This is a genomic window from Chitinophaga sp., assembly GCF_035538455.1.
GTDB lineage: Bacteria > Bacteroidota > Bacteroidia > Chitinophagales > Chitinophagaceae > Chitinophaga.
Map to the genome: position 1 here is coordinate 1 of NZ_DATLKJ010000197.1, position 46,876 is coordinate 46,876.

Annotated in this window: 45 protein-coding genes and 2 tRNA genes; 22 read left to right on the forward strand and 25 right to left on the reverse strand. The window is 46.3% G+C overall.

From position 1 onward, the window contains the following. The first annotated feature begins 61 nt into the window (after positions 1–61). Positions 62–145, forward strand: a tRNA-Leu gene (locus VM802_RS23590). Positions 146–242: 97 nt separating this feature from the next. Here the strand turns inward: VM802_RS23590 and VM802_RS23595 are convergent. Then, on the reverse strand, positions 243–557 hold the full coding sequence (locus VM802_RS23595; protein WP_325535247.1) for a hypothetical protein: 315 nt from the start codon (positions 555–557) through the stop codon (positions 243–245). Positions 558–569: 12 nt separating this feature from the next. Next, positions 570–1,298 (reverse strand): hypothetical protein, encoded by a 729-nt coding sequence (locus VM802_RS23600; RefSeq protein WP_325535249.1) that lies wholly within the window; start codon positions 1,296–1,298, stop codon positions 570–572. Between the two features lie 560 nt (positions 1,299–1,858). On the opposite strand from VM802_RS23600, the gene VM802_RS23605 reads away from it, so the two are divergent. From VM802_RS23605 to VM802_RS23615, 3 genes are all read left to right on the forward strand, one after another. Next, positions 1,859–3,313 carry an aminoacyl-histidine dipeptidase gene (locus tag VM802_RS23605; protein ID WP_325535251.1) on the forward strand — a complete coding sequence of 485 codons (1,455 nt, stop codon included), beginning with the start codon at positions 1,859–1,861 and terminating at the stop codon, positions 3,311–3,313. 710 nt (positions 3,314–4,023) lie between these two features. Then, positions 4,024–4,374: a DUF2200 domain-containing protein gene (locus VM802_RS23610; protein WP_325535253.1), complete on the forward strand. Its 351-nt coding sequence runs from the start codon at positions 4,024–4,026 to the stop codon at positions 4,372–4,374. Positions 4,375–4,431: 57 nt separating this feature from the next. After that, a complete protein-coding gene (locus VM802_RS23615; protein WP_325535255.1) occupies positions 4,432–5,298 on the forward strand; it encodes a uracil-DNA glycosylase family protein in 867 nt (288 codons plus the stop codon). 74 nt (positions 5,299–5,372) lie between these two features. Here the strand turns inward: VM802_RS23615 and pafA are convergent, their stop codons facing one another. From pafA to VM802_RS23645, 6 genes are all read right to left on the reverse strand, one after another. Beyond that, positions 5,373–6,998, reverse strand: a complete 1,626-nt coding sequence (pafA, locus tag VM802_RS23620; protein WP_325535257.1) for an alkaline phosphatase PafA — start codon at positions 6,996–6,998, stop codon at positions 5,373–5,375. Continuing rightward, entirely contained in the window at positions 6,995–8,302 is a 1,308-nt protein-coding gene (locus tag VM802_RS23625; RefSeq protein ID WP_325535259.1) for a purple acid phosphatase family protein, read from the reverse strand. Before VM802_RS23625 ends, pafA begins: the two co-directional genes overlap by 4 nt. Before the next feature lie 12 nt (positions 8,303–8,314). Then, positions 8,315–9,784 carry a SusD/RagB family nutrient-binding outer membrane lipoprotein gene (locus VM802_RS23630; RefSeq protein WP_325535261.1) on the reverse strand — a complete coding sequence of 490 codons (1,470 nt, stop codon included), beginning with the start codon at positions 9,782–9,784 and terminating at the stop codon, positions 8,315–8,317. A gap of 12 nt (positions 9,785–9,796) precedes the next feature. Next, positions 9,797–13,048 (reverse strand): SusC/RagA family TonB-linked outer membrane protein, encoded by a 3,252-nt coding sequence (locus VM802_RS23635; protein WP_325535263.1) that lies wholly within the window; start codon positions 13,046–13,048, stop codon positions 9,797–9,799. Between the two features lie 112 nt (positions 13,049–13,160). Then, entirely contained in the window at positions 13,161–14,126 is a 966-nt protein-coding gene (locus VM802_RS23640) for a FecR family protein (RefSeq protein WP_325535265.1), read from the reverse strand. Positions 14,127–14,189: 63 nt separating this feature from the next. After that, entirely contained in the window at positions 14,190–14,783 is a 594-nt protein-coding gene (locus tag VM802_RS23645) for an RNA polymerase sigma-70 factor (RefSeq protein WP_325535267.1), read from the reverse strand. A gap of 206 nt (positions 14,784–14,989) precedes the next feature. Here VM802_RS23645 and VM802_RS23650 point away from each other — a divergent pair, with 206 nt between their 5' ends. Continuing rightward, on the forward strand, positions 14,990–15,883 hold the full coding sequence (locus VM802_RS23650) for an NmrA family NAD(P)-binding protein (RefSeq protein WP_325535269.1): 894 nt from the start codon (positions 14,990–14,992) through the stop codon (positions 15,881–15,883). A 12-nt stretch (positions 15,884–15,895) separates the two neighbouring features. After that, positions 15,896–16,810: a helix-turn-helix domain-containing protein gene (locus VM802_RS23655; protein ID WP_325535271.1), complete on the forward strand. Its 915-nt coding sequence runs from the start codon at positions 15,896–15,898 to the stop codon at positions 16,808–16,810. Positions 16,811–16,930: 120 nt separating this feature from the next. Here the strand turns inward: VM802_RS23655 and VM802_RS23660 are convergent, their stop codons facing one another. Next, positions 16,931–17,425 (reverse strand): YdeI/OmpD-associated family protein, encoded by a 495-nt coding sequence (locus VM802_RS23660; protein ID WP_325535273.1) that lies wholly within the window; start codon positions 17,423–17,425, stop codon positions 16,931–16,933. Positions 17,426–17,449: 24 nt separating this feature from the next. After that, positions 17,450–18,403, reverse strand: coding sequence for a hypothetical protein (locus tag VM802_RS23665; RefSeq protein WP_325535275.1), 954 nt, complete (start codon positions 18,401–18,403; stop codon positions 17,450–17,452). A gap of 292 nt (positions 18,404–18,695) precedes the next feature. On the opposite strand from VM802_RS23665, the gene VM802_RS23670 reads away from it, so the two are divergent. The 4 genes from VM802_RS23670 to VM802_RS23685 are packed head-to-tail and all read left to right on the forward strand — an operon-like array spanning position 18,696 to position 20,715. Beyond that, positions 18,696–19,445: a hypothetical protein gene (locus tag VM802_RS23670; RefSeq protein ID WP_325535277.1), complete on the forward strand. Its 750-nt coding sequence runs from the start codon at positions 18,696–18,698 to the stop codon at positions 19,443–19,445. A gap of 30 nt (positions 19,446–19,475) precedes the next feature. Further along, entirely contained in the window at positions 19,476–19,817 is a 342-nt protein-coding gene (locus VM802_RS23675) for a hypothetical protein (RefSeq protein ID WP_325535279.1), read from the forward strand. Positions 19,818–19,832: 15 nt separating this feature from the next. Further along, complete coding sequence (locus VM802_RS23680) at positions 19,833–20,174, forward strand: hypothetical protein (RefSeq protein ID WP_325535281.1); 342 nt, start codon at positions 19,833–19,835, stop codon at positions 20,172–20,174. Between the two features lie 25 nt (positions 20,175–20,199). Continuing rightward, positions 20,200–20,715, forward strand: a complete 516-nt coding sequence (locus VM802_RS23685) for a hypothetical protein (RefSeq protein WP_325535283.1) — start codon at positions 20,200–20,202, stop codon at positions 20,713–20,715. 95 nt (positions 20,716–20,810) lie between these two features. On the opposite strand, the gene VM802_RS23690 is transcribed toward VM802_RS23685, so the two are convergent. Further along, positions 20,811–21,056, reverse strand: a complete 246-nt coding sequence (locus tag VM802_RS23690; RefSeq protein WP_325535285.1) for a GlsB/YeaQ/YmgE family stress response membrane protein — start codon at positions 21,054–21,056, stop codon at positions 20,811–20,813. A gap of 108 nt (positions 21,057–21,164) precedes the next feature. Continuing rightward, complete coding sequence (locus VM802_RS23695) at positions 21,165–22,349, reverse strand: acetyltransferase domain-containing protein (RefSeq protein WP_325535287.1); 1,185 nt, start codon at positions 22,347–22,349, stop codon at positions 21,165–21,167. Positions 22,350–22,530: 181 nt separating this feature from the next. Here VM802_RS23695 and VM802_RS23700 point away from each other — a divergent pair, with 181 nt between their 5' ends. The 3 genes from VM802_RS23700 (at position 22,531) to VM802_RS23710 (ending at position 23,998) form a co-directional block, all read left to right on the forward strand. Then, positions 22,531–22,905, forward strand: a complete 375-nt coding sequence (locus VM802_RS23700; protein ID WP_325535289.1) for a DoxX family protein — start codon at positions 22,531–22,533, stop codon at positions 22,903–22,905. Positions 22,906–22,966: 61 nt separating this feature from the next. Then, on the forward strand, positions 22,967–23,563 hold the full coding sequence (locus VM802_RS23705; protein WP_325535291.1) for a Crp/Fnr family transcriptional regulator: 597 nt from the start codon (positions 22,967–22,969) through the stop codon (positions 23,561–23,563). 60 nt (positions 23,564–23,623) lie between these two features. Further along, on the forward strand, positions 23,624–23,998 hold the full coding sequence (locus VM802_RS23710; protein WP_325535293.1) for a DoxX family protein: 375 nt from the start codon (positions 23,624–23,626) through the stop codon (positions 23,996–23,998). Positions 23,999–24,019: 21 nt separating this feature from the next. Here VM802_RS23710 and VM802_RS23715 read toward each other — a convergent pair whose 3' ends face one another. From VM802_RS23715 to VM802_RS23725, 3 genes are all read right to left on the reverse strand, one after another. Further along, positions 24,020–25,621, reverse strand: a complete 1,602-nt coding sequence (locus VM802_RS23715; RefSeq protein WP_325535295.1) for a beta-N-acetylhexosaminidase — start codon at positions 25,619–25,621, stop codon at positions 24,020–24,022. 68 nt (positions 25,622–25,689) lie between these two features. Further along, positions 25,690–26,934, reverse strand: coding sequence for a beta-ketoacyl-ACP synthase II (fabF, locus tag VM802_RS23720; protein WP_325535297.1), 1,245 nt, complete (start codon positions 26,932–26,934; stop codon positions 25,690–25,692). 106 nt (positions 26,935–27,040) lie between these two features. After that, the gene (locus VM802_RS23725; protein WP_325535299.1) at positions 27,041–27,595 is read right to left on the reverse strand and encodes a TetR/AcrR family transcriptional regulator; all 555 of its coding nucleotides are present in this window, start codon (positions 27,593–27,595) and stop codon (positions 27,041–27,043) included. 135 nt (positions 27,596–27,730) lie between these two features. Between VM802_RS23725 and VM802_RS23730 the strand changes: the two genes are divergently transcribed. Together VM802_RS23730 and VM802_RS23735 are read left to right on the forward strand one after the other, a co-directional pair. After that, positions 27,731–27,814: transfer RNA gene (locus tag VM802_RS23730), tRNA-Leu, on the forward strand. A gap of 505 nt (positions 27,815–28,319) precedes the next feature. After that, the gene (locus VM802_RS23735) at positions 28,320–28,943 is read left to right on the forward strand and encodes a hypothetical protein (protein ID WP_325535301.1); all 624 of its coding nucleotides are present in this window, start codon (positions 28,320–28,322) and stop codon (positions 28,941–28,943) included. Here the strand turns inward: VM802_RS23735 and VM802_RS23740 are convergent. The 5 genes from VM802_RS23740 to VM802_RS23760 all read right to left on the reverse strand — a co-directional run bounded on the left by VM802_RS23740 (position 28,940) and on the right by VM802_RS23760 (position 35,746). Then, complete coding sequence (locus tag VM802_RS23740) at positions 28,940–29,470, reverse strand: hypothetical protein (RefSeq protein ID WP_325535303.1); 531 nt, start codon at positions 29,468–29,470, stop codon at positions 28,940–28,942. The genes VM802_RS23735 and VM802_RS23740 overlap by 4 nt on opposite strands. 343 nt (positions 29,471–29,813) lie before the next feature. Then, entirely contained in the window at positions 29,814–29,999 is a 186-nt protein-coding gene (locus VM802_RS23745; RefSeq protein WP_325535305.1) for a hypothetical protein, read from the reverse strand. Between the two features lie 356 nt (positions 30,000–30,355). Then, positions 30,356–31,555: a Ca2+-dependent phosphoinositide-specific phospholipase C gene (locus VM802_RS23750; protein WP_325535307.1), complete on the reverse strand. Its 1,200-nt coding sequence runs from the start codon at positions 31,553–31,555 to the stop codon at positions 30,356–30,358. Between the two features lie 20 nt (positions 31,556–31,575). Then, the gene (locus VM802_RS23755) at positions 31,576–34,377 is read right to left on the reverse strand and encodes a TonB-dependent receptor (RefSeq protein WP_325535309.1); all 2,802 of its coding nucleotides are present in this window, start codon (positions 34,375–34,377) and stop codon (positions 31,576–31,578) included. 142 nt (positions 34,378–34,519) lie between these two features. Then, positions 34,520–35,746 (reverse strand): helix-turn-helix domain-containing protein, encoded by a 1,227-nt coding sequence (locus VM802_RS23760; RefSeq protein WP_325535311.1) that lies wholly within the window; start codon positions 35,744–35,746, stop codon positions 34,520–34,522. Between the two features lie 215 nt (positions 35,747–35,961). On the opposite strand from VM802_RS23760, the gene VM802_RS23765 reads away from it, so the two are divergent. Both VM802_RS23765 and VM802_RS23770 read left to right on the forward strand, forming a co-directional pair. Continuing rightward, on the forward strand, positions 35,962–36,480 hold the full coding sequence (locus VM802_RS23765) for a DinB family protein (protein WP_325535313.1): 519 nt from the start codon (positions 35,962–35,964) through the stop codon (positions 36,478–36,480). Between the two features lie 48 nt (positions 36,481–36,528). Further along, a complete protein-coding gene (locus VM802_RS23770) occupies positions 36,529–37,002 on the forward strand; it encodes a lipocalin-like domain-containing protein (protein ID WP_325535315.1) in 474 nt (157 codons plus the stop codon). A 2-nt stretch (positions 37,003–37,004) separates the two neighbouring features. Here VM802_RS23770 and VM802_RS23775 read toward each other — a convergent pair whose 3' ends face one another. Further along, on the reverse strand, positions 37,005–38,648 hold the full coding sequence (locus VM802_RS23775) for an acyl-CoA dehydrogenase family protein (RefSeq protein ID WP_325535317.1): 1,644 nt from the start codon (positions 38,646–38,648) through the stop codon (positions 37,005–37,007). 186 nt (positions 38,649–38,834) lie between these two features. Between VM802_RS23775 and VM802_RS23780 the strand changes: the two genes are divergently transcribed. The 3 genes from VM802_RS23780 to VM802_RS23790 all read left to right on the forward strand — a co-directional run bounded on the left by VM802_RS23780 (position 38,835) and on the right by VM802_RS23790 (position 42,370). Further along, on the forward strand, positions 38,835–39,569 hold the full coding sequence (locus VM802_RS23780; protein WP_325535319.1) for a GNAT family N-acetyltransferase: 735 nt from the start codon (positions 38,835–38,837) through the stop codon (positions 39,567–39,569). A gap of 181 nt (positions 39,570–39,750) precedes the next feature. Beyond that, positions 39,751–40,686 carry a hypothetical protein gene (locus VM802_RS23785; RefSeq protein ID WP_325535321.1) on the forward strand — a complete coding sequence of 312 codons (936 nt, stop codon included), beginning with the start codon at positions 39,751–39,753 and terminating at the stop codon, positions 40,684–40,686. A 235-nt stretch (positions 40,687–40,921) separates the two neighbouring features. Beyond that, complete coding sequence (locus VM802_RS23790; RefSeq protein ID WP_325535323.1) at positions 40,922–42,370, forward strand: hypothetical protein; 1,449 nt, start codon at positions 40,922–40,924, stop codon at positions 42,368–42,370. 424 nt (positions 42,371–42,794) lie between these two features. On the opposite strand, the gene VM802_RS23795 is transcribed toward VM802_RS23790, so the two are convergent. Next, positions 42,795–43,490 (reverse strand): alpha/beta hydrolase, encoded by a 696-nt coding sequence (locus VM802_RS23795; RefSeq protein WP_325535325.1) that lies wholly within the window; start codon positions 43,488–43,490, stop codon positions 42,795–42,797. Between the two features lie 225 nt (positions 43,491–43,715). On the opposite strand from VM802_RS23795, the gene VM802_RS23800 reads away from it, so the two are divergent. Beyond that, a complete protein-coding gene (locus VM802_RS23800) occupies positions 43,716–44,339 on the forward strand; it encodes a hypothetical protein (RefSeq protein WP_325535327.1) in 624 nt (207 codons plus the stop codon). 150 nt (positions 44,340–44,489) lie between these two features. On the opposite strand, the gene VM802_RS23805 is transcribed toward VM802_RS23800, so the two are convergent. From VM802_RS23805 to VM802_RS23815, 3 genes are all read right to left on the reverse strand, one after another. Continuing rightward, the gene (locus VM802_RS23805) at positions 44,490–45,098 is read right to left on the reverse strand and encodes a superoxide dismutase (RefSeq protein WP_325535329.1); all 609 of its coding nucleotides are present in this window, start codon (positions 45,096–45,098) and stop codon (positions 44,490–44,492) included. Between the two features lie 171 nt (positions 45,099–45,269). Continuing rightward, on the reverse strand, positions 45,270–45,560 hold the full coding sequence (locus VM802_RS23810) for a hypothetical protein (RefSeq protein WP_325535331.1): 291 nt from the start codon (positions 45,558–45,560) through the stop codon (positions 45,270–45,272). 45 nt (positions 45,561–45,605) lie between these two features. Then, entirely contained in the window at positions 45,606–46,064 is a 459-nt protein-coding gene (locus tag VM802_RS23815) for a MauE/DoxX family redox-associated membrane protein (RefSeq protein WP_325535333.1), read from the reverse strand. A 227-nt stretch (positions 46,065–46,291) separates the two neighbouring features. Between VM802_RS23815 and VM802_RS23820 the strand changes: the two genes are divergently transcribed. After that, a complete protein-coding gene (locus VM802_RS23820) occupies positions 46,292–46,762 on the forward strand; it encodes an SMI1/KNR4 family protein (RefSeq protein ID WP_325535335.1) in 471 nt (156 codons plus the stop codon). The last annotated feature ends 114 nt before the right edge of the window (positions 46,763–46,876 follow it).

Sequence of the window (46,876 nt, forward strand, 5' to 3'; positions counted from 1 at the left end):
TTCAAATTAAATTTGGTTAATTTGAAAAAACGCTTACTTTTGCAATCCGTTTTACGGAGTTGCCCAGATGGCGAAATTGGTAGACGCACTGTGTTCAGGTCGCAGCGCCTGCAAGGGTGTGCTGGTTCGAATCCAGTTCTGGGCACATTTCTTCGGAAATGAATAAAAAGGCTACAATCGTAGCCTTTTTTATTTTACCTGATATACAAGCCATCGCCTCAGCCCCAATGAAATGAAATTTCCTACATACGCTCCTGTCTTTTTATTCTCCTCCATCGGGCGTATGCCTTGTAAAAAAATACAGCACCCGTAAGTAATAAAAAAGCGAGTATCCCCCATTTACCAACATGTCTGTAAAGTAACTGCTGGAAGTTATTCATTTCGATAATGCCGCCAGCTGCCTCCCATTTTTGTATTCTAATGAATTGATAAAAGCCGGCGCCAGCAAAAAACAACCCGATAAGCCCATTGATGCCCACCCTGAAGTAAGGTTCTTTTCTATTACCTTCGTATATGTGATCCCCCACAAAATGCTCGTCGTCTTTGCCTGTTTTCATCTCTTCTAAAGTTTATTTTCTGTAAATCATTTGTACATTCCCCAAATGCTTGTTATTAGGCGCAGTAAATCTTAGATTTTTGTAGTCCATCATAGAAAATGACGTTTCATTACCCGGTTTAAAATCTACATCAGCCATAGGTACTTCACTGGCATTGGCAGGAACATCGATACTCTTATCCGAGGCTATAGCTTTTACCACGTTAGTAGCAGCATCTATAACCGTTATTTTGAATAACGCCTGTTTGTGATCATCGAAAAGATATACCAGCACTAAGTCCCCCGTTTGGGGGCTGCCCGCAAATTGCTCAGACTGCCGTACCTGTTCCTCCCTGCTGATGCCGTTCTTAGCAGTTTGCTCAGGCCCTATCCGGTGGTAAATAAATAGGCCTGCCAGGAACAAGAAAATGGCCCCAAAGAATATGATATTCAGCCAGATCAGGATTTTCCCTATTTTTCCCGCTTTAAAAGAAGTCTTTACAGTTATCTGTTTCTTTTCAGCATTGTAAAAGGCGGTCAGTTCTTTATCCCAACGTACAACCGGTACATCCTGATGACAATTTTTACAACAGACGGAAGCCGTTATCTTTTTTGTATCACGTACCCAGCCTGCCTCCAGCTGCAGTTGATAAAAGCTCATCTCCATTTGGCCCTTGGCCTTACAAAGAGGACATTGTACATCGGGTGCAGGAATCGTTTTAAGGAAGAGATGATTTTTGTTTACTCTTACGATTACTATCATGGTATAATAAATTTTGGGCTATTCCTGTACGGTGATAAGGTGCGGTTGTTCATAAAGTGTAGTAATATGCCAGGTGATATTACCCGGCACAAATATGCACCCGCCTCCCTTGATTTTCCAAACAATACCGGCTACAATGTGTCTATTCCTTTTGACACAGACGTCTACAATACGACTACATCAAAAAATAGCCGGTGCAATTTGGCGCCATATTATTCCATCACCAACTGATCCGGTACTGTTCCCGTCCCCCTACAGTCCTTATCTGTGCTGTAATCCAGGCGACAAGGTGGACTTAATACAGGAGTGTTCACCAGATATATGGCCCTGAAGCAGTGCCAGTCCGCCTTTACTCCTGGATTACCCCATATCAGGTCCGCATCAAGCCCACGTCAAGTCCGTATTTACTTCGATATTACTTCCTTATACATTCACGATTACTATACTATACAGGCGGGGCAACACTTTGATAACAACTGCAAAACATCTTCTCATTTCAATGGCCGTTTCTCCGGATTTGCCTACATTGCCTGCCTAATAACCGCTATTTAAGATACCACATGGAACTAACAACATTAGCACCACAGTCTCTATGGCATTATTTCAGCCAGCTGAATGCCATCCCACGGGCTTCCAGAAAAGAAGAAAAGGTAATCGCCTTTATTGAGGCTTTTGGCCAACAGCTGGGCCTGGAAACGAAAAAGGACGCCGTCGGTAATGTGCTCATCAAAAAGCCGGCAACACCCGGTATGGAAAACCGTCAGACAGTAATCCTCCAGTCTCACGTGGATATGGTCCATCAGAAAAATGGAGATACCCCATTCGACTTTGATACCCAGGGTATCGATATGTATGTGGATGGCGACTGGGTACGGGCCCACGGCACTACGCTGGGCGCAGATAACGGTATCGGAGTAGCCGCTATCATGGCTATCCTGGCAGCTACCGATGTACAGCATCCTGCTATTGAAGCCATGTTCACGATCGACGAAGAAACCGGTATGACAGGCGCCATGCAACTGGACCCTGCACCCTATACCGGAAAAATATTGCTCAATCTCGATACGGAAGAAGAAGACGAGATCACCATTGGTTGCGCCGGCGGCCTCGACACCAATACCGAAGGCACTTACCAGCAAGTACCAGCTCTGGCCGGAGGCGCAGCATTTGACATCACCATCAAAGGTCTGTTAGGAGGCCACTCCGGTATGGATATCATCCGTGGCAGAGGCAATGCCAACAAACTAATGAACCGCCTGCTGTACAGGGCACACCAGTCCTTCGATCTGCAGCTGGCTACCCTCGATGGCGGCAGCCTGCGGAATGCTATCCCGCGCGAATCCCGCGCCACTGTGGTAGTGCCGGGCGCAGATAAAGCAGCTTTCGGGGAATTGGTGCTTGCATTCGCCGCTACGCTGAAAGAAGAATATAAAACGATAGAGGCTGATCTGACAATAGACATTGTTCCAGGTAACACACCTGCTTCAGTGATGGAGCCCGCATATTTCACGCAGGTGCTCCGTGCCATCTATGCCGTACCCAATGGCGTATTCCGCATGAGTCCCGATTTTGCCAGGTTGGTGGAAGCCTCCACCAACCTGGCGAAAGTGAGTATTAAAGATGGCCTGTTCATCACGCAATCACTCCAACGCAGCAACGTAGACAGCACCAAGGAAGACGTAGCCCTGGCCGTGAAGTCTACTTTTGAAAACATAGGCTGCGAAGTCACTCAGACTGGCGGCTATCCTGGCTGGAAACCCAACCCGGATTCTGCTATCCTGAAACAGATATTATCCCTGTATAACGATCACTTCGATCACCAGCCTAAAGTAGGCGCAATACATGCCGGACTGGAATGCGGTATCCTGGGAGCTTTACTTAATGGACCGGATATGATCTCTTTTGGTCCTACCATCCGCGGCGCCCATTCTCCAAAGGAATGTGTACAGATCTCTTCCGTAGAGCGGTTTTATGGTTTTTTGCTGCACATTTTGCGCGAGATACCTGGAAAGTAATCGCTACTGCATAACGCTGAAGAAAAGGTTTGTAAGTTATACTTACAGACCTTTTTTGCTTCTAGTTTCCAAGCTCAAATAACTTAGTTTATAATACAATAGTGCCGCATAGCCGCACCCAATTGGGGTATTTTGTTACTAGCTCCAAATCTTCGTCACATAACGAATTTTAAATGCTGAACAAATACCCTATGGCATTGCCCCAGCTAAAGACAAGGGTGAACACTTAAAAAAACTACCACGTATGAAAAAGTTAAAACCAGCGAAAAAATTGAACTTAGAACGTATTAGGATTGCCAATCTTTCTAATGTGAAAGGCGGATACAAGGAAACAGAAGCATCCAATGCGTCAACCTGTGTAGCGTCCTGTGGAGAATGCAGTGCAATCACTTGTAGGGGCCAGATGTCATGTGCATCGGACCCACATCACTGTGAAGCGGATGCCTGATCCCGGCCATGAAAAAAGCTATTAAGGGTCACTGCCTGACCCGAAAAACGAAAGTGGGTAATCTCAAAAGAGATACCCTCTTTCGTTTATAGAAGCTATAGTTCTATGCACAAGCCCGTTGAGTCAGTTGAAAAACAGCAAATAAAATTCTAACTATATAAAAACACGTATTTTTATTACGCCCTTTCCAGGTAAACAAGGAGAATCTTTTACAGACAGTCAATTTCATCAGTATCTACAAACGTAAAACTCAACAACTGAAATGGATAACACCAGAGTTTACAGAATGTCTTTTGCAAGTGTTTATCCGCACTACATTCAGAAAGCGGAAAAAAAAGGACGAACCATTGATGAAGTAAATGAAATCATATTTTGGTTGACCGGATATGATAAACAAACATTGCAACAACACATCGACAATAAAACTGATTTTGAAAACTTCTTTGCCCAGGCTCCACAACTAAACCCCAATGTTTCAAAAATTACCGGTGTAATTTGTGGCTACCGGGTAGAAGAAATCGAAGATAAACTAATGCAAAAAGTACGATACTTAGATAAACTGATTGACGAACTGGCAAAAGGGAAAGCAATGGATAAGATTCTAAGGAAGTAAGGAGCGCATCCAGCCCCGGCCTCTATATACTACCCAATCCCTCAACTCACTATAACTATGAACATCGACTTAAAGAAGTTAAATTTCAATGATCTGCTCCAACTCGACAATTCGATAAATATCGACGAGTACACCTTCAATTCTTACCTGCTGAATCAGCGCCATAAGATTACCGGCTATTGTGTAAGATGTGAGACAAACGGCTGTAACACCTGCCCGTCTGATAGCAGCTATACTTTACAAAATATCTCGCATGGTGCAACAACAGAAGATCTCCTGCATGCTACTGATCAACTCAATATCGATTTTACGGAGTGGCACACTGAAGGCGTATTGTTTCTGATGGAAAGCCCAAGCAAGGACTATGATATTTATGAGGATGTTGTTTTCAATGGCTATACCAAACGCCCTACCAAATTATGGTATTGGATTCATGAACCACAACAGAAATATAATTATCCGGAACAATTCATAGGAGGAACCTACGGCAAACTCTTCAACAGTATTGTCTTTACATTCCAACTAAAGAATGCATATCTGACTAATTTAGTTAAATGTGGCTTAAACGATGTAAATGATAACTATAAAGGGCTTAAAGATTATAATCCGGCATGTGTAAAGAACTGCTACGAGAGTTTTCTTAAGAAAGAAATCGAAATAATCAATCCAAAAGTCATCTTTTGCTTTGGCAGCAGGGTTTATAATTTTTTATGGGACCAGTATGAGAAAGACGACTTCCCCTGGATAGTAATACCTTTACCACATCCTGCGAGAGGGCGAAATGGATTTACTCCCGACTTGTTCAGGCACTCCTACTTTTCAATGATTGTTGAAGGACTTTACGAAGCAAAAATTCTCTCACTCGCTGATGCTGAAAAAAAATATGGAGAGTTCTTAACTTTATCCAGAAGGAAGAATGGTTAATCATATTTATACACGAAAGGCTTGTAAGTTTTACTTACAAGCCTTTCGTAATTTAAGTCATGTACAATTCTCTATCACCATCCTTCCTTGCGTGGTATCACCTCTTCTATCACCTGCCCTGTAGCGCCACTGGGCATCTGTATATGCAATAATGCGCAGAGCGTTGGGGCAATATCTGTAATACTGATATTACGATGACTGTTGCCGTTTGTTATATGCCAGCCAAACCATATCAAGGGAATATGGGTATCATAAGGATACATGGTGCCATGTGTAGTGCCCATGATACTGCCATTCTTTACACCCGGTGCAGGCACTACCATCATATCTCCGCTGCGTTTGGTGTGCAGGCCGTTTAAGTACATGGCATTGAACGGTGCAGGAAGATAACCATTATGGATTTCATCCGTTGTAACAACATCCCCGACACCCGGAAGTGTTTTCAACTGCGCCTTAATGAACTGCCGTATATTGGCCAGTGAAACACCTGCTTTACTGATAGCGGCTGTATCCAGGTATAGTTGCGAACCAGCATCAGAGAGAATAGCCCTGGAAATACTGAACTGTTTATTGATAGCTTCGTTCAATGCAATTGCCCGGCTCATCTTCTCCGCTATGCCTGGCAGGTGGTGATCCTGCAGGAATCCCGGCGAATTGATGGCGCCATGATCTGCAGTAAGGAACACGAGGTAATCGTTGCCATATCGTTGGTCCAGCCAACGGAGGAATGCACCTAACTCTTTGTCCAGCCGAAGGTACATATCTTCCATTTCAATCGCATCCGGGCCAAAGCTGTGGCCGGAAATGTCTGGTGTAGAGAAGCTAAGCGCCACCATGTCTGTTACATTTCTCCCCAGCCCATAACCCTGAATAGCGGCCTTCGCAAAGTCAAATGTGAGCGTATTACCCCAGGGTGAATATTTCAGCAGGTCATAATCCTTCCCGCTGTTAAATTGATGAATGAACACTGGTTTGTCTTCTCCCGGTATAGGTACTTCATAATGTCTATCATCGGCCGTGCTGGCGGTATAGGAAGAAATCGGGTATAACGTTTTCCAGGGCAGCTGTATATATTTTGCAGCGCGTTGCTCTTTATTAAAAGCAGCTGCCCACGATGGCAGACTATTCATGTACCAGGTGCTGCTAGTGAAATTACCGGTGGCATCATCGTACCAAAAGGCCGCATCTGCACCCTGACCGGCGGGCAATATAGCTGCCCTGTCTTTCAATGCTATGCCTACTACCCTGCTCTGGAAACCAGTACCGATACATAGTTCATCGCCTACAGTTGTAGACTGCAAGTTGCGCGGCGACATCCCACCTGCCAGTGTTTTACCTGTACCAATAGTATTTACAGTACTATCGTATACACAGTATACTGACCGGCCCGATTTCCGGTCGTACCAATCGTTGCCGATAATACCATTCATGGCAGGACCAGTGCCGGTATATACCGCTGCATGCCCACAGGCAGTAACAGAGGGAACATAATTGATCATCGTCTGCTCGCAGCTGAAACCTTCGCGAAGCAGACGTTTAAAACCGGTGTTACCGTAACGGTCATAATAGCGGTACAGATAATCCCATCGCATCTGGTCTACCATAATACCTACTACAAGTTTGGGCCGGTCCAGCTGTTGTGCACAGAGGCTGTTGCCGGCAATCAGGATTGCCAGCAACAGTATTATATGGGTTTTCATGCGGGTTTGTGTTCTTTGAATTTATTGATCTTGCCGTTACGTTTCTCGAGTATAAAGGCATCAAATAGTTCACCGGTAGCCAGGTATGATCTGAAGTCAAGCTGGTCGTTATCAATCGTCACAAGGTGATACATTTGCAGATGCCCGGTTACAATATCTGCCCATTCCATTTTCTCATACTCATACATTTTTGATCCGCTTACAGATACTACATAGGCCGTGCCGTATGGCGCAATCTGCTGCATACCTCTGCCATAGGCATGATCATGCCCCTGTAACACAATATCAACTTTATATTTATCGAAAAGCGGCTTAAACCAGGTCTTCACTTTTTCATTGTTCCTCCCCTTTTTGGTGGAGAAAACCGGATGATGCATCGTTACAACTGTCCACTTATTGGGATTTGCGGCGAGCGTATTTTCGAGCCATTGCTGTTGTGCGTATAATAATGATGCAGAAGTCGCTTCCTCCATCATCATGGTATTGAGGCTGATAAAGCGTACCCCCTGTACATCAGAATAAAATACAGAGCCTTCCAATGCATCGAGGCCGGTACCATTTTCAGGGAGTGCAAACTGCTTTTTCCAATGAACGGACAAATGAGGAAAACCATCTTCATGCGTATATTCATGATTGCCCGGTGTCACTAGTGATGGAATGCTTCCATGTATATACCCGCCGGCTTCAAACCATTGTCCCCATTCATCATCGTTATTGGCGCGGTTAACTAGGTCGCCGGCATGAATGATCAGTTGCGCATCCGGCAGCTGGGCATAGGCTTTCCTGATCACACGGCTCCAGAATGGCCTGATACCTACCTGTGCATCGCCGAGGTAAATGAATGAGAGCCTGCCGGTAGTTGCTGCTGTACGGAACTGCAGCCATTCGCTCCAGCCATCTTCATTACCTACGCGGTAAGTATACAGCGTAGCTGGCTGAAGCCCCATGAGCATTATGCTATGATAATAGACCTGCAGCGTGTCATATTGCAACGCCATTGTTTTAGCCGATACCCGGGTTACCTTTGCGACAAATTCCGGATGCGCATCTGCTTTTGCATATTCAACATATGTAATTGCAACCGTGCTGGTACGCCAGGTAATGGCCGCCGTAGTAGCCGGATCCTTGGTAATATTCAGTACGATCCGGTCAGGGATTACCGATGCGGCGTAAGCCGGATTCAGTATAGATGACGCAGGCCCCTCAGCCATTGCCAGCCCGGTCGTACCTGCCAATGGCAGCAGTACACCGGCTTTCATCATATTACTGAGAAAATTCCTTCTACCTAATACATTCTTTTCCATATTCAATGATTCTTATCTCAGGTACCACATTTTTGTGTTGATATCATCCGGTCCAAATATCTTAACCGCAGCGTTGTAGTTGTCCAGGTTTACATCCTGCTCAGTGGCTGGCCAGGCGTATCTTACCGGGAAGGTCTTCTGGAAAGCCATCGGGCCTACAACAAATGCAGGGTAACCGGTACGTCGGAAATCAAACCAGCCTTCAGCACCGCGGAATGTCATGGCAATCCATTTCTGCGTGATGAGCTGCTCAAGTGTTCCATTATATTTCACTATTGACTGATCATAATAGCCACGGCGCTGTGCTTCTGCCTGCAGCCCATAATACTCCATGGATGACTTTATACCGTTGTTATACATACCTTCAGCAGTATTACCAGGCATCGTTACTTTACCCAGCTGCATGGCTTCTGCTGTTATGAAACAGAGTTCCGCATACAGCATCATACTGGCTTTGAAGAGAGCAGGCTTATTCTGCCGGAAGAAAGAAGATAATGTAGATTGATGTGACTCTCCTCCATTATAATCACCGGGATTTGTATAGGCGTGAGGGATACCCACGTATTTATTTTTATCAACGGTAGCACCATCAGTACTGGCCACGGGGGCAATCCAAAGCTCCAGTCTGGGATCATTCCGCGAGAATAAAACATCTACCAGTTCTTTGCTGGCTTTCGTTTTCTGAAAATCATTATCAATCATGTTTATTGGTCCACCAGCCCAGCTATCGTCTTTCTTAACACCGAGATAAGGCACTTCAGCATTGTCCATATTACTTTCCATAATGGGATACTCAGCTTTGTTGCTCAGTATTTCCTGCATCTCTGTCCAGGCTGACGGGTATTTTTTTGAGCAACGGAGCAGCAACCGCAGACGCAGTGAGTTAGCCAGTTTACGCCATTTCATCGCATCTCCGGCAAACATGGCATCTGCTTTTGGATCGATACCAGTACCGTTATTCTTAAGTTCTGCATTGGCCTCTTTCAGCAGTGTAAGCACACTGCCGTAAATATCTTCCTGTTTGTCGTAGGTAGGTTTGATATTGCCATTCTCTACTGACTGCAACGCTTTGGAATAAGGGACATCGCCATAGAGATCGGTCAGGTAAGCCATATTGAATGCTATCAGCACCTTACCCACAGCAATGTATGCAGGCTGTTTGGTACCGGCGGCTTCCTGCTGCATGGTCTTAACGATCATCGCACGCTGATAAATATCCGACCAGTCAACGGCTGTCCATCGGAACAATTCATAGTCATTATTTCTGATCAGCGTAATATATCTTCCCAATGCTGCCGGCCTTCTTGCAAACCCATTCTCCGCATAGGCATATGCTGTTTGTGTGATTACTTCTGTCAGGTGATATTCCGGTCTGGTAACAGATGGATTGTTCGGGTTGGTATTAATACTTTCAAAGTCTTTCGTGCAGCCAGTAAACATCAGCGCTGACAGCAGACCTACAATTATTTTATGTGGTTTCATGATATTCATAAATTAGAAATTGCAACTCAGTTTAGCGCCGTACGATCTTGTGCCAGGCAGTGTCCAATGTCCAACACCCTGGTAGCGTTGACCGGCAAGACTCATGGTGATCTCGGGATCATATCCATTCCCCGCCGCCGTCCAGGTATACAGGTTGTTGCCGATCAGTGAAAGCGACAGACTGCTCAGGAAGGGAATCCGGCGCATTACATTTCTGCCGAAGGCATACGTAACTGATACTTCTTTCAGTTTCACATATGTTGCACTATAGGTTTCGTTTTCGTAATATTTCCAGTATTTGTTGTCGTAATAATCTGCTGCGGCGATGATGATATCATTGGGTTTATAAGTGCCATTCCCTTTGTCTACCACACCTTCCATGATCATTCCGTCGCTACGCACAACACCATTGGCATCGGTCCAGGTAAGACCGCCATGCTCAGTATCTCTTCCGCGTAGGGTGTTGGTAGTACGGCCGTCCTGGATAAGGCTTTTGGCTACATAAGAATAGTAGGAACCACCCTGACGCCAGTCGATCAGGAAGTTGAGGGTAAGGTTTTTGTAGTGCAGGTTGTTGTTAAACCCAATCATGAAATCAGGATTATAGTTACCGATCTTCACCAGCTCCGGGTCCTGTTGTTGCAGACCGTTGCTGTTCAGCAGTGCTTGTCCTGCGTAGGGGCCTTCTTTTACTTTCATCCAGCTTCTGCTGTAGAAGTCGCCCATTTTGGTGCCTTCCTTAATCAGGTATACAATGTTATTTCCATCAGTGCTTCCCAACATGTAGCTGGTAACAGCGGGCGTCAGTGAGATTACCTTATTCTGGTTACGTGTAAGGTTGATGTCAGATTTCCAGGTAAACTTTCCTTTTACAGGAACGGTGTTCACCGCTATTTCCCAGCCACTGTTCTGAATATTACCCGCGTTGACGAGCATACTGTTTGCACCGGAAGCAATTGTAGTAGGTACCTGGATGATCTGGTTCCTGTTGTTAGTTTTGTACCAGGTAACGTTGAGGCCTAAACGATCTTTGAAGAAACTTACATCCAGTCCCCCTTCATAGGAAGTGGCGATTTCAGGTTTCAGCAGGCTGTTTCGCTGGCTGAAGCTGATAGTAGCGCGCTTCACGGTACCCCAGTCAGTATCGAACGGCATCGTGTTATACAACTGGTAAGGATCTGTGTCCGAACCTACCTGCGACCAGTTGGCTCTCAGCTTCAGGTAAGAGAGCTGCCGCCATTGGATGTTCAGCATGTCCGACAGAATAGCACTCACTGATACAGACGGATAGAAGTACGAATTGTTCGATTGTGGTAATGTACTGCTCCAATCATTCCTTGCTGTAAGGTTCAGAAAAATATAATCGTTGTAACTGATCTCACTCATCCCATATATACTGTTAATGCGTTTATGGGATTTTGATTGTGTGTTGATAACCGATCCCGCAGCGGCATTTGAAAGATTGTAGACACCAGGAAGTGTAAGGCTTCCGGCGGATTGCTGATTGGATTGCAGCTGTTGATCCATACGGTTGCCACCTACTGCTACAGACAATTTAAGATTATGCTTCAGTTCAGGCTTGTAGGTGAGCAGGAAGTCACTGTTCTGTTCTTTGAACTGATTGTTCTCCAGCACATACGCCCCTTTGGGATTCCTTTTGGCGCTGAACGGGCGTTTCTGGTCTTCCGAAAGAGAATAATAGTCCAGACCGGTACGCAGCATCAGGGTCAGGTCTTTGTGAAGATCCATTTGTACCTGAACGTTGCCGGTGATACGGTTACGGTTATAGCTGTTGGTTTCTTCGTATGCAATGAGGTAAGGATTGTCGTCAGTGCTGTAGGGATTGTACTGCTGTAGGCCTTCCTTACCGGGCGCCCAATAGTTGCGTAAAGCATGAATATCCACGTTTGGCGCAAGTTTATACGTCTGCATCGTCACACTCTCTGTGTATGCAGAGGGGCGGTTATCGCTTGTGCTGTTGGTATAGGCGATATTACTGCTGATGTGGATAGATTTATTGAGATGATAGGTACCGGAGAAAGTCAGGTTATTACGCTTCATATCAGTATTGGGAACGATGCCCTGGTTCTGCATATTGGCATATGAAATCCTGAAGTTGCCGGCATCTCCGTTTTTTGACACAGCAATGTTGTTTGTAAACGTACGCCCGGTACGGAAGAAGTCCTTCACGCGGTTCGGATAGGACTTCCATTCCAGTGGAACAGGTTTGCCATTTTCATCGATAGGGCTGTTCCATTGTACCAGTTTACGGCCGGTATTCAGCTTGGGGCCCCAGGCAGAGGTGCTGAGAGTATTATCAGTTCCGGGCCAATCGCCACTGCCGAACTCATTCTGGAAATCGGGAAACATCCATGCCTTATCGAACATCACGGTGGAGTTAAAACTAACGCCCAGCCCCTTCTTTGCAGCGCCGGATTTGGTTGTAATAAGGATCACGCCGGAACCTGCACGGCTACCATAGAGTGCAGCGGCGCTGGCGCCTTTCAATACAGTAATGCTGGCGATATCGTCTGCACTGATATCACTGATAGGACTGCCATAATCAATGGTTTGTTTTCCATCTACAGCCTGTGCAGGATTCTGTATGGCGGGGGCCACCGGCACCCCGTCAATAACATATAATGGTTGGTTGTCTTTACTGATAGATGATTGTCCGCGTATCGTTACCATCACACTTGAACCCGGGTCTGAACCGGTGCTGCGGATACTCACGCCGGGCACACGTGCTGCCAGGCTGTTCATCACATTGGGTTGCGGTACATCGCCTACGTCCTTTGAAGATAGCTGTGAGATAGCATATCCCAGGTTACGCTCCGCTTTCTTAATACCGAGTGCAGTGACAACCACTTCCCCCAACGCCTTGGTAGAAGGTGGTGGTAGTTCAGTAGATTGAACGGCAGGAGGATCTTGCTTCTTAACGGATGGCGCCACGCTGAGAATAGCGTAGTTATTAACAATACGGCATTGTATAGATGCGTCAGTAGCCAGCCAGCTAAGCGCTTCTTTAAGTGTAACGGTATTCCTGCGAACATGTATTGTGCGCGAAAGCAAAACATTGACTTCTTCATCAAATGTCACCTGCAGCTGTTGCTGGGCTTTCATCTGCTGGATGAATTGCCTTACCGTGAGACTACTGCCACTGAAATTCAGCATGCGGTCCAATGGTTGCTGCGCCAACAGCCGGGTGCTGACCGACAGAAGAAAAAACAACATCAGTATCCGATGCAGTAAAATTGTTTTCATTATTTTACAATTGATTTAGGTGCAGGTGGTTTAAGCCTGCATTTCAGGTTACTTGGCTGATAAACCAGTCAGTTGCTATTTAAGCGCCCCGTTGCACCGGGGCGTTTAACTTTTAGTAAATCACGATCATATCTTTTTCCTGCCGGTACCGGAACCCTGCTGTCTGCGAGAGAATATCCATGACAGCCAATAATGGCAGCTGCTTAAACTCAGCAGTGACACGCTTTTGAAGCAGCCCTTTTCTTTCTATTCTGATTTGTGTTTTATACCATTGCTCCAGGTCTGTGCATACCGTAACCAGCTTCTCCTGATCGAAGGTGAGCTTGCCGGAGATCCATGCTGTTACAGCATCCGTCTCGATGGTAGCCACGCGGAAACCGCCGGCCTGTTTATCAATAGTGACCTGCTGATTGGGTTGAAGGTCTGTCAGCCACTGGCTGTGATCATCCAGCAGTCTTACTTTTCCGGAGAGTAGTGTGACAGCCAGCGACTGCCTGTCATCCACCTGAAAAGATGTACCTAGTACCTGGGTGGTGTATTTCCCGGTGATGACAAGGAATGGCCGGTCGGCAGCAGATGTAATGTTGAAGAATGCACGGCCGGTGAGGCGGATTTTCCTGACAGCCGTATTGAAATCCTTTATATAACTAATAGAAGACCCCGGGAAGATGACTACACTGGAACCATCCGGCAATCGCAGCTGCTGAGGAGCGCCCGGGGCAGCAGTAACAGTCTGCCACGCCAGCGTGCCTGCCTGCCGTTGCGGTTTAAAAAACAACCAGCCTCCTATCGTCATGATCAGCAACAGCGTAGCCGCCGCAGCTATTAGCGGATATAATTTCCGGCGTTTGGTATCCATACCGGCCAGGCGACGAAACTGTTGCCAATCGCTGTCTGATGTCTTGTCATACATAGCGTGACCAGTGTTTTCCCATGCAGCTTCCATGCACAACTGCACGAACGCGGGGTCTTTACCATTGGTGATATAGCTTTCAATATCCGCTTTGGTAGCGGGGTCTGAAATTTTCCCTTCAAAGTAGCTGGTCAGCAGGATGCTGTCTGGTTGGAAATCTGCCATAGTGATCGATTCATCCATAAGGACGCCGGTCAATGGCTGGTCAAACTATTGGGGGCGATGGAATTAATATTCAGTTAACATTGGCACAAAAATGACAGCCGCCAGCATGAGGAAGTCGGCGTAGTCATGCAGTTCCCTCCGGATGAATTTCAGCGATGCTGCTATATGGTTCTGCACCGTAAATATGGAAACATTTAGTAGCCCGGCTATCTCAGCATAACTCATACCACGCTCACGATTAAGGATAAACGCCTCCCGGCGGCGTGGCGGAAGCTTGTCGAGGCACGCCCGGTAGCGCGTCAACAGCTCCCGGTAGCTCACAACTTCAGTGGTATTCTCGGTGGCTTGCGCTTCTTCCTCCCGGGAACTGAGTGTCATCATAGTCTTCTTACGACGCAGCATGCTGACAGTTTCATGGCGCATCATTGTAAAAAGATAACTGTCGAAATCATTCAACGTGGCGATCCTTGATTTCTGTTGCCACACCTTCAACATTACATTCATGGCAAGCTCCTCGCTGATGGCAGGATCATCGGTAAAGCTCATGGTATAGCGCTTCAGACGGGGGAAATAGTATTCGAAGAGTGGTTTGAACTTCAGGTCATTTCCAGCCAGCCAGTCATACAACAGTTTCGGAATCATCGCAGCATCTTCCATCAGTAACTCAGTTTTGATGGCAGCAAAATTAACAGCGGAATATTAAGGGATTATTAATTCGTACCTGCGGGGATTGGCGGTAGGGATGCTGGTGCAGATTACAACGCCACTAACAACCCCTCCTTACATCTGACTACAACAAACGTAGATCCGGCTTCATGTATCTCTCTGCTACCTGTGAACTTTGCATCAATAAAAAAAGCAACATGAAAATCATTGTAACTGGCTCACTGGGCAATATCAGCAGACCATTGGCAGAAATATTAATAGCAGCGGGGCACGTTGTAACCGTTATCAGCAGCAACCCTGCAAAACAGCAGGAGATCAAAGCACTGGGCGCTATCCCCGCTATTGGCGAGCTGGAAGACGTTCCCTTTCTTATTGAAACCTTTACCAACGCAGACGCCGTCTATTGCATGACGCCATCCAACATCACAAAAGACCAGGATCAGATCTCGTATTACAGCAAAATCGGGAACAGCTATGCACAGGCTATCAGGCAAACAGGCATAAAGCACGCCGTCTACCTCAGCAGTTTCGGCGCTCATCTTGACAAAGGCACCGGGATCATTCTTGGGTCGCATCATGTGGAAGGCATACTGAATGAATTACCGGATACGACCCTCACACACATACGCCCTGCCTCCTTCTATTACAATCTGTACGCATTTGCAGATATGATAAAAGAGGCTGGCTTCATCGCAGCCAATTACGGCGGAGGAGATAATGTATTATGGGTTTCCCCGCTGGATATTGCCGCGGCGGTGGCAGAAGAAATAATCGGACCCGGCGGTAATAAAATTAATATAAGGTATGTAGCCAGCGATGAACGCAGCTGTAATGAAGTAGCACGTATATTAGGCGAAGCAATCGGCAAGCCGGATCTGAAGTGGCTTGTCGTTTCTGATGAACAGGCAATAGACGCACTGGAAGCCAAAGGACTCCCCACCCTGTTTGTAGCCCATCTCGTGGAATTGTATGCAGCTCTTCACAAGGGGATACTTACAGAGGATTATTACAAGCATCCACCCGTATCAATGGGGAAAGTTAAACTGGAAGATTTCGCAAAAGATTTCGCGCTTGTCTTCAACAAAAAATAATTACCTTATGATATGGCCGGCGTACAACCATTTAAACTAAAAACGATCAGCGAATATCATCAGCTCAGGAATCTGCCGAAGCCGGAACATCCGTTGATCAGTGTGGTCAATTTTGAGATGATCAAACAACTCAGCAGCGATGAGCCTAAAACCTTTATACAGGATTATTATGCGGTGGCACTGAAACGGAACTTCAGCGGTAAAATAAGATATGGCCAGCAGCAATATGATTTCAATGAAGGCACAATGTTCTTTATTGCGCCCAACCAGATATTCTCTATTGAAACAGATGAGGCGCTTCAGCACACAGGCTGGTTACTGCTGATCCATCCTGATTTTCTGTGGAATACATCGCTGGCAAAAACCATCGGGCAATATGAATACTTCAGCTATTCGGCAAATGAAGCGCTGCATCTTTCCGAGAAAGAAGAAGCCACTATTTCAGCCATCCTGCAAAATATTGAACGGGAATATCATGCTAATATAGACGAGTTCAGTCACCCCATCATTATTGCCCAGCTCGAACTACTATTCACTTATGCGGAAAGATTTTATCATCGTCAGTTCATTACGAGAAAGATCTCCAACCATAAGATCCTGAACCGGCTGGAAGCATTGCTGACAGACTATTTTAATAGTGATAGCCTGGCAACAAAAGGGTTGCCTACGGTACAGGACATTGCCGAAAACCTCCATGTATCGCCTAATTATCTGAGCGGACTTCTTAAAGTACTGACAGGAAAAAGTACACAACAACATGTACACGACAAACTGATGGAAAAAGCTAAAGAAAAATTGTCCACCACCAACCTATCCGTAAGTGAGATTGCCTATGAACTCGGATTTGAACATCCGCAGTCGTTCAGCAAATTATTCAAAACAAAAACCAATCTTTCACCACTGGAGTTCCGGCAGTCCTTCAACTGATAAATGATCATACAGCCGTCAAAATCCTTTCTTAGAGGAGATTTTGACGGCTGTTCAATTTACAATTCCTTAAGAAGAGAGCTACCGGAGAAAAAGTATCACGGGTTTTATGAAGAACAGCTATTTGCGGGTTCCATTATAATTCCGGCCAGCGGCCAGGTGGTTGACAGCATCCGCCATCCGTTGAATTCTCACCTCATTGACGGAAACCTCCAGTAGCCAGCGGACGCATTCCTGCTGCTCGGTAGAGGACAATTGATTAAAGGCGTTCCAGGCGGCGGGTTCGTCTTTCAGGCATTCTGTAAAATCTTCCGGCACAATTTCCAGCTTCCCGCTGGTATCATCATACAATATCACCCGTACATAATCACCTTCCTGCTTTCCTATCTTCTTACGTATCTCCGCTTTCACCGGAAGAAACAACACACCTTTGCCCATCGGCATAAGCGTATATTGTTTTAGTTCATAGGAATCAATAAACCCGCGGACTTTACGCCCACCGAAATAACTACTTTTATCTTTCGGAATGTCGGCGAGGCGAACGAAGGTCCACCCTCCTTTACCCTGAAATTTTTCCAGCTGCAGGTCTTTATCTATTAGCGGCAATTGTTCCATACTGCCATAAAAGTAGTAAAAGAATCAGCGATAATGAGTGAGATATTCCAGCAAACCTTGCAGATCCTGGCTGATAGAACGTACAGTAGATTGCAGCTCATTGAGCATAGCCGCGCGGGTATGCAGGTTATCGGCTTTATAGATACCACCTGTCCCGAAGTACAGCTGTTCATCTGCATGACTCAGTTTTTTCCCCAGGTCAAATTCCAGCCAGCGTTTCCGGATACTCTGTATAAGCGAAAGCTGCCCGCTGTTGCTGAAATGTTTTTCATTGAGTACGTACCAGATAAAAGGAGGATACAAGGAAGAACTGTCGGGCGCATACCATATATCGGACAGGAGATTACGCGGGTGTTGCAGGCTTATTTTCTTACGTGCGGCATTGATGGTCATAGCACCCAGGCCGGCAGACAGCAATCCGCCACCGATGGCCACCGCATTTTGCGGACCATTTTCCTTGATGGCAACAGTCGCAATAGTCGTGATGGCCCCCACAATAATCGAAGCCACCGTAAGCTTTGTATTCCTTTTGTTATTGTAATCGTCAAGAAACCGGGCCAGCTGATCCGCCCGCTCACCCTCACAGTCCAGTTCAGCAGCTATACCATCCATCTCCACAGAAGCAGTAAGGATACGATGTTGTATAGCCGACCCGATCTCCATCCTGCGGAGACGCCCTTCTACCGAAGAATCCTGCGCGATGCCACGAAGACTGCGTACCAGCAGAAGCACTCCCGCAGCATTGGCCATCGCCAATTCGCGTACAGGCATATCTGTATTTGCAGCCAGCAGCGAATCGGTATTCCTCAGCGGTATACTACCCGGATCGTAATTGTACCGGGTTGCCGGAGCGCAATAGTTACCGCTGATATTCGCCTCATTGGCGCCGATCAGCCGACTACTTTTACAGCTTGCCAGGGTAAATGCAAGCGCGATCAGATAAACCAACGGGGCTGTCGAAAAATTCACATGCTTCATAATAAGGTGATAACCCGATAAAGATATGACAGAAATATTTTTCTGTTGATCTACCATCTAAATAACTGATTATCAAAATAATGAATTTCAAGATAGATACCTTGTAGATACAGAAAATGTTTACTTGTAGATAATTAGTAGATGTCCTTAAATGCCATAATACGAGGATCGCGGCTATCTTTGGGGTATTGCTCTGTATAAAATGTTAAGGGGCCTTGGCTGGAACTATTATCTTTGCCGCCTTTAACCCTTTAGAACATTTAGTTCGAGAAAAAAATCCAGTCAGCCAGTTATGATTATTATTTACCAGATCCGGACCTTAGACCACAAAACCGAACATTGCCCGGATGTTACTTGTCCCCTTTGTAAAGAAAAAGGAGGTATCCACATTCATGTAAGCCAGCGTTATATATGGTGGTTTGGCCCTATGGTGCCCTCCGCCAAAATAGGCGAGGCATGGTGCGACCGTTGTGACAAGAGGATCCCCAATCTAAAGTGGAACAAAGAATTATCCCAACGTTTCAAAGCCATCAAAAGCAGCATCAAAACACCACTCCGGCTCTGGAGAGGTCTGATTGTGATTGCGTCTCTTTTTGTGGTAGGATATATAGCAGGTGTTATTCTTACCGCTAAAAGAACTGCCAGTAAGCAGGCGTTCGAAGAACGAATGACAAAGTATGTCACATCCCCGCAACCCGGAGATATAATATATGGCAATACCGGCGGTACACTGATTAGAACTGCCAGCTATGCCACCACCACCAACCAGGTATATGCATTGTTCAAAGTAGTGAAAGTGGATGGCGACAGCATTTTTGTAGTACAGGGAAATGCCAGCCGGATTGGTACAGCCGAAAAGCCCGTATTTGATTTTAAAGACGGATTCTGGGAAGACCTGGAAAAAGAAACCACCGGTTATGGCACTCAACCCATTATCATATCCCGCAATAGTATGATAACATACAGGTACTTCTTTGAACTGCCCAGAACAGAGAACTCTTCACCCGGAAAAATATCAGACATCAAACGTCCGGAAAAATAATTATCGCTTATCATTTCCAAACTGCACAACATGGAACAGGAAAAACAACCTCAAAACAAAATAAAGTGGTCCAATCCGCATGCCGAAAGCGACTATGAGTATGTGAACAGTGGCTCCAAAAATATCTGGTCGCCTCTGATCATACTCGCGCTTTTCGGGTTAGGCAGTATTGCCTTTGCCTGGTTCAGATACAAGGAGATGCTAAACTGGATCGAGACAGGTGGCACTATCAGGATGAACAGCCTTGAAAAGCTCTGTTATGATATAGCCGGTATATGGCTGTTTCCTACACTGATGGCTGCCTTCGGAGTATTTATGATCTTCCTCGGCATCAGACAGTACCTGCACAGAAAAAGATTACGAGATCAATAAAATCACTGCTGCAACATGAGAAGCATCGAGATTACAGCGCCTGTCAGGCGTCTTCCGGTTGTCGTAAAGGGCTGCCCTCACTGTCAGGCCACCAACGGAACATTATACATAGACCATGTTATCAGTGCTACCGGAATATTAGGGTTGGAAATATTAAAGACCCACAGTACACGGGCACTGGTGTATTGCGACTCCTGCCACAAGTATGTAAAGAAGAAGTACTGGCCCACAGCATTGCTGACACAGGCACGTGCAGAGCAGGCCACCGTCGGTCTCACCTTCATACAACGCTATGGCGCATGGCTATTGATCATAGCCGTGATCGCAGGACTGGCTGTATACTTTAAGCTGAAATAAATTCTTCATATTCACCCCAACTGTTATGGACAGTAAAACAATTGTTCTTGAACGCATCCGGAAAAAGCTCTCCGGTACTAAAATGACCAACCGGTACTATGTGCCTGGCATGTTTCTGCTGGGCGTTCTTGTAGGCGGAGGATGCTATCTCCGTTATACACAGACCGGCATTCAGCCGCCTGGATGGGCTGTGGCTATCAGTTTTGCACTGGTGCTCATTGCAATAACATTACTGGCAACATCCTTTAAAACACGCAACGACAGCCGCCTGCTGGAACTTGTAGAAACGCCATCGAATGTAGTATGGATTTACCAACACATCCTGAGAATGAATGGCGTACCACAGGAAAGCATGATGGTGGGCGATAATACCGGCAAAATATACCAACTGCCGGTGAAACGAAAGAATGGCGAAGACCCGCTGATGGACGCCCTGGTAGAGGTATTTCCAGGTGCGGTACTTGGTTTCTCCTATGAACTGAAAAAGCTGTACAACAGGAACCCCGGACAGTTCAGGGAAGCGGTGAAGCAGATAAAATAACTTGCTGTATTGCTAATAGCTGATAGCTATTAGCAATACAATCCGGTTCCCGTAGTAAGCCACGGAAGCGTTGTTGCAAAATCTTGTTGAAGGAATTAACCCCGCTTGATCAGGCGAAGAAGCCAGATCAGGATCACGGCTCCGATAAAGGCGACAATCAATGCACCGAGTTTTCCATCACCCCAATGCAGGCCAAGCACGCCAAAGAGCCAGCCTCCCAGCCAACCGCCAACAATACCCACGATGATATCTATGATCACACCAAATCCTTCACCTCGCATTACTTTACCGGCAAGCCAACCGGCAATACCGCCGATGATGATAGTCCATAACCATGACATAAGAGAACTATTTTAGTGCGATCCTGAAAATACAACTTTTACAAAAGACCGCCAATTTTCTTTGTCCGTCTCTGATCCGGCATGATCATAATCGTATAGCCGGCAGCGTTACACATACCGGAGCCACCACTGATGATGCAGCTTCTTGTAATTACTGAACCAGCGGCAGGGAAAGTATAATACAAATACTACCCCTAACCATATCGCGTATACGACGGGCAGGCCATATCCAAAAACAGCCGGGCGGAAAAAGAACAGAGAGTTGGCGTCTATAATCTGGTTGTTATGATGTCCGGTAGCATAGAACACCATCACCAGCAAAATATGTAACAGGTAAAAATGCAGCACATAATAGAAGAACGGCACACTACCATATACGGATGCAACGTCCGCCCACCGGGATTTAACACGCTCCAGCCAGGAAAGCAATACCAATGAAGGCCCCAGCGTGATACAACAATACTGCAACGATGGCGGATACTTACTTACATTGAAAAAGGAGAAAGCTGTACGTATGGGCGTATACAGATGCTGCCAGGGAGACGGATCTCCGTAAATATTGATAAAGCGCAGCACAAAGAACAGCACGATCAGCGATAAACCCGCATATAGCAACACCTTTCGTCGCTTCTCCGGCGGATAGGCAGCCGTAAATAATTTACCCATGCTGTAGCCCATAAACATCACACCCGTCCACGGCAGTATAGCATACAAGTCCAGCAGCATAAGACGTGGCGTTACCGGAATAACAGTAGCCATTGCCGTAAACAGCATCTTCCAGGCAACATTGGCAACGCCGCTTTCAGGCAATGCTATATGATCCAGGATATTATGCCCAAAGAAAAGCACAACACCAACGATCAATACCGCCTTATGCGACCATCTGCTGACGATGCCCAGTAACACCATACTCCAGCCGATCACCCAGATTACCTGTAGAATGATCACACTGTAGAAAGGATTGAAAGTAATGCCCAGGGTAATGATCACCACTTCGACTATTACCAGCCATATGCCCCGCTTTACCAGGAGGTTACCGGCTTCGGATGGCGTTCGCTTCTGCGAGGCCAGGTAGGCCGATAATCCCGATAAAAGAACGAATACCGGGGCGCAGAAATGTGTAATCCAACGTGTGAGCGTCAATGCCACCGTTGTGGTGTAGGGATTGAGGGGGTCAGCTGTCATAGCGGTTTCGTGAAAGAAATCACGTGTATGGTCCAACGCCATTATAATCATAACCAAACCACGTAAAATATCGACAGACTTAACCCTGTAAGGCATGGAGGAATTCATGGTTGACACTTGTATGAAAGAAGCGTTTATTTGATCACTATAAAGTTATGACTTCTTAACAAGAAAAACTTACAATAGTCGCAACACCCCCCTGATATTGTCGCATAACCAACCCGGGTAAACAGCCCCCCTCATATAATTTTACATCATCCACCTAAACAAACAACAAAACATCATCTATATGAAAAAGACAAACACCTTCTACTGGATCTTAACCATTCTGCTTGCAGTAGGTATGACGTTCTCCGCTATCCCGAACGTTATGTCATCTCCGGAAGCCGTCGCCGTTTTCAAACAGCTGGGATATCCCCAATACCTGTTGCCTTTCCTTGGTGTCGCTAAACTGCTGGGCGTGGTAGCCATACTGGTGCCGGGCTTCCCCAGGATACGCGAATGGGCTTATGCCGGTTTCTTCTTTGATCTCACCGGCGCCTTCTATTCCGGCCTGATGACCTCCGGGCCGGATGTTGCACTCCTCTGCACTTTCATCCTCGCCTATGCACTGCTTTTTGGCTCCTACTTTCTGTATCATAAAAGAGGGAAAGCACAGGCATGATCTCGTGTTGCGCAAGATGTGAAATGAGTTATATTTATGCCGGATACACCTACACCGTCACATGCAACAACTGCCATATGATCCTGCACTGAATGATTTTTTCGATGCTGTAAAAGCATTCATCACACTGTCTGAAGACAGCAAACTTGCCTTTGCCGGCATCCTCGAACGGACAGAACTGCCGAAAGGTGAAGTACTGGTCAGGCCAGACACCACCTGCAACTATTTATACTACATCGAAAAAGGGCTCTCGAGAACCTATTACATCAAAGACGGGAAAGACATCACTGACTGGATCAGCACAGAGAAAACCATTGCCACTTCAATCGTCAGCTTTATTACGCGACGACCTGATATACGCACCATCGAACTACTGGAAAATGCCGTGCTATGGCGCATCGGATACGATGATCTGCAACGGCTGTATGATGAAAGTCATGAGATCGAGCGCTTTGGCAGACTACTCCTCAGCACCGGCATTGTACAGATGCAGCAACGTTTCGATGACCTCCACTTCGCCACAGCAAAGGAGCGTTATGCTAAACTGATGAACATCAATCCCACCATCATCCAGCGCGTACCGCTGGGAATGATTGCATCCTATCTGGGCATTACACAGGAAACGCTGAGCAGAATAAGGGCCAGTCATACTTTTTGACAATTGTCAAAGGAACTGAATGGACACGGTTGCAACTTTGTTCTACAAAAACAAAGTATTATGAACACGCTTCTCTGGACATTACAAGCCTTCCTTGCCGCCACATTCCTCTATTCCGGCATCATGAAATCTACCCAGCAGCGGGAAAAACTGATGAGTGTAGGACAAACAGGTGTAGCCAACTTAACATATCCTGAAATCAGGCTCATTGGTATTACAGAGATACTGGGTGCCGTCGGCATCATTGTTCCCTGGGCTATCCGGGTACTGCCGGTACTCACCCCGGTGGCCTCTCTCTGCTTTGCTATCATTATGATATTTGCCGTAAGAATACATTACCGCAGGAAAGAGTTCGCATCTGTAACTTTTAATATTGTGCTGTTCTGTATGGGCGTATTTGTCGCGTATATGAGGTTTGCAGCACTCAGCCTTTAGCTGTTATAGCTGACAGCTATTTTAATCTATATAATCCTTTACCGCCTTTCCGGTTTCGGTATGTTTTTCCGGATGGAAATAATCGAAATAGTATAATCCGTTTTGCTGGTATAATTTTAAGTGAGATGATAAACGGGAAGTGAACTGGTTGAAATCCCCGCTGCCAGCCGGTATCCAGGCAGTTTCAGCGAGAGCCGCCAGGCGTGGGAACAACATGAAATCCAGCCGCTGGCTATTAGAAATAGTTTCTGTCCACATACATGCCTGCACACCCAATATCCTGTCGCTGTGCTCTTTTATGCCCGGTAATTGTGTGGCGGAAAAATTGTACACAGTCCTCAACTCATTCATTTCTCCGTCTTTCCATCTTCTGCCGATCTTGTGCGTACTGTCCTGTACGAAGTCAAAATAAAAAGGCAGGCGCGGACATAACACCACCGCATAACCTTTATGCAGCGCCATTTGCAGATTCTCCGGTTTTTCCTGTCGCCACCAGCATACAATAGTTTTGTCCGGCGGCAATGTAGCCGTGGCAATCTCGTCCCAGGCCATCACTTTACTGTTCATAGCCAGTACAGAATCAGCCATCCGCTGAATAAAATAATCTTCTACCTCTTTGCGGTTGTTCAGGTGTTGATCACGCATCAGCCGGACAATGCCACTGTCGGTATCCCAACCTTTGTTACCAAAGGTCACTTCGTCGCCACCGAGATGTATGAGGCCGGACGGAAACAAGGAGCGGGTTTCTCTCAGGATATTGGTAAGATAGCTGTAAGTGCCTTCCCTGCCGGGGTTGAAAGTAAAGGAAGGGTACTTCGGCGTACCACCGCCATCAAATTCAGGGTAAGCCCTGTTGGCAGCTCCGGCATGTCCGGGCATATCAATCTCAGGGATAATGGTAATACCACGTTGCCGTGCATAAGCAACCATCTCTTTTATATCTTCCTGTGAATACCAGGTGGCGGGCGCTTTGGAATCATGGTAGTTGCCAATACCTCCTACAGTGGTAAGCAACGGATATTGCTTTATTTCTAAACGCCATCCCGGCATATCTGTAAGGTGCCAGTGGAAGCGGTTCAGCTTATAGAAAGCCATCCAGTCAAGCAGCGACCTCACTTTCTCTTTACCAAAGAAGAAACGGGATTCATCCAGCATCAACCCACGCCATGCGTAACGCGGTTCATCTTTGATATTCCAGCAGTCGAGCACCAATGCATTATCATTTTTCTTCGCTGCTCCCGCAAGCTGTAACAACGTAACGGCGCCATAGAAGGCGCCATCCGGAGATGATGCGCTGATAGTAATTCCGGTGCTACTCATCGAAAGCGTATATCCTTCCGGGTTAGTAAGTGCTTTATTGGATTGAAGTGTAATCGTAAAGACTTTGCCCCTCATACCAACAGCAGTATTGATATTAAAGCGTTTTTGCAGCTCCTGTTGCAGCCAGATAGCCTGCGACTGGAAAATCGCGTCTCTGGCGATAATAAGCGTGCGCCCATTGAGCGTGCATGTTTCTTTCTTATTCAAAGCCTGCTGCGGCAGAGGGATCACCGGGCAAATGCGCTGGGCAAAGCCCTGGAGACCGGCAATCAGCAACAGCAGGCCAAGATGGAATGCTTTCATAAACGGATGTTGTTAGCTGTCATTGTCACTGTGATGACCGACAAAGTACTCAAATCCGTTATCTATTTCTACTGAATTTTTTTGAAGACCACAATGCCGTTATGTCCACCAAAACCAAACGTATTGCTGATAGCTACATCCACTTTTTTCTCCAGCGTTTTGTGTAGCAGCAGCTGTATTCCTGCGGGAATGGCAGGGTCCAGCTCATTTGTATTGATAGTGGGTGGCACCAGGCCGGTTTCGATACTCTTGATACATGCAATCGCCTCAATAGCACCGGCAGCACCCAGCAGGTGACCTGTCATCGACTTGGTAGCACTGATATGCAGATGTGAGGACGCATCACCGAAAAGCCGCGTGATGGCAGTGATCTCACTAAGATCACCCACCGGTGTGGAAGTGGCGTGTGCATTGAGATAATCCACCTCGTTGACATTGACCTGCGCATCCTGCAATGCGAGCTTCATAGCCTGATAAGCACCAAGTCCTTCCGGATGTGTGGCTGTCATATGATAGGCATCTGCGGTCATCGCTGCGCCAGCCAGTTCTGCATATATCTTAGCCCCTCTTGCTTTTGCATGTTCATACTCTTCCAGTATCAGAGCGCCGGCGCCCTCTCCCATCACGAAGCCGTCACGGGAAACATCAAACGGGCGCGAGGCTGCAGCGGGGTTATCATTTCTTACAGACATCGCTTTCATTGCACAGAAACCGCCCACAGACGCAGGTGTGATAGGCGCTTCAGATCCGCCGCTGATCATCACTTTAGCTTTGCCAAGACGGATGTAGGTCAATGCATCCATGAACGCGGTATTGGAGGTTGCGCAGGCAGACACCGTAGTATAGTTGATGCCCATCAGTCCATACTTCATCGAGATCATGCCGGAAGCCATGTTGGTAATAAGCTTGGGAACGAAGTAAGGACTGAATCTCGGATTATAATCGCCGGTTACGTATTCCGTTACCTGTTCTTCAAATGTCTGCATCCCCCCCTGTCCGGAGCCCCAGATCACACCGCTATCAAAGGGGTCCATTTTACTGAAGTCGATGCCGGAATCAGCAACTGCTTCAGCTGCTGCGGTAAGTCCGTATTGTGTGAAGGGATCTGTTTTGCGGATATCTGCTTTATCGAGCGTATCGGCGGGATTGTATCCTTTCAGTTCGCAGGCAAACCTGGTTCTGAAGCGTTCCGCATTGAAGCGTGTGATGGGGGCAGCGCCGCTGACGCCAGCCACCAGGCTGTTCCAGAATGATGTTACATTATTGCCCAGCGGTGTAACTGCTCCTAGTCCGGTGATAACAACTCTTTTCATAATTGTAGCGTTTAGGTTTTAGCTTTTATGAGTGAAATAGTTTCCTGCTTTCTGCTATCAACGCATCCAATATTTCGTATGACGATGACAGCGGGAAAGCTAAAACCTATTTTTTAAGATCTTTCATCAGCTGCGTGGAGATGCTGTTGAACACCTGCGGCCCCAATACTCTTGACATCAGCAAGGACGACTGCAGGTTGGTCATGATCATCAATGCGCGGTCGCTGGCCTCGCCTTTAAAATGGAGACGTTTGTTATGTCTGCCTTGTTCCAGGCAGCCGGTGAGCCAGGCGAGTATGCGTTTCCCCAGCTCCTGCACTTTTACACGCATTTCGGGAGAAAGCGTTTCAAAGTCGGATGCCAGTGAGCCCATAAGACAGATGTTCTTATCCTGGCAATGCTTCCGGAAAACGCCGATGAGTTTTTCCAGTTGTTCATCTTCAGGCAACGACTGCCACCGCTTCGTCTGACCGGCGAACTTAGTCAGCTCATGGTCTATCACTTCCACGCCAAGGTCTGCTTTGGCAGGGAAATGGTAATGGATGGCAGCGTTCTTCAGTGACAACGGATCGGAAATATCCTTATAGCTGAAGCCATTAAACCCTTTTACGCGCAGGAGATGATCAGCCAGCTCCACGATTTTATCTTTTGTTTCGGACATTCTTCAAGTGTTGACAGACAGCAAAATACTTACCTACTAGTAAGTATGCAAATATAGACATTAAACTGTTTCTCAAAAAAATTTGGAGAATATAAAACTCTGCTTATCTTTGCACCCCCTGACACAATATCAGTTGCCCAGATGGCGAAATTGGTAGACGCACTGTGTTCAGGTCGCAGCGCCTGCAAGGGTGTGCTGGTTCGAATCCAGTTCTGGGCACTAAAGTGGACAAATCGAGATTTACTTCGGTTTGTCCATTTTTATTTTCGGTAAAACCCGTGTCCAGCATATATATTAGCTTAACGGCTTCGTTAAGTCGAGCGGTTCGGTAATTGATTCCGTCAAAAACGAGTTTTTCAGGGAAAATCGAACCAACAACCTAGCGCTTCATATCTTCTCTACTGTTATTTTTTAAATGCCATAGCATGTAAAAAGATCTCACCAAAAATGAGGTAATATACAGAGAGCCGGTAGTTTTAGTAAACCTAAAACATAGCTGGCAACGCATTTCTTTTCACCAGCAGAGTGCAATTTCTTTAAGGAGAAGCTGAGTTAATAATGCCTTATTAAGTACTGAAAGTTCATTTTATCATAATCATGATACATTTCGCGCCAGCAACAAAATAATAATTCTGTAAATTAGTCTACAGTTTCACGAAGGATATCAAGATGTCCTGCTGCCTATTTTCCCATACTACCTGTTTTATCTCAAAATTTTTTAGAGATGCGCTGCAGCCAAGAAGATTTTCAAAGAGCTATCAGGATTGCGAATGCTATACAGGACTATTTCCGTATTAATTATAACTATATGGAGGTGCGAAGCACTGATTTATATGATTACCTGGCAAAACGAAACCTTGTAGAGCAAGACCGCCATCGGGGACTACATTTCCGCTCATTTCTGCGGAAACTGAAGGATGATGCTCTGCTGGGCCTAATACCCCAATGTCAGTTTACTGCATCAACAACCGGCGGTGGCGAGTGGCGTTTTATACGTATGTCCGATGAAAAACTAGCTGAAATAAGAAACAAGCATAAGGAGAAAACAGCAGAAACAACACATACTCCCAAGTTGCCTGAAGCAGAAATTGACAGGCTGATTACACTCGCACGCAAAGCTGTTGACAACCTTCCTAAAAGAGATACATCAGGTCTTACCCAGCAACAACTGGAGTTAAGAAAAAACTACCCACGGGCCTATGAAGAATGGTTGCCCCGGGAGATTGAAATAATGTCCAGAGCATTTCTCAAATTCGAAAGAGTAGATAAGGTTGCCGAGTTATTGCAACGGCAACCTCATATTGTCCGGGAAAAATTACAGGACCTGCAGTTCATAGCGAAAAGCTAAGCTAATATCCCACGACTAGTCATTTCAAATGCATAGAAGGCTTTTTTACCTATGTTGTGGCTGAAACCTGCCAGCACTTTTGATCGTGTTAAAATAACATTGAGCAGTAGCTTACCTTGCGAAACAAAGTTTATGCTGTCAGCAGAATGAATGTCGTTATTTGGTGTACTACCATTAAAAGTTTGCACGGTGAGACCGGCAAGAAGATTAACAGAAAGGATGGTATTACCGCTACCAATACCAATAATCAGCGAATCGCAACCGGTGGAACTCGCAGTGGGAAATATTAACGTCTGATAGACGGAGGTGCCTAACAGACCAACTGTAATATTGAAGGTGGAATAATCATTGAAACTGGTGCCATCAACAGGGTTGTTAGAATCACTGACGCCACAAAGAAGACATAACCCAGTTACGCCATTGGTTTGGGCATTGGCGTACACTTGTGCATATAGCTTTCCTGATATTAAAATTGATACTATCAGTATGATACATACCATGATTTGGGGAGGGTAGATTTTTCTCATTATTTTGAGGTTTATTATACTCTACAATAGAAACAATGCCAGTCGGTGGCTCTTATTGATAAAAAATAAAATGTTCACTGCTAACTAAAAATAGGCATTACTCCTGCGTCTATAATACACTCTCATTACTGAGCCCTCCTCTACAGCATTTCAGTAGTCGGCCATGTAGAAATGGTTTCTGGAAAGTACATTCCAGTGCACCAGAATAAGTTGTAAACCTTAGAATTGGAGACGTACTTTTTTATATACGAATAATATTTACAGCAGCTGTAAGCCAGATACTAAGACGAGGAAAGGCTACAAAATTGTAGCCTTTCCTCGTCTTACAATAATCAATAATCAATCACCATCCGTGAGGACACGCAACCGTACATGTCCCTGACTGGCAAGGATCAGGAGGCGCAGTTGGCGGACCAGCAGGACCAGTTCTGGAAAGGTATCCACCCTGAACCTGCTGTGCGCCGTTCGTGTTCAACTGGGCAACTCTGATCATCTTCAGGCCCAGTTTTTTTTCGGTCTTCTTTTTCATGGTTATATATTTAATTGGTGAAAAGAACTATAGTAGCAGGCATACGAAATCATTGTCGTGAATACCACAACAGCATGCCAGTATCAGAAAATATTATGAGATGGAATAATACGCCCGGTGACAGAATACACAGAAACAAGGCGACATAAGCGTTATCGGTTTCCTCGCATGGTCAGCATGTGATAATTTTATACTACAGGGTTCATATCAGATGCTAATACAAATATGAGGGTTTCAGGACGTTTACATTTGATATAAATTACCAGATTGTTCACAGATATTAGCTAGTTAGTATTAACATAAACGTCCCCATTCATCATAACAACGAACGGGGACGTCCAATAAAATACAGCTCCTTACTTCTTTCCATTCACAGGATTCTTCCGCGCTTCTCCACCGCCCGGCAGCGTTACATAGTAACTGGTTCCGTAACCATTACCTGGTCTGAAGAAATCCGTAGAGATCACCTGGGCGCCGCTTTCAAAAGCTGCGGTGGCTCTGGTGTGGTCATTGATCTTCGCTTCATATGTCTCAATGTCTGAACGGGAGCGTACGATATATCCCTTCTTCACCAGGTCCTGAATTTCCTGCTTACGCACAATGGCATTATCCAGCAGGATGAAGGCGCCGCAGCTATCTTCCGGAGAAGATTGCATGAACATCATCCGGCCTTCGAGGTTGGGTCTGTCGGTATTGTAAGGAGAGGTTTTGCTCATGCCTGCGGCAGATGGCAGCAACAGGAAGATGAACTTTCCTCTTGCGTCCGCCACCTTTGGCCAGTTGTTGGCTCGTACGGCATCTTTCAGTGTTGGATATTTTCCTCTCACATCATCGGGGGTGATCAGTTTTTCACGGCCGAGCACAGATACTACTTCCTGATCCAGCTCGTTGAAGGCTGTTTCTGTAAACGGCAGTACCGCTGCTGAATGTGGGAACAACGGTATGCCTGCGTCTTTCGCTTCCACCTGGATAAATATCGGGATATGCTGTGGATGCTTGTCTGACCAGTCTTTCAGCGCCGTCAATGCACCTTTCAATGTAGCGTAATGCGTTCTGAAATCGAAGTCGGCAATGTGCATCACTTTGAAACCGGGTTGGTCCAGACCTTTTTTCTCAAATGGAGCAAGTCCGGTGATACCTTTCTCCTGAAGCATGCGGTACGCAGCGGGATCGTTAAAGCGGTTACCGGTAGGATCGTAGTATACATCGATTTCCAGGCTTCTCAAACCCGCATCCAGCTGTACATCAAACGGTGGATGATTATACTTCAGCCCCTCACTCATTTTCATGCCGTTGGGATGGAATTCCTTAAATGCAGCGATCTTCTCAGCAGACATATGCTGCATATATCCCTGCATCATCTTCTCGATGATAGGGTCCGTGAATGCCAGCAAGGTGGAATCCACCGGGCGTGCATAGCTGTTATGGGTTCCCAGTACCTGGATCTCATTGATATGAAGTTGATCCAGGGATTTCTTCTTTGCTCCTTGTGCGAAGTTCTTTACCGGATGAAGGAGAGCGAGTGCTGCGAATCCTGCGATAAAATATCTTTTCATGTTGATGATGATTTTTAAGATTAGAAGATTTTTGCGCTGACGCCGATCTGTCCGCGGATAGAATACCATTCGGCTTGTTCAGCTCTGTTGTAGGTGCCGTGATAGTACCTCACCGGCTCATTGGTCAGGTTATTGATCTCCGCAAACAGGCGGATACCTTTGGCGATAGTATAGGAAGTAGAGAAGTCTATTGTGAAGTTCTGCGCATACCAGCGGTAATGATCAGGACCAGCGGCCTGGCGGATTACATCCAGGTATTTCCCTTTGTAGTTACCGGCCACACGGGCTGCAAATTTTCCATATTCATAAACTACAGCAGCATTGAAGATATGCTTCGCCTGTTTCGGGATCACACTCTCTTCATCAATTCGCTCATTATTCACAAAACGCGGGATCTTTACTTTAGAATTGGTGAAAGTGTAGTTTCCTTCAATACCAAATCCTTTCAACAAGCCGGGCAACGCGGTGAAACGCTTTGAGAAACCAGCTTCAAAACCAGCCAGCCAGGCATGTTGCAGGTTGTCCGGCTCTGTTATCGTGTATACGAGCCCGTTAATAGTTTCGCTGGACTGATTATTATATATGAGGTTGGATAGTTTCTTATAGAAGGCGCCAACACTCACCATCCCGATACCGCCGAAATAGTGTTCTGCCATCAGGTCGAAGTTGCTGGCGAAGGTGGGCTTCAGATCTGCCTTCCCTCTTGTTATTACCCGGTTCACGTCATCCTGTGTGGTGGCAGGGTTCAGCTGACTGAAGTCCGCACGGGCAAACGTACGGGTATATGCCAGTCGTACCACATCGTTATCAGTAATGTTATACTTCAGGTGCAACATGGGCAGAAAAGCGTTGTAGCTGTTGTCCTGCTCCAGGCTTTCAATTTTAGGGCTGCCGCTTCCGGTCGTCAACTTGTTCCCCCTGAAACGTACTTTATTGTATTCATTGCGGAAGCCGCCGATAAGTGTGAGCTTTTCAAACGGCTGATACTCTCCCATGGCATAGAGTGCGTACACATCCTCTGTACCGGTGTAATACTTGGTGGCGCCGGAAGCATTGGTAGCAGAATCCTGTACCACCGCCCGGAGTTTATATTGACTAATGAACGCAGGGTTACTGATCTGCTTTACCTGGTTCATACTGATCTGGTCAATGATCACATTATCATAAATAGATCCGGTCTCTGTCAGGAAGCCTCCGTTGTAAGGGAAACGCGATGTCTCCAGGGAGTTCACCGCAGGCCCGGGCTGGCCCATCAATCCGGCCATGTATACATCCATCGGGCCATTGTCCACAGATTTGTCCTTGAAAATCACCTTACCGCCGAATTTGAGCTTCAGTTTTTCCGTTGCGGCATACTTCAGGTTGAATGCTACACGCTTGTTCTTTTCCGCATTGCGGCTTCTCACTAAAGTAACCCTTGCCAGCCGCATCTGGTTGGCATCAAGAGGCGTCGCGGCAGAGAGGCGCGGTAGTATGGCATCTATCGCGTCTCCTGCTCCATCCGGTGCATCCATGCGGAGGTACTTCTTGCCATCGCGCGACAATCCATCATAAGCAACCGCCTGCTGAAAAGTAGCAATAGGATAACCGGCGCCTTTAAACCGGAAGGAGGATTCATCTGTGCTGATAGCCCAGTCCAGTCCCAGTCTGGAAGAGAGGGTAGATTGTCCGCCCAGCTCTATAGACTGCAGCTTTGTCAGGTAATCTACACCGCGTGTCTGTACCTGGGCATTCTTTGCATCAAAGTTGAAATATGTTTCGCGCACCTGCTGCCCATCTACATATTCACTATAAAAGCCGCTGGCAAATATTTTATGTTTAGGACTGATCACATATTCAAGGCCGCCATTCAATCCAATCGTTTTACGTCTTGCTATGTAGTCGCGCAGTTGCAGATCAGCAATAGAGAAAGATTGCGTTGGGTCCATACTGGCGAAGTTATAGTCCGCGTTATATCTGTCCTGCGCACTGTAGCGGTCCCAGATTACCGCGGAGACAATAAATCCCAGCTTGTTTTTCAGTAGTCTGTCGCCGTATATAAAGGAAGTATTGTAAGATCCCTTGCGCGCCTGGTCATTGTATCCGCCCGCCGCATTGATATTCAGTATCCTGGAGCGGGGTGCTTTCCTCGTAATGAAATTTACGGAACCACCTATCGCATCGCCTTCCATATCCGGTGTAATGGCTTTCGACAATTGAACATATTCAATCAGCTCAGAGGGAAAAATGTCCATTTGTACACGCCTGTCTGTATAATCTGCGCTGGCACTCGGCAGCCTGTTACCATTGAGCAAGGAGGCGCTCCATTGCATAGGTGTACCACGTACCGAAACATAACGGCCTTCGCCAAGGTCCCTTTCAATGGATACCCCCTGAATGCGTTGTACCGCCTCAGCGGCATTACGGTCCGGCAGTTTTCCAATAGCGTCGGCTGCCAATACTTCCATAATGCCCGGCGCATTCTTCTTGATACTGATGGCACGCAGCTGAGAACCGGCACTGGCGCCTTTCACCACCACTTCGCCCAGTGAACCTGACACGGCTTCCATTGTAATCGTGCCGAGGTCCTGGAGCCCATGCTTCATTTCTACATCCAGCTCCCGGGTAACATAGCCCACATAACGGATGATGATATGCGTTTTGCCAGTTTGGGTTAATGTAAGTGTAAATGTTCCTGCGAGATCCGTTTGCGTTCCCCTGCCGTCAGCCATAATGTTGGCGGATGGCAGCGGACCGTCTTTCGACACGACGACGCCCTTAATCTGTTGTGCAAACACACCAACCGGCAACAACAGCAAAATGAATAATATACATCTGTTCATGTATGGAATTTTCGGCAAAGCTGCAACCTGCACTGCTGCCGGTCGCCCTGCCGGGTAGAAACGCACTTAACAACAGTACGTCTATATCCATACATACCCGTCAATATTGATTATGAACAAGTTAGCGTGTGTTAACAAAATATTACGCATCCGTTAAAGGCAGGTTTCCCGGCCATAAATCAAGCAGATCTTTACCATCAACCTGCTGCTCCGGACCAGCTTTCATATAGGCGGATGGCGTACACCCCATCATTTTTTTGAAGTACTGGTTGAAGGAAGATTTGGAATGAAAACCAGCTTCAAAAGCCAGTGACAGAATATTGGGCACCACCGCTTTCTCTTTACAGCGGTTCATCGATTGAACGATATGCCATACCCGAAATTCATTGATGTACTGGTAAAATGATTTGCCAACAAACTGATTAAGCACTTCGGAGAGATGATTGCGGGATACCTTCATTGCCGCCGCCAGACTATCCAGGGTAAGCCCCGGATCTGTATAAAGCATATGCTTTTCCATCATCTCATGCATGGCCTCCGCAACAGCCTCCTGTTGCGCAAGAGGCACCTGCATCTTCTTTCCTCCTTCCGGCTCCGCATCCGGCATTGATTCCGTTGTCTGCACAACAAGTGTCATTTCCTCCGCAGGCACAGTTACCACCTTCGGGATGATGGGTACCGGGACGGTGGTAGTAGTATACTTCAACCCCAATATCTTGACCCGGATAATGGCCAGGCAAACAAATAATAATACCAGGTATACAAATATCCTGGACCAGTAATGCGTCACCCTATGTTCCAGCCCTCCCGGTGAAATAAGCCAGGTCACTATCAGCAACACCCCTGCCATGGAAACTACCAGGAAAGCCCAGGCAATGCTTTTTACCAACTGCTTTTCGATATCCCAGAACGACGTGATCCGCCGGGCCAGTATCAATGACCACCCCGCGTAAAATGGAATCGACAGCAACATCCAATAACTGGTAACCGCATTGTATAATCGGATAATATCCGGCGTTTTGCCCCCATGCGTAATGATGTAACCTCCAATCAGAAAATAAGCACCCGCTGCAATCACGCCCGGAACCAGGTGCACATAACGCAGATATGCGTTCCCCCGGCCCGTCAGCTCCAATACATACAGCCACAACAACGGACCATAGAACAGGCTGATAAATGTATTGTACTGCTTCTGTATCTCCGCATCAGGGAAGGCGGTATTGAGATAGAAGTTACCGCCAAGGTGCAGAAACACACAGGCCAGCAGCCAGCTAAGCGCATTACCTGTTTCCTCGTTCTTCCTGTTCCAGGCCGATAATAAAAATGCTACGATAGCCTGTACTGCTCCTACCAGAATGATATAATTCACAACTCACACGATTTTGATCTTATGTAAAAACTGAACCGGACACAAAACTATAAACGCCATATTAAGAAGATATTAAATCAGCATAAAAAACCGGGAAAGTCATCAAAAAAAAGAAAATTCCAACAAGTCGCTATTCCCGTTCTCCGTTATTTTCGCTATTTTAACTACCCCAATATCCTTTCCACAGAAATTGCACTCACCTCTAAACACATGTTATGCTTAATACCCTGAAAGAAAGCCTGTGGCAGCAGTTCGGCGCCAGCATTGATACACTTGGAAACGCAATCAGGCGCTACCCGGAAGACAACTGGAATACACACAGGAAATTCTTCTATATCGCTTACCATTGCCTCATATTCCTGGACTACTATCTCACTATTCCTAACAATCCGGACTTCACCTCCCCTCTCCCCTTCACAATTGCAGCAGAAGGCGCTGATAAGGGTGAAGCCCTGGACGACATAATTCCAGACCGGATATATACTAAACAGGACCTGCTGGAATACCTGGATACCAGCCGCGAAAAATGCCGCCAGGTAATAGCCGGACTCACAGCAGAAAAGATCAGTGAAAGATGGATAGAGACAGATGGCGATATGGACTATGCCGTGCTGGAGCTATTACTCTATAATATGAGACATGTACAACACCACGCTGCACAACTGAATATGATCCTGCGGCAGGTATTTAATGATGCCCCGAAATGGGTGTCCGGAGCAAAAGATAAACTGTAAAATTATTCCGGTATTGCATAAAACAGTTTATTTTTCTACATTCAGCTTATGAAATCTATATTATTACTTTCCGCAGCAACCCTGTTGTTATTTTCCTGCAAAGAACAGCCATCAGCGTCAACAAGCGCACCGGCAGCGCCATCAACCAATCAGCTCAAAGGCACATGGCGCCTGGTATCCGGAACAACCATTACCAAAGGTGTAAGCACCTTCACCGACTACACCAGGGAAACGAGGATGATCAAAATCATCAATGACACCCACTTCGCTTTCGTAAAGCATGATGTCAACAGCCCGAAAGACTCCTCCAATCATTTTGGCGCAGGAGGCGGCCGTTACACACTCAACGGTAACGAATACACAGAACATCTTGATTATTTCAGCGACAAAAACTGGGAAGGTCATGCCTTTACTTTCACAGTGAGCTTTGATAAGGATACCCTTATACAAAAAGGTATTGAGAAAGTAGAAAAAGAAAATGTCGACAGAGAGATCATTGAGAAATATGTAAAGGAGAAATAACCTTATTTCCCGGAAAATGTTCTTCCGATGATCTCATCCAGGATAGCGCCATTATTGAGTGTCCCCCAGGTAAGATTCCTCTCCGGGGATAACCTCGATTCGCAGAACTGATGTGCCACTCCGTGTGGCGCTGTCCGGATCATCTCTATAGCCTGAATCGCCAAAGCCATCTTTTCCACAATGATCCTGGCTTTCAGCTCATAGGCATCCGGTTCGGCAATCAGTTGCTGCAAGGCATCCAGCTGCTTGTCGAGATAAGTATCGAGACCGAGGCCCTTGCGGAAATAGTTCATCAGTGCCTCCATGCTGGCCGGCTCTTTATGCATTGCTCGCAATACATCCAGCGCCTGCACATTTCCAGATCCCTCCCATATGGCATTGACAGGCACATCACGATATAGCCTGGGCATCACGGATTCCTCCACATAACCGTTGCCGCCAATACATTCCAGCGCCTCTCCCATTACTAACACTGCCCGCTTGGTATTCCAGAACTTCGCAACCGCAGTAACGATGCGGGTGAAATGCATCGCCTCTTCATCAACAAGTGCTTCATCAAAACTCCTCGCCAGCCGCATAGCCAACGTAGTAGCAGCCTCAGATTCAAGACAAAGATCTGCCAGCACATTCTTCATCAATGGTTGTTGTGCCAGCTTCCGCCCAAATACACTCCGGTAGTGGCAATGATGAATCGCCTCCGCCAACGCACGCTGCATCGTTGCCGCAGAACCCACTGCACAGTCAAGCCGTGTATGCCGTACCATCTCCATGATATTCGCCACACCACGGCCTTCCTCGCCAATGATGCGGCCCCACGCCTCATGAAACTCAACCTCTCCGGAAGCGTTGGATTTATTACCCAGCTTATCTTTGAGCCGCTGGAAGTGCAGCTTGTTCTTCTCTCCGTCAGGCTTAAAGCGGGGCACCAGGAAACAACTTAATCCTCTTCCCGATTGTGCCAGCACCAGGAAGGCATCACTCATCGGCGCACTGCAAAACCACTTCCTGCCAGTAATCTTGTAAATGTCTTTTCCCGCAGGAACTGCATAGGTGATATTCGCGCGTACATCACTGCCGCCCTGCGGCTCCGTCATCGCCATACCGAATGTAACACCCTTCTTTTCCAGGTAAGGAATATGACGCGGATCATACGCTCCTGAAAGTACCAGTGGCAGCCACTCTCCGGCTATATCCGGATTTATTTTAAGAGAGGGCACCACCGCAAAAGTCATCGTAAGCGGACAACTGGTGCCTTCATCAATCTGCTGTTTGAGATAAGATAAAATACTGTGAGCCAGATAACCTCCCGGCACTGCCGAAGTCCATGCGATAGAGTGCACCTGGTGACGAATGGCTACGTCCATCATCTGATGATAGGCCGGATGAAATTCTACTACATCCAGGCGGTTGCCAAAGCGGTCATGCGTTTTGAGAACAGGCAGGTGCTTATTGGCCAGGTTACCCGCCTCCTGCATATCGTGACCGCCCATAATATCGCCAAAATCCATAGCAGGCGCATTTATCCAGCTATTGCCATAAACACGGATGATATTGCGGAGTACTTCATTTGTTTCAAATGAATTGTAATTTTCCAATGGAGGAACCTGGTTGTGCGATGTATGAAAATCAAAACCGGCGAGTTGCATAATACAGGTTTTTCTTCTCTCAATTTAACTTATTTATCGCACAGCTGAACAATTCATTTCACCATTGTTACCTCTCAAACACATCATTGTACCCACAATACCTCCGGCAAGCATACACGAAATTTACGGATGACCTTTTTCTTTGTACTTTTATCTTCGAATTAAAAACAACAGAACGCACTGCTTATGTCACACGAAGAAAAAGTGATTATCGACAACCTGTTTGAACTATGGAAATTTGTTGGCAGCCAGTCGGCAATTTTGACTACAGAAGATAATTTCAAAGCTGTAAACCCACCGGGCTCAGACTGGCCCAAAAGAATATTCGATATCAGCGGCACAATAGATACGATGCCTGCTATTATCCGCGAACGTAACCTACCGCTCAAACTCACCTTTACAGAATCAGAGAGCATCCGCTATGACGCCTCGCTAACTGCAAGTGGTTTCATTCAGCAACAGGCGCTGCAAGGAATGATCATTGATCTGCCGGGATTGAGCCCTGCTACCGCTCCGGAGATGATCACCTTCCGGTATGCGGAAAATAAAGCAGATGCGGAACTCTTTGCAACCATCGCCTCGCAATCGTTCGGATACAATGTGGGTGCAGATATTGTGGCGGGCATTATTGGCCACACCAACCAGGTGAAATTGTTAATCGGCTATTATGATAACGTACCTGCTGCCAGCGGATTGATACACTATGACCCATTGGGTTTTGCTGGTCTGCATATGATTGGTACCCTCCCTGAATTCAGGGGAAAAAGCCTCGCCACTGTAATGACCAACCGCCTGCTGAAAGAATGCATCGCTGATGGCAAAACACAATGCGTGTTGCACGCCTCCAAAGCAGGAGAACCCATTTACACCAAACTTGGCTTCAGACCCATAAAACAGGTAATCACCTACGCTTTGCAATAACCATTTCCTTAATAGAATCAACTGTCAGGTTTTTGCTTTTAGTTACGCTAATAGCTAAAACCTGACCACCGCCCCCTTCTCTCTCCTGCCACCATTTCGCATCGGATTGGCTTACTTTAGTAATCGCCCGGAATCAGCCGTTATCTCTCTTTATTCACATTTCTTAACCCAATCCCCGATTATGAGCAAATACATCATCTCCTGCCTGCTGTTGAGCATAACTATATTCTCCGCATGTAAGAAAGACCAAACCGGCACAACAGCTGATAACGCAGTAGCACCTGCAAACAAAGTGCAAACACAGGATCATAAGGACCAGGTACTGACCCCTATGGGCTGGGTGCATAAATCAAAAGTGCACCACATCGAAACTGGTGAATACATCAGCGGTGAAGGCAACAGGTTACGCAGGTACGATCGTACCGGCAAAGTACTGGAAGATTATGGTCCTGTAGAGCAAATAACCGACAACAACGCGAAAAAACCGGGTGGTGGCGTACTTCCACTGGGTTCCGGCTGGATCACTTACACCGGCTGGACCAATCCGACATCAACCAATCCGATTACTTATTTCAGCACCAGCTGGGTAGTGCCTCCCGCTCCGGCAACCGCTTCAGGACAGACCATCTTCCTTTTCAATGGTCTGCAAAACTCCGGTAACATTCTGCAACCAGTGTTGCAATGGGGTCCATCAGCAGCTGGCGGCGGCAACTACTGGACTATCGCTAACTGGTACGTAGGCGGCGCAACGGTATTCAGCAGCCTTATCCGCGTAAATCCCGGCACTAACCTGCAGGGCATCATGAGCCGTATCAGTGGCAATAACTCTACCTCCAGCTATACTTCCGTATTTACAGGTTATCCTTCCATTAACCTGACAGTGAACAACATCGCTAACCTTTATTGGGCGGCCGAATCACTGGAAGCATATAGCGTTTCTACCTGCTCCAACTATCCCAATACCGCTAAAACAAGAATGGGCGGTATCGAGATAAGACGCGGCGCAGCGCAAGCTCCGCTATCCTGGGGCGTATCCAATCCTGTTACCGACTGCGGACAACATTCTACTGTTGTTTCCAACGGTTCGCCTAACGGTATTGTAGATATTTATTACTGATAATTGACAATAACGGCTCCGGACAATGAAAACCTTGCAGGCACTAGCCTACAAGGTTTTCTTTTTATGCAGCAGGTATTATTCCCCAAACAACGCATTCACTTTACAGCGCTCCGTTCTATTTTTGAAACTAACTGCCAGGATCACTACTATGCCGCCATCTATCTAGGATTCTTACCTGGCAAACAGTAACCAGTTGTAACCAGATTTTTGTAACCCTGTAACAACATTAAGAATGGAACCCCTCAAACACCATTCAAACCAAGCCATTGATCATGTTTCGGCACTGAGAAGTCATGACATCTATCATCCGGACATGAACGCAAATGAAGTGATCACGCGATTTTTTCCTTCAACAGTACCAGATCTGGTATTGAACCTGTCCGATATCACTTCAACTTTTTACGGACAACTATTGCAGCAGATTTACCTGCTGCAGGGCAGCTATGTAACAGATGCCATTTCACAGGCTGCCATTGCCGGAATAGGCCGGATCAAAACAGACCTGATCCTGCAACAATACCCGGATCTGGAACGGGATGCACGAACAGTCCTGCTTATCCTGCTGTCAGCAATCTTTACATCCAGCCCGGAATACAGGTTTCAGGTAAAAGAGTTCACCCCCCGTCTTGTAAAAGTGGACCTGTCAGGCAAAGACCGTTACCACAGGATTACTAATAAGCTGGGCTTCGCACAACACCTCACCTGGCCCGTTATCATCCCGTTCCTAAAAACAGCAGCTGTTGCCGTTTCACCACGACTAACCGTAGATGCCATCGTGAAAGAGTTGAATGATAACAGCGACTGTTTATATGAAATTACTATCAAAGCGGATTACAATGTCAGCGCAGATACTACTGCCGTAACCACACTGGCAGCGCCCTTCTTCCAGCTGCCAGCCGCACCGATGCACTCCTATGGCAACCTGTTGCAAACAACTATTAGTAATGCATCTGCTTTCGCAGCAGATAACTTCCCGGAGCTCCTGAAGAACTGTATCAGTATGGAAGCATACAACGCTTCCAGGATCAATCAGTCAGCTGGCGCAAGTTACATATTGGGGAACAAGCTACATGTCAGCCGGTATCCGGAAATCAGAATAGACAATACCTTAAATGTATCGCTCGTAAGCCGCCAGCTGGCGCCACACCGGTACAGCAGCACCTTTATCATTACAAACAATAATAATGAGCCCGCATATACGATGCTGTTCGATTATTATGCACTCGATGAAACCTCCTTCCAATCAAAATTCGGGCATCTGAAAAATATATCCCCCCAACCCGGTTCCGGTGTTATCCCACCATTACCCAGGCTTACACGAATGAACTTCACAGACCCCTATGCATACAGGATATTATTGAATCCTTTTACAGCAGAACATTGCCAGGGGCATTTTGTGAATTATCCATGTGTACCAACAGTGTTACTATCACAATGCCTGCTAAATGAAGCAATTGCCTGGCTAACCGAGATGTTACATTTGCCCGAAATCCGGCCGGTAGTGGATGACATTGCCATGTTCCCAAATAAACTGATGACCATTGAAACAACCTACCTGGTTTACATAACCGTGCACCGGTTATCCAGAAAATCTTTCAGATTCACCAATATAATAAGGACGACAAACGACCCTGAAACAATTTACGCCACCATCAGCCTGGACCTCGAAACACCCCAATAACACAACCTGTCACATAAAAAAAGACACCCCCAGTTGTAATCAGGGTAGCATTTCCGTTTTTACCCGCCACCTTAATAAATCAGGTGAGGTTATCTCCATTTCAGCCCTCAAAAATTCCGCTTGGGTAATTTTGTCTCCTGCATACCTTCAGAGGCTCGCTAATATTGCATCATCGAACAACAACAAACAGATTTACCATTTAACCTTTAGTATTACCGGCATCATCACCGCTGTCGGATATGCGATACCGTTATATTTAAAATAATTAGGCAACCTTGCCCTGATTTTTAGTGTACAGTTATAGTTTTTTAAGGCTACCGGAATATTCTTGTTCCGGTATTTTTATTTTTCTACCTGAATAAAAAAGCCGTACAGATACAAGATCTATACAGCTTTGTATTGATTGATGAAGAAAGCGTTTTTCTTATTTGGAAAGAGCTTTGGCTGCTTCCTCAATGAGCGCCAGTACTTCCTTTGGATGTGATGCCATAGAAGCATGGCCTGCATCCAGCTTGATCGTTTTCTGTGGTTTCATACGCTCAGTAAACCATTCTTCTGTTTCCGGTGGTATCATACGATCCTGCGCAGAAATCTGATACCAGCTTGGCTTTGTTTTCCATGCAGGCGCGCCTGACGGATCACCGAAGCAACGCGCAGCAATCGGCTTCTGCGAAAGCCCCATCACCAGGGCCTCTTCCTTACCAAGATCCTGGCAGAAATTCTCATGGAACTTATCCCGGTCCAGCCACAGGAAACCATTGTTGTCCGGCGCAATGATAGCAGCTCCCGGAGGCGCCGCCCTGAGTCCAAAAATGCCGCCAGGGGTTTCTCCCTCTTCCGGTGCAAATGCAGCAACATACACCAGCCCCACAACATTAGGCTCATTGCCTGCATTGGTAATAACCATCCCTCCGTAAGAATGCCCCACCAGCAATGTAGGCCCGTCCTGCATAGCCACCAGTTGTTTCGTCCGCTCTACATCGTCGGCAAGCGATGTAAGCGGATTCTGTACCGCTGTTACGCGATAGCCGCTTGCGTCAAGTTGTGGAATTACATGACGCCAGTGCGATCCATCTCCCCATGCTCCATGTACAAGGACAATATTCAATTTTGCACCCATAGTAAACTCTTTTTAAGGATTGAATAAATACGGTTAACAAGACCCGACAGGAATACTATAACCTTTTGCACCGGCTTTTTGTTCGGAAGTAGAAAGACATATTTGTATTACCAAATTATTAATAGACGGATGAAGGATGTGCCCGTTCCAGTTTAAACAATATCCCTCCGGGAATAGTTAATAGAAAAAATCACCCCCTCTCCTGAAAACACTAAAACATGTCTTATGAAAAAAAAGCTTATCGCACTATTCAGCCTCTTCCTCTTTTCCTGCTCCAGCACGCAGCTGGTTACTTCCTGGAAAGCGCCGGATGCAACAGTAAGAAAATTCAATAAAATTCTGGTCGCAGGACTCATGGGAGCTAAAGACCGTGAGCTGCGGGAAAACGTGGAAGCAGCCATGGTACAGAATCTGAAAGCCAAAGGAATCAATGCAATATCTGCATACACCACCTACGGCCCAAAGGCATTTGAAGGATTAACGGATAAAGAAGCCGCCAAGAAGATCTCCGCAGACGGCTTTGATGGCGCCTTCACCATCGCACTGCTCGACCGCAGCAAAGAAAGGAACTATACACCAGGCTCTGTTTACTACACACCATACGCCACTTACTATAGCCGCTACTGGCATCACTACTTCACGCTATATGACCGCATTTATAACCCAGGCTATTATACAACTTCCACCAATTACATACTGGAAGCCAACTTCTTCAACCTGGGCAATGATGAACTGGAATATTCCGCACAAACCAAATCATTCGATCCGTCTTCCACCAAAAGCCTCGCCGGCGATTTCACCAAAACCCTGATCGATGACATGATCAAAAAAGGAGTGATCGGTAACTAAAAACCTATAGCTGTTAGGATGGATGTTATGCTGATGATGGTACACTAATCCCGGCAGGAGATGTAAACTGAAAATCAGCAGGAGATGTACACCGGAACAACATATCCCACCCCCAACATAACATCCGTCCTGAAAGCTAAAAACCATAACCTACTTCTTTTCATAAAGCGCCTCAACTGCTTTCCAGTCCAGCACTTCCCAGAATGCATTGATATAGTCAGCCCTCCGGTTCTGATAATGCAGGTAATAGGCATGTTCCCATACATCCAGGCCCAGAACAGGAATGCCCCTGGATGTTTCTGTAGTATCCATCAAAGGATTGTCCTGGTTCGCCGTAGAACTGATCTCAAGCTGACCGTTGAATTTCTTCACCAGCCACGCCCAACCTGAGCCAAACCTGGTAAGAGCTGCTGCATTAAACGCCTTCTTAAATTCGTCCAGTGATCCCCATCTTTCATCGATCGCCGCTTTTAACGCTCCTGTAGGGGCTTGGGCAGGGGTGGGTGAAATAAGTGCCCAGAAAAGGGAATGATTATAATGTCCTCCCCCGTTGTTCCTTACCGCCGCAGGATATTTACTGATTTCCGCCAGCAGCTCTTCCAGTGGCTTGCCCTCCGCAGGTGTCCCCGCCAGGGCTTTATTAAGATTGTCTACATAAGCCTGGTGATGTTTGGAGTGATGTATCTCCATCGTGCGCGCGTCAATATGCGGCGCTAATGCGTTATAGGCATACGGTAATGCCGGTAATTGATATGACATAACTCAATTCTTTTAAACAGAACAAAGGTAGGAACTTTTCATAATAAACAAAATAAACACTTTGTTTATTATGATAACTAGACCATAAAAACCTAAAGCCCATGCAAGAACTTGCACAGGCAATAGTTGTTGAAGGAAGAAGTGAAGAGGGGTTAACCACTGCGTGGGTAACTATTTCGAATATTTGCTGACCTTGTCAGTCACCTTATGACCGCCGCCGGCTGTCAGCTGCTTGGCTGTAGCTACAGACCCCAGATTCGTACCTACCGTGTACGCACATACGGAAAAAGAACCAGGAATACATTTACCCGGGTCATAGTTGCTTAAACTGTCAATCCGTACGAAGGTGCCATTATCACTAAAGTTGACATAGGTGTACAGCGGTCGCCGGGAAGTGCCGGCGTAGGCTGTTGCTATTCCCGTTATTACGGCAATAACAACCAATACTTTGAAGGGTTTCATGTTGGCAGCTTGAATAATGAACAATAGAAAAACGAAAGCACTTAGTTATATGTCATGATAATTCAGCTCACCCGCATCTTTCACATGATCATGCGTTATCTTGTCAAACTGAATTGCCAGTATTGTTGCGAGAATAAATGCAATGTTGAAGAGCAGGTGATCTTCCCAGGACATCTGCTGGATAATACCTCCGCAAGTGCACGGAATACGCCCATAATAATTCACCTGGATGAGAATAATATAACCCGTGAACAATGACAACAACACCAGCGAGGCATATAAAGCCATCCGTCGCGTACGCGGAATAATCAGCAATACCACCACTATATACTCCACCGCCGGTAATGCATATATCAGGGTTGTTCTTATAAAAGGCGCCAGCGGCTGCGCCGCCATTGCAAGCTTGTATTCATCAAAAGATATGAGTTTACTCGTAGGAGTATATACAAACAATAAAACCAGGAATGCCGTAATTACTTCCAACAATATCCTTTTGCTTTTCATGGTCGCACATTTTGTGTCCTGAGTAAGGATACCCGCCTGTCGTAGGTACATGCCTTACCCACTGGTTATTTTGAGATGATTCGGATAAACAAAATCGCCGGAATAGTATTAAAATTAAACTGATTTACTGAAATATTATCACAGTACTGAAAAGGTTTTTCACGGTTCCTATTCTTATTGATAATACTTATATTTAGATAATATAACATCCTATCAAAACACCCAATATGGCAATCAATCTCAACGAATTTTGGCGTGCCAACGGAAGCACTCATACGCCAGCAACCGACGATAGTATCGCTATTGCAGAACAAATTCTTAATGTAAAACTCCCCCCGCTTTTTGTTGACCTCCTGAAAATACAGAACGGGGGCAATACCAAAGGCTACATCTTTCCTACTGCCAAAAAAACGCTGTGGGCCGATGATCACGTTCCTTTCTGGGAAATGTACGGTATTGGCGAATCCGTTAACACCACCCCCCAGAACATATTGGATAGTCAATATCTCATAGAAGAATGGGGACTTCCTGAAAAACAAGTACTGCTCGCCGGTGAAGGTCACTGGTGGATAACGCTCGATTATCGCAGCAGCGACACACCTTCTGTACAATGGCTGGACGTGGAAGGCAGTGAAGAATTGCTGCTCGCAGAAACTTTCGAAGATTTTATCAATGGACTCGTAGCAGACATCGATTGACAATGATTAATGATGATTTATGTGATTATCCTGATGTGTATTATCAGGATAATCACATAAATCATCATTAATCATTGTCGCGTTTTCGCTTTCTCGAAATTATTATTTTCCCCT

Bases quoted from the DNA above. Each gene is read 5' to 3' on its own strand.
- VM802_RS23785 (WP_325535321.1), top strand. From the start codon at position 39,751: ATGAGCAAATACATCATCTCCTGCCTGCTGTTGAGCATAACTATATTC.
- VM802_RS23740 (WP_325535303.1), bottom strand. From the start codon at position 29,470: ATGAGAAAAATCTACCCTCCCCAAATCATGGTATGTATCATACTGATA.
- pafA (WP_325535257.1), bottom strand. From the start codon at position 6,998: ATGAAAACCCATATAATACTGTTGCTGGCAATCCTGATTGCCGGCAAC.
- VM802_RS23610 (WP_325535253.1), top strand. From the start codon at position 4,024: ATGGATAACACCAGAGTTTACAGAATGTCTTTTGCAAGTGTTTATCCG.
- VM802_RS23615 (WP_325535255.1), top strand. From the start codon at position 4,432: ATGAACATCGACTTAAAGAAGTTAAATTTCAATGATCTGCTCCAACTC.
- VM802_RS23805 (WP_325535329.1), bottom strand. From the start codon at position 45,098: ATGTCATATCAATTACCGGCATTACCGTATGCCTATAACGCATTAGCG.
- VM802_RS23800 (WP_325535327.1), top strand. From the start codon at position 43,716: ATGAAAAAAAAGCTTATCGCACTATTCAGCCTCTTCCTCTTTTCCTGC.
- VM802_RS23790 (WP_325535323.1), top strand. From the start codon at position 40,922: ATGGAACCCCTCAAACACCATTCAAACCAAGCCATTGATCATGTTTCG.
- VM802_RS23710 (WP_325535293.1), top strand. From the start codon at position 23,624: ATGAACACGCTTCTCTGGACATTACAAGCCTTCCTTGCCGCCACATTC.
- VM802_RS23700 (WP_325535289.1), top strand. From the start codon at position 22,531: ATGAAAAAGACAAACACCTTCTACTGGATCTTAACCATTCTGCTTGCA.
- VM802_RS23745 (WP_325535305.1), bottom strand. From the start codon at position 29,999: ATGAAAAAGAAGACCGAAAAAAAACTGGGCCTGAAGATGATCAGAGTT.
- VM802_RS23675 (WP_325535279.1), top strand. From the start codon at position 19,476: ATGGAACAGGAAAAACAACCTCAAAACAAAATAAAGTGGTCCAATCCG.
- VM802_RS23670 (WP_325535277.1), top strand. From the start codon at position 18,696: ATGATTATTATTTACCAGATCCGGACCTTAGACCACAAAACCGAACAT.
- VM802_RS23735 (WP_325535301.1), top strand. From the start codon at position 28,320: ATGCGCTGCAGCCAAGAAGATTTTCAAAGAGCTATCAGGATTGCGAAT.
- VM802_RS23655 (WP_325535271.1), top strand. From the start codon at position 15,896: ATGGCCGGCGTACAACCATTTAAACTAAAAACGATCAGCGAATATCAT.
- VM802_RS23795 (WP_325535325.1), bottom strand. From the start codon at position 43,490: ATGGGTGCAAAATTGAATATTGTCCTTGTACATGGAGCATGGGGAGAT.
- VM802_RS23780 (WP_325535319.1), top strand. From the start codon at position 38,835: ATGTCACACGAAGAAAAAGTGATTATCGACAACCTGTTTGAACTATGG.
- VM802_RS23770 (WP_325535315.1), top strand. From the start codon at position 36,529: ATGAAATCTATATTATTACTTTCCGCAGCAACCCTGTTGTTATTTTCC.
- VM802_RS23725 (WP_325535299.1), bottom strand. From the start codon at position 27,595: ATGTCCGAAACAAAAGATAAAATCGTGGAGCTGGCTGATCATCTCCTG.
- VM802_RS23755 (WP_325535309.1), bottom strand. From the start codon at position 34,377: ATGAACAGATGTATATTATTCATTTTGCTGTTGTTGCCGGTTGGTGTG.
- VM802_RS23690 (WP_325535285.1), bottom strand. From the start codon at position 21,056: ATGTCATGGTTATGGACTATCATCATCGGCGGTATTGCCGGTTGGCTT.
- VM802_RS23595 (WP_325535247.1), bottom strand. From the start codon at position 557: ATGAAAACAGGCAAAGACGACGAGCATTTTGTGGGGGATCACATATAC.
- VM802_RS23660 (WP_325535273.1), bottom strand. From the start codon at position 17,425: ATGGAACAATTGCCGCTAATAGATAAAGACCTGCAGCTGGAAAAATTT.
- VM802_RS23695 (WP_325535287.1), bottom strand. From the start codon at position 22,349: ATGAATTCCTCCATGCCTTACAGGGTTAAGTCTGTCGATATTTTACGT.
- VM802_RS23815 (WP_325535333.1), bottom strand. From the start codon at position 46,064: ATGAAAAGCAAAAGGATATTGTTGGAAGTAATTACGGCATTCCTGGTT.
- fabF (WP_325535297.1), bottom strand. From the start codon at position 26,934: ATGAAAAGAGTTGTTATCACCGGACTAGGAGCAGTTACACCGCTGGGC.
- VM802_RS23630 (WP_325535261.1), bottom strand. From the start codon at position 9,784: ATGAAACCACATAAAATAATTGTAGGTCTGCTGTCAGCGCTGATGTTT.
- VM802_RS23820 (WP_325535335.1), top strand. From the start codon at position 46,292: ATGGCAATCAATCTCAACGAATTTTGGCGTGCCAACGGAAGCACTCAT.
- VM802_RS23810 (WP_325535331.1), bottom strand. From the start codon at position 45,560: ATGAAACCCTTCAAAGTATTGGTTGTTATTGCCGTAATAACGGGAATA.
- VM802_RS23635 (WP_325535263.1), bottom strand. From the start codon at position 13,048: ATGAAAACAATTTTACTGCATCGGATACTGATGTTGTTTTTTCTTCTG.
- VM802_RS23705 (WP_325535291.1), top strand. From the start codon at position 22,967: ATGCAACAACTGCCATATGATCCTGCACTGAATGATTTTTTCGATGCT.
- VM802_RS23765 (WP_325535313.1), top strand. From the start codon at position 35,962: ATGCTTAATACCCTGAAAGAAAGCCTGTGGCAGCAGTTCGGCGCCAGC.
- VM802_RS23645 (WP_325535267.1), bottom strand. From the start codon at position 14,783: ATGGAAGATGCTGCGATGATTCCGAAACTGTTGTATGACTGGCTGGCT.
- VM802_RS23625 (WP_325535259.1), bottom strand. From the start codon at position 8,302: ATGGAAAAGAATGTATTAGGTAGAAGGAATTTTCTCAGTAATATGATG.
- VM802_RS23750 (WP_325535307.1), bottom strand. From the start codon at position 31,555: ATGAAAAGATATTTTATCGCAGGATTCGCAGCACTCGCTCTCCTTCAT.
- VM802_RS23650 (WP_325535269.1), top strand. From the start codon at position 14,990: ATGAAAATCATTGTAACTGGCTCACTGGGCAATATCAGCAGACCATTG.
- VM802_RS23600 (WP_325535249.1), bottom strand. From the start codon at position 1,298: ATGATAGTAATCGTAAGAGTAAACAAAAATCATCTCTTCCTTAAAACG.
- VM802_RS23665 (WP_325535275.1), bottom strand. From the start codon at position 18,403: ATGAAGCATGTGAATTTTTCGACAGCCCCGTTGGTTTATCTGATCGCG.
- VM802_RS23605 (WP_325535251.1), top strand. From the start codon at position 1,859: ATGGAACTAACAACATTAGCACCACAGTCTCTATGGCATTATTTCAGC.
- VM802_RS23685 (WP_325535283.1), top strand. From the start codon at position 20,200: ATGGACAGTAAAACAATTGTTCTTGAACGCATCCGGAAAAAGCTCTCC.
- VM802_RS23680 (WP_325535281.1), top strand. From the start codon at position 19,833: ATGAGAAGCATCGAGATTACAGCGCCTGTCAGGCGTCTTCCGGTTGTC.
- VM802_RS23775 (WP_325535317.1), bottom strand. From the start codon at position 38,648: ATGCAACTCGCCGGTTTTGATTTTCATACATCGCACAACCAGGTTCCT.
- VM802_RS23715 (WP_325535295.1), bottom strand. From the start codon at position 25,621: ATGAAAGCATTCCATCTTGGCCTGCTGTTGCTGATTGCCGGTCTCCAG.
- VM802_RS23640 (WP_325535265.1), bottom strand. From the start codon at position 14,126: ATGGCAGATTTCCAACCAGACAGCATCCTGCTGACCAGCTACTTTGAA.